Here is a 56,140-nt window from a genome sequence, read left to right as displayed (position 1 = left end):
GCGTCGTGTCGTCGACGAATCGCGTCGAGCCGAATCCCCGCAGATGGGGTACGACGACGTCGTGCCCGGTGTCGGCGAGGAGTCTCGCGACGTCGTCGTATCCGCGCGGGCTGTACGGGAAGCCGTGCAGCAGAACGACAGCGGGACCTCCGCGGTCACCGGTGCGTTCCACCGTGACGTCGAGGACTCCGGCCCGGACCGTGGAGGACTCCATGGCCTCGATGATGCCCGTTCGCCGGGGGAGCAGCGCGATCGACCGCCTGGTTCTCCCTCACAGCATCCTGCGCAGCAGCGTCACCGCGCGGTCGCTGTACGGCGGATAGATGAGCGACAGATCGGGTTTCGCCGGCTTGGCCAACACCGCCTTGCGGTGACTGAGCGCCTCGAACCCCCACCTGCCGTGGTAGGCGCCCGTCCCGCTGGCCCCGACGCCACCGAACGGGAGCTGCGGGATCAGGCAGTGCATCGCGATGTGGTTGACCACCGCCCCGCCGGACGGGATGGAATCGATCATGCGCTGCGCCAACGCCTTCGACGACGTGAACACATAGCTGGCGAGCGGCTTGGGTCGGGCGTTGACGAACATGATGGCGGCGTCGGGCGAGTCGACGGTGATCACCGGGAGGATCGGCCCGAAGATCTCGTTCTCCATCAGGGCGTCAGCCGGATCGGGGTCGAGGACGATCGTCGGCTCGATCCGCACGTTCTCGCGGTCGACACCGCCGCCGAGGACCACGCGGCCGGTCGTCGTCTCGAGGTAGGACGCCAGTCGGTCGAACTGCCGCTCGTTCACGATCGGGACGGTCGGTTCGGACTTGTCGGAGCGGAACTCGGCGATGGTCGTACGGATCTTGTCGACCAGGGTCTCCACGACGGACGGGTCCGCGAGGACGTAGTCGGGGGCGATGCAGGTCTGTCCGGAGTTGAGCAGCTTCGTCCAGGCGATGCGGCGGGCGGCGACGTCCAGGTCGGCGTCGGCGGCGACGTACACCGGGCTCTTGCCTCCCAGTTCGAGCGTCACCGGCGTGAGAGTGGGTGCCGCGGCGGCCATGATCTTGCGACCCACCTCCGTGCCGCCGGTGAACACGGCGTGATCGAACCCGAGGGCGAGCAGGTCCTGCGTGGTCTGCGCGGCCCCCTCGACGACGCGGAACGCCGTCGTGTCGAGGTACTGCGGCACGATCCGCGCGAGCAACGCCGACGAGGCCGGCGCCATCTCCGACGGCTTGAGCACGGCGCAGTTGCCGGCCGCGATCGCTGCCACCAGTGGGCCGAGCGTGAGGTAGACGGGGTAATTCCACGGCCCGATGACGAGGACGACGCCGAGCGGTTCGTACTGGACCCAGCCGCGCGCGGGCAGCTGCGCGAGCGGCATCGACTGGCGCTGCCGTTTCATCCACTTCTTGAGGTTCTTGCGCGCGAAGGTCGCCTCGCCCTTGGTGGACGCGACGTCCCCCAGCCACGCGTCGAACCCGGCACGTCCCAGGTCGGCGTCGAGGGCGGCGACGATCTCGTCCTCACGCTCGTCGAGCATCCGCTCGAGGGCCGCGAGCTGCCCGGTCCGCCATGCGAGGTCTCGGGTCGCACCCGTCGCGTGATGACGCCGGAGATCGGCGAGCAGGCTCGGGTCGACGCGACCCTCCGGGCCGGGATCGACCCGGTCTCCGTCGACCGGGGTCGTGGGTGCAGCCATGGTGGTCCTTCCCTCTCCGCGATCACCGACGACGTCGGACACACGACGTCGCCCGTCGATGCCATCCTCGCGCATCGAGACCGGGAGGTCGGGCGGAATCGAGGTCTCCGCCGTGTCGAACCGTCGTCGCCGGCGGACTGTCGGGCCGGGTCATCGCAGGGTGTAGGGCATCGACCGGACGGCGTGGACGAAGTTGCCGACGAGTGGTTCGGGCTCGCCGAGCGTGAGTCCCGGAGCGCGGGTGAGCAACTGGCCGAACAACTCCCGCAGCTGCGTCCTGGCCAGGAACGCACCCATGCAGTAGTGCGGGCCGCCGCCACCGAAGCCCAGGTGCGGGTTCGGCGAGCGGGTGAGGTCGAGGCGATGCGGGTCGTCGAAGACCGTGTCGTCGCGGTTGCCGGAGGGATAGAGGAGCAGCACCCACTCCCCCGCCCGGATCTGCTGTCCGGCGAGCTCGGTGTCGACCACGGCCGTCCGTCGGAACGTCATCACCGGGGTGGCCCACCGGACGAACTCCTCGACCGCCGTGGGCATGACACGGTCGAGGTCGTCGACGAGCAGGCGGCGCTCATCGGGGTTGTCCTGCAACGCCTTCGCGACGAGGCTGACGGTGTTGCGGGTGGTGTCGTTGCCGGCGACCGACAAGAGCACGAAGAACGCCGCGATCTCGTCGTCGGTGAGCCGGGCGCCCTCGACATCCGCCTCCACCAGCGCGGTCATCAGGTCGTCCTGTGGGTGCGAACGGCGCGCGTCGGCGAGAGCGGTCGCGAGACCCAGGAGTGCGACGAGGGATTCGGCGAGAACCGCACCCGGCTCGCGACCGGCGGCGACGTCGGGGTCGTTCCACGAGACGAGGCCGTCGGCGTGGTGGGCGCCGGCCTCCCGTTGCTCGGGCGGCAGACCCATCATCTCGTAGATGGTCCACATGGGCAGGCGCCTGCTCACCGCCGCGACGAAATCGCCCTCGGGGTGGGCGAGGAGGTCGTCGACGATCGCGATCGCCTGGTGATGGATCTGGTCGGCGATCGCCGCGATCCGCCGTGGCGTGAACGCGGTGCTCACCAACCGACGCAGCGACGTGTGGCGTTTCCCGTCCATCGCGAGGAACGACATCGACGCCTCGAGGATCTCCGCGGGAACCTCTTCGATCATCACGCCCCGACCGGAGGTGAACAGGTCGGGATGCTTGCTGACATGGGCGATGTCGGAGTGGCGGGCGACGGCCCAGACACCGGGCTGCTCGGGCACCATCAGGCCGCCCTCGACGGGCGGGTGCCAGCTGACGGGCGCGTCGGCCCGCAGCCGCGCGAACGTGGCCTGGCGATCGGCGGCGCTGCCGGACCAGAACGACAGCGCCGAGATCGAGTCGGGGTGGAACATGCGGTCCGTCGACGGTGCGCTCACCCGCGCCTCCTCGTTCTGATCGGGATCAGCCTCTGCTATGAGGTGCGTCACAGTAACATAAGTCATGTTATGGCCCCCGGAGGGGAGAGCAGAAGGTCACGGTCGGCGACTCGACGGATGTACGGACCTCTAGGCTGGGGACATGCCCGCCACGACGACGCGACTCGCGTACCTCGAGACGGGCCTGTCGGTTCTCGCCGACCTGGGGTACGGCGGTCTCAAGCTGGCCGAGGTGTGTCGGCGCCTGGGCGTCACGTCGGGCTCCTTCTACCACTTCTTCCCGAACTGGAGCACCTACACCTCGGAGCTGATCGCGCACTGGCAGAGCGAGAGCAACACCGCACTCATCCGCCATGTGCGCTCCGAGACCGATCCCCGTCGCCGCATCGACATCCTGCGCGGGATCGCGATGTCGCTGCCGTATCACGCCGAGGCGGCCATCCGGACCTGGAGCAGCCTCGACGCCGAGGTCCGCGCGGTGCAGCGAGAGGTCGACGCCTCTCGATACGAGGTGCTCGTGGAGTCGGCCGAGGCGATCATGGGCGATCGGCGGGGTGCCGAGTACTTCGCGAAGTGGGCCATGTACCTGCTCGTCGGCTACGAACAGGTCACCCTCGACGACGACCCCGAGGCGTTGTCCTGGCTGCTCACCCGCGCCGAGGAGTCCCTCGACGCGGCACGTCCCGCCGACCGCTGACCCGCGGCAGAACTCAGGACGGCGCCAGGAACGCCTGCAGCGCAGCCGAATAGGTCGCGATGTCCGAGGCGCCCATGATCTCGCGAGCACTGTGCATCGCCAGCTGCGGGGCACCGACGTCGACGGTCGACAGCCCGGTCCGCGTCGCGGTGATCGGGCCGATCGTGGAACCGCAGGGCAGGTCGGCCCGGTGGACGTAACGCTGCAACGGGACTCCCGCGTCGTCGCAGGCGAGCGCGAACTCCGCCTCGCCGGTCGCGTCGCTGGCGTAGCGCAGGTTCTGGTTCACCTTGAGCACCGGACCGCCGTTCACGGCGATGGTGTGCGAGGGCTCGTGACGGTCGGGGTAATTGGGGTGCGTGGCGTGCGCCATGTCGCCCGATGCGCAGACACTGCCCGCCATCGTCGCCAGGAACGCGTCGCGGTCTCCGCCGCGGGCGAGGACGATGCGTTCGAGCACGGTGATCAGGAAGTCCGACGCCGCACCGCGATCGGAGGCGCTTCCCACCTCCTCGTGGTCGAACAGGGCGAGGACACGGATCGCGTCGCCGCCGGTCGCGCGCTCCGCCGAGTCGAGCAGTGCGCGCAATCCCGCGTAGCAGGTGCCCTGGTTGTCGAGACGGGGCGCGCTGACGAGATCCCGCCCGGCACCCACGACGGCACTCGGCGCGAGATCGTGGGTCATGAGCTCCCAGCCGAGGACGTCGCCGACGGACACACCGGCCCGATCGGCCACGGTCGCGAGGAAGCCCGGGCCCGCCGGGTCCCCCCACAGCGCGTTGACGTGCCGCTGCGGGTCCAGCGCCACCCCCTTGCGGTCCTCGGAGAGATGGATCGCCAACTGCGGCACGCGCAGTACGGGCTCGTCGATGCGGACACGGACCTGTCGTGGGCCGGCGGCACCGCGGACCGCCAGGCGACCGGAGACACCCAGGTCCCGGTCGAGCCAGGAGTTCGTCCAGGCGCCGCCGTACGGTTCGAGCGCGATCATCGCCAGTCCGGCCGAGATGTACTCGGGGTGCTGCTTCACCCGCAGGTTCGGACTGTCGGTGTGACCGCCCACGATGCGGAAGGTCGTCGACCCCGCACCCGCTGCCGTCGCGTCCCACGCGATCACCGATCCGCCGCGGACGACGAAGAACCGTCCACCGGAACCGGTTCCGGTCGCGGACCCCCAGGGGTCGGTCTCGACGAGCTCGGTCCAGCCGGCGGCACGCAGGGCGTCGGCGACGGTGGCGCAGACATGGAACGGCGACGGGGACGCGTCGACGAATCCGCACAGTCCCGCGGCGTCGGCGGTGGTGGCGATCATGGTCAGGCGGACGCGAGGACGGCGTCGAGCGCAGAGAAGAACAGGCCGAGGCCGTCGTCGCTCGGTCCGGTCAGCGGCTCGGTCGCGTGCTCGGGATGCGGCATGAGGCCGACGACCCGCTTGTCGGCGCTGGCGATGCCGGCGATCGCGTTGAGCGACCCGTTCGGGTTGTCCCCGGCATAGCGGAACACGACACGCCCCTCCCCCTCCAACTCGGCGAGGACCTCGTCGGATGCGACGTAGCGGCCCTCCCCCGACTTCAGCGGGACGAGGATCTCGGCGCCGGGCTCGAAGCGGCTGCTCCAGGCGGTGTCGGTGGAGACGACCTCGAGCCACTGGTCACGGCACACGAAGTGCAGGCCGACGTTGCGGGTGAGGGCGCCGGGCAGCAGGCCGGCCTCGCAGAGGACCTGGAACCCGTTGCAGATCCCCAGGATCGGGGTACCGCGGGTCGCCGCCTGTACGACCGCACCCATCATCGGCGCGAACCGCGCGATCGCACCGGCACGCAGGTAGTCGCCGTAGGAGAACCCGCCCGGGACGACGACGGCGTCGACCCCCTGCAGGTCGGCGTCGGCGTGCCACAGGGCGACGGGTTCGGCACCGGCGAGTCGGACGGCCCGGGCGGCGTCGACGTCGTCGAGGGTGCCCGGGAAGGTGATGACGCCGATGCGTGCGGTCACGCCTGCACCCGGCTGACGGTGAAGTCCTCGATCACGGTGTTGGCCAACAGTTCCGAGGCGATCCGTTCGAGCGTCACGTCGTCGACGTCACCGTCGAGGTCGAGCTCGAACCGCTTGCCCTGTCGGACGTCGGCGACACCGGAGAAACCGAGACGCCCCAGCGCCCCGACGATCGCCTGGCCCTGGGGGTCGAGGATCTCGGCCTTGGGCATCACGTCGACCACCACACGCGCCATGGACACACTCCCGTTCGTCTGTCGTCGTCCCGGCCCGACCGACTACCGGACGAGCCGCGTCGCGCGTCGGGACCGCCGGGGACCAGCGGTCATGCTACCGGGCGACGTCCGTGCGCTCGCGTGCCCCGCGGGGCGGTCAGGCGGCGCTGTGGCCCGCCCGGCTGGACGTCAACTCGCGGTAGGTCGCGGGGGTCATCCCGTGGTGTCGCGCGAGGTCGATGCAGTCGAGGAACGTCTGGCGCGCCGGCGCCGTCGCGAGATGCTTTCCGGCGATGGAGAGGCGGACGTCGCCACCGCGGCGTGCGGTGCGGTTCGTGGCGGCGACCACCATGCGACACCACCACGCGTCCACCCGGAAACCGTCGCCGAAGCCCAGGACCCGGGCCCGCGTCGACGTACCGGTGACGAGGTCGTCCCAGCCGGTGAAGCCGAGGTTGACGTGGAATCCTGCGCGCGGCAGCGCTGTCAGCGCGCCGGGCGACGCGGTCCACCGCGGGGCGGCGAAGATCCGCGTCCGCAGTCCGCACGTCTCCAGCACCCGGTCGGCGGCGGCCAGTCGGAGCCCGGCCTCATGCGCGTCGATCACCGCGAACTCGCCACGGCGTCGCTTCGTGGGCGCCTGGTCGTACCCGTGCAGCACGACGGCGTCCGCTCCCGATCGCCGCTCCCGCAACCAGTCGACCGTCGTCGGGTCCTCGTGCAGGCGGTATCCGTGCTTCAGTCGCGGCGACACCAGCAGCGACACCGGTACGTCGCGGGCGGCGAGCTCGTCGACGAGCAGACGCACGTCGTCGAACGTCTCGGCGCGGATGCCCGAGACCGACACATACAGCCGACCACTCATGCCACCGAGTGTGATCGGCGCAGGTGAGCCGTCGGTGGCATCGACGTGTACGGGGGCGGAACGGCAGGGGAGATCCGTCCCGTCGCGTCTCAGTGCGGCAGCACGCCCTCGATCGCCTCGATGACCTCGGGTGCGTCGGGCTCGGTGCGGGGACGGAAGCGTCGGACGACGGTCCCGTCGGCGTCGACGAGGAACTTCTCGAAGTTCCACTGCACGTCACCGGCCTCGCCGTCGGCGTCGGCGGTCTTCGTGAGCTCCGCGTAGAGCGGGTGACGGTTCTCGCCGTTGACCTCGGTCTTCTCGAGCAACGGGAAGGTGACGCCGTACGTCGTCGAGCAGAACGTCTCGATCTCCTCGGCGGTGCCGGGCTCCTGGCCCATGAACTGGTTGCAGGGGACGCCGACGACGGTGAGTCCACGGTCGCGGTAGTCCTCGGCGATCTTCTCCAGCCCCGTGTACTGCGGGGTGAGGCCGCATCTGCTCGCCACGTTGACGACGAGGACAGGTCCGCCGAACTGGCCGAGGGTGGCCTCCTCGCCGCGCAGGGTCGTCACCGGGATCTCGCTGATCGTCGTCATGCAGCCGAGCCTAGCCACGCAGCAGGCGCGCGGGAACCGTCGAGATCGACGCACGTGTGACCCCGGTCTCGACGCCCACACCCGGGTGACCGATGGCACAGTCACTTGCGGTGGCGTCGATAGTTGCGTGTGCGTTAGCTTTTTCTGGTGCGTGGGGAGACAGCGGGTGAGGTGACGACCGAGGCGGCGTTCGACGTCCTCAGCGAGTTCCTCAGTCGACTCCTCACGACCGCCGAGGTCGACGCGATCGACGGACTCGCCTCCAGCGACATCTCCTTCGCCCATTTCCGCACCCTCATGGTGCTCGCGGGTCGGGCGCGTGCCCTTTCCCTCAACGAGTTGAGCGAAGAACTGCACCTGTCCCTCGCCGCCACGGGACGCAACGTCGACAAGTTGGTCGGCATGGGTCTGGTCGACCGTCGCGAGGACCACGCCGACCGACGGGTCAAGCGGGTGTCGCTCACCGACGAGGGACACCACCGCGTCACCGAACATCTCGACCGCAAAGAAGACGAGTTCCGGAATTTCCTGGACCGTCTGCCCGCTGCACTCCGCGACGACCTCCACCAGGTCCTGCACTCGATAGTCACCGGGGACTATCTCGCCGATCCCGATCCGGTGTTCGTACACCGCACTCAGAAAGCGAACCGATGACCACCACGCAAGCCACGTCGACGCCTGCCGCCGACTCGCCACCCGGCCTCGACGCCCGCACCCTCAAGGTCGCGGCCGTCGTCGTGCTCGGCGCCATCATGTCCATCCTCGACACCACCGTCGTGGCCGTCGCGCAGAACACCTTCCAGGACGTGTTCAGCACCTCGGCCGCCAACGCTGCGTGGTCGGCGACCGGCTACACCCTCGCACTGGCCGCGGTCATCCCGCTATCGAGCTGGGCGAGTGCACGTTTCGGCACCAAGAACGTCTACCTGACCTCGCTCGTGCTGTTCGTGCTCGGCTCGGTGCTGTGCGCGTTCGCATGGAACATCGGATCCCTGGTCGCCTTCCGCATGCTGCAGGGCGCCGGCGGCGGCATGCTGATGCCCGTCGGCATGATGATCCTCACCCGCGCGGCCGGCCCGGAGCGCGTCGGCTCGATCATGGCCGTGCTGGGCATCCCGATGCTGTTGGGCCCCATCGCCGGACCGATCCTCGGTGGCGTGCTCATCGAGTTCGTGTCGTGGCACTGGATCTTCCTGATCAACGTCCCCATCGGCATCGCGGCGATCGTGTACTCGGCATGGGTTCTCGACAACGACGAGGAGAAGACGCGTCCGTCGTTCGACTTCGTCGGTCTGCTGCTGCTGTCGCCCGGCCTCGCGGTCTTCCTGTTCGGCGTCTCGTCGTCGAACGAGGCGGGCACGTTCCTGGCGGCGAAGGTGTTGATCCCCATGGCGATCGGCGCGGTGCTCATCGTGGCGTTCGTGCTCCACGCACTGCGCGGGAAGAAGCCGCTGCTCGACCTGCGGCTGTTCAAGAACAGCACGCTGAGCGTCACCATCGTGACGTTCACGTTCTTCCTGATCGCGTTCTTCGGTGCGTCCCTGCTGTTCCCGCAGTACTTCATCGGCGTGCGTGGCGAGTCGACCCTGATGGCCGGCCTGCTGGTCGCTCCGCAGGGCATCGGCGCCATGATCACCATGCCGATCGCGGGCCGCATGACCGACAAGATCGGTCCGGGCAAGTTCGTGCTCACCGGCATCGTCCTCATCGCCATCGGCCTGGGCGCGTTCATGTTCCTCGGTGCCGACACGTCCTACTGGTTGCTCGGTGCGGCGCTGTTCGTCCAGGGGCTCGGCATGGGCATGTCGATGATGCCGATGATGTCCGCGGCGCTGGCGACCCTGAAGGCCGAGAGCGTCGCCGACGGCTCGACGCTGGTCAACGTCGTCCAGCAGACCGCCGCGTCGATCGGTACCGCGGTCATCTCGGTGATCCTGGCGACCAACCTCAAGTCGCTGGTGCCGCCGACCCCGTCGGCTGCCGCCGGGGCGTTCGGTGACACGTTCGTCGTCGCCGTCGTTCTCATCGTGATCTGCCTGGTGCCGGCGTTCTTCCTGCCCCGCAAGAAGGTCGCGGTCGCCACCCCGGACGGCGAACCCGCCGCGCCGGTGATGATGCACTGACACACTCGACCGACCAACGGCCCCCGGCACCCGCCGGGGGCCGTTCGTCGATTGGGCGGTTCCAGACGTCGGTTGGGCGGTTCCAGACGTCGATTGGGCGGTTCCAGACGTCGATTGGGCAATCGCGTCACCGCGGAACCGATTCGACGCCGGCTGCGTCCGATGAACATGGGATACGCACCCGACGCGCGACCGCTCGCACCGGACCACATCGCGCTGACCGAGGACTCGTCACACCGCGCCCGACGTGATCTGCAGCGGCTTCACCGCGGTGTCTACGCGGATCCGACCGTCACGCTGACCGCCACCGATCGCATCCGCGCCGCCTACCTCAGTGCGGGTCCGGGCTCTGTCGTCGCCGGTCTCAGCGCACAGTTCCTGCACGGCGTCCACTACCCGGATGTCGACGGCGACGTCGAGCTGATCCGCGATCTCCGTGGCCAAGGTCGGCGCCGCACCGGTGTCCGCTTCCTCCGAACGGACCGGCTCGCTGCCGACGACATCGTCGAGATCGCCGGGTTGCCGGTCACCAGCGTGGTCCGCACCGCATACGACCTCGGTCGACGACGACCCGACTGGCTCGCGCTCGGTCATCTCGACGACCTCGCCCGCAGCGCAGGCCTCGACCTGGCCGACCTGTGGGCATACACCCGTGACAACCCCCGTGCCCGGGGAATCTGTCAGCTGCGTGAACTCGTCGGTCTCATCGAACCCCTGGCCGAGTCACCAGGTGAGAGCTGGACGCGCCTCGTCATGCACCGGCACGAACTCCCACCACCCGAGAGTCAGATCGAGGTGTTCGACGAGGCGGGCAGGCTGATCGCCCGCTTCGACCTCGGCTATCGCCGGTACAAGATCGGGATCGACTACGACGGCGTCGACTACCACTCGTCCGACGCACAGAAGCTCCACGATCTGCGGCGCGACGGTGCAGTCATGCGGAGGGGGTGGATACCCCTCCGCACAACCTCCGCGGCGCTGTCCGCGGACGAGAACAGCGAGATGGCGAAGATCAGAGGCGCGCTGGAACGCCGCGGCCACCGATGACGCGTCGACAGCCGCCCACTCGACGTCCGGAACCGCCCAACCGACGTCTGGAAACGCCCACTCGACGTCCGGAACCGCCCAACCGACGTCCGGAACCGCCCAACCGACGTCTGGAAACGCCCACTCGACGTCCGGTAGCGCCCACTCGACGGGGTGAGCGTCGGGTCCTGGTCAGAGGGCTTTCGTCTGGCGGAGGACCCAGGCGTGCTCGAAGGCGACTTCCTCCCACTGCTTGTACCGTCCGCTCACGCCACCGTGGCCGGCGGTCATCTCGGTCTTGAGCAGGATCGGGGCATCCGAGGTGGTGTGGTCCTGCAGCCGTGCGACCCACTTGGCGGCCTCGGTGTACATCACCCGCGTGTCGTTGAGCGATGTGATCGCCAGGATGGCGGGATACGCCTTCTCTTCGACGTTCTCGTACGGCGAATAGCTCTTCATGTACGCGTACACCTCGGGATCCTCCAGCGGGTTGCCCCACTCGTCCCACTCGATGACGGTGAGCGGCAGCGACGGGTCGAGGATCGACGTCAACGGGTCGACGAACGGCACGACGGCGAGGATCCCGCTGAACAGCTCGGGCGCCATGTTCGCGACCGCGCCGATGAGCAGCCCGCCCGCGGAACCGCCCTCCCCCACCAACTGCGCGGGGGTCGTCGCACCGGTGTCGACGAGATGCTGTGCGGCGTCGACGAAGTCGCTGAAGGTGTTCTTCTTCGTCAGCGTCTTGCCGTTCTCGTACCAGTGCCGACCCATCTCGCCACCACCGCGGATGTGGGCCACGACGAACACGACCCCACGGTCCAGCAACGACAGGCGCGCGATGGAGAACGCCGGGTCCATGCTGGCCTCGTAGGACCCGTAGCCGTAGAGCAGCGTGGGCGCGGGACGGTCGACGCCGCGGCGCGCGATCACCGACAACGGCACCTGCGTGCCGTCGCGGGCGGTCACCCACTCACGCCGCTGCTCGTAGTCGGCGGGGTCGTAGCCGCCGAGAACGGGCTGGCGGCGCAACAGGATCCGCTCCCCGGTCCGCAGGTCGAGATCGAACACCTCGGACGGTTCGATGTAGCTGGTGTACCCGATCCGCAACCGCGGTGCCGTCCACTCGGGGTTCGAGGCGAGCCCGGCCGACGAGATCTCCTGTGCGAACTCGACCTCAGCGAACTCGACCTCGTCGTCGACACCGAGACCGGTGAGGTCGGCGACAGCGATCCGCGGGGTCGCCGCGCGGCGGTAGCTGAGCACCAGCCGGTCGGCGAAGGCGTCGACACCCTCGATGCGGCGGTCGACGTCGTGTGCGACGACCACGCGCGTCGCCGTCGGGTCGTCGACGGGCGCCGAGAGCACCTCGAAGTTCTCGGCGTCCTCGTTGTGCGTGATGAGGAAGCGGTCCGCACCGCCGATGACGGCGTGCTCGACGTCGTACTCGATGCCGTCCCGACGGGGCCACACGACGCGGAACTCGCCGGTCGGATCGGATGCGTCGAGGACATGCACCTCGGAGGTGATCTTCGAGCCCAGCGCGATGATCAGGTACCGATCGCTGCGGGTGGTCCCCATGCCGACCCAGAACCGTTCGTCGGATTCGTGGAACACACGGACGTCGTCGGTCCCCGCACCGATGTCGTGACGCCACACCGTGTCCGGCCGCCAGGCGTCGTCGACGGTGAGATAGAAGACGTGGCGCCCGTCCGCCGACCACGTCGCACCGGGCGCGGTGTTCTCGACCGTGTCGGCGAGCATCTCGCTGGTGGTGAGGTCCTTGAACCGCACCGTGTACCGCTCGTCACCGACGGTGTCGACGCCATAGGCGAGCAGGGTGCCGTCGTCGGAGACGGAGAACGACCCGAGCGAGTAGAAGTCGGTCCCCTCCGCCTCGACGTTCGAGTCGAGCAGGACGGTCTCGCCGTCGAGCGGGTCGTCGCCGACCGTGGGTGGGTCCCAGTCGTCGTCGCCGCGGATCGGGCACCGGCAGCTGATCCCGTACTGCTTGCCCTCGAGGGTGCGCGAGTAGTACCAGAACCGTCCGCGCCGCACCGGGACCGACATGTCGGTCTCCTTGGTGCGCGCCTTGATCTCCCCCACGATGTCCGATCGCAGGTCGGCGAGTTCGGCGGTGTCGGCCTCGGTGAGGGCGTTCTGCGCCTCGAGGAACGCGATCACCTCGGGATCGTCCTTCTCCCGCAGCCATTCGTAGTCGTCGACCACGACGTCGCCGTGATGCTCGCGCGTCGACGGCACCTTCTTGGCCGCCGGCACCCCGCTCACAGCGCACCTGCCGGCCACTGCGCGAACGAGCGACCCGAGATCGTCTCGTACGCCTCGATGTACCGCCCCCGGGTCCGCGCGATCACATCGTCGGGAAGCGGAGGCGGTGGCAGCATCCCCGTTCTGTCCCAACCGGATTCGGGGCCGGTCAGCCAGTTCCGCACGATCTGCTTGTCGAAGCTCGGCTGCACCACCCCGGGGGTGTGGATGCCGGCATCCCAGTACCGCGAGGAATCAGGGGTGAGCACCTCGTCGGCCAGCACGAGGGATCCGTCCGGCGCGAGCCCGAACTCGAACTTGGTGTCGGCGAGGATGATCCCGCGGCTCGCCGCGAGTTCGGCGCCGCGCATGTAGATGTCGAGCGTCGCGTCCCTCGCCGCGCGGGCGGTCTGTTCACCCACACGGGCGACGACGCCGTCGAAGTCGATGTTCTCGTCGTGCTCGCCGACGTCGGCCTTGCTGGCCGGCGTGAACAGCGGCATCGGGAGGCGCGACGCCTCCAGCAATCCCTGCGGCAACGCGATCCCGCACACCGATCCCGTCGCGCGGTAGTCGAGCAGACCGGAGCCGGTGAGGTACCCGCGGGCAACGCATTCCACCGGGAGCATGGGCAGCTTGCGCACGACCATCGACCGGCCGACCTCGGCGGCGGGGATGCGGGGGTCCTCCGGTCCGCCGACGAGGTGGTTGGCGACCCCGAGCGTCTCGAACCAGAAGAACGACATCGCCGTCAGCACCCGCCCCTTGTCCGGGATCAGGCTGTCGAGCACGTGGTCGTAGGCGGAGATGCGGTCGGTGGACACCATGAGGAGCGTCTCGGCGTCGATCTCGTAGAGCTCACGGACCTTGCCCGACGCCACATGCCGATAGGACTCCAGGGAAGGACGCATGACCCCAGGCTAGTGGTGTACCGCCGGACACTCGCGCGCCTACCCTCGTCGACCATGACGACGCCCGACCCTTCGCGTCCCGCCGTGCGGATCCGCTACTGCACCCTGTGCAACTGGCTCCTGCGGGCCAACTGGATGGCCGCCGAACTGCTCTCCACCTTCGGCACCGAGCTCGGCTCGGTGACGCTGCTCCCCGACACCGGTGGCGTCTTCCGCGTCGACGTCGACGGCGTGACCGTGTGGGACCGGTCGACCGACGGCGGCTTCCCCGACGCCGCCGAACTCAAGCGCCGGGTCCGTGACGCAGCGTTCCCCGACCGCGACCTCGGACATGGCGACATGCGCACGTCCTGATCTGCGGGGATGAGCACGGGCGCCGCCGTGCGTTGTACCGACGAACACACCGACCGCGAGGAGTCACCGTGACCGACACGACCACCGCCCTGCACGACGTCCTCGTCGATGCGTTCACCCGCGCCGACGACGCAGTCACCGCGCTCACCGACGGCGCGACGGCGGAGTCGCTGACCTACCGCGTGGACGCGGAGGCGAACACCATCGCCTGGCTGATCTGGCACTCCGCACGCGTCGTCGACGACCACATCAGCGGCCTGTCCGGCGAGGAACAGCTGTGGCCGCAGTGGCGCGACCGGTTCGACCTGCCGTTCGACGACTGGGCGACGGGCTACGGGCAGAGCAGCGACGAGGTCGCAGCCGTTCCCGGCGACGGTGATGCGTTGCACGGCTACTTCCACGCCGTGCACCTCACCGTCCTCGACTACGTCGGCGACCTGACACCCGACGAGGTCGAGCGCGTCGTCGACGAGAACTGGGATCCGCCGGTGACGGCCGGGGTCCGCCTGATCAGCGTCCTCAACGACGTCACCCTGCACATCGGCCAGGCGCAGTTCATCGCCGGCGTCGCCGGCCGGGCCGGCGCCTGACCTAGAGGATCGGCGCCGGCGTGTAGCGGGCGGCGTCGGGGTACTGGTCCGCCAGTCGACCGACCGCGGCGACGACGTCGGCCACCTGTTGTTCGGCGGCGCCGATGAACGCGTGCTTGTCGGCGAGGGCGGCCTCGAGCGCCGCGCGATCGAGTGGGAGCCGGTCGTCTGCCGCGAGACGATCGAGCAGGTCCGGCTCGCGGCCCTCCTCGCGCATCGCCAGCGCGACGGCCACCGCGTTCTCCTTGATCGCCTCGTGCGCCGTCTCCCGTCCGACGCCGGCACGCACGGCGGCGATGAGCACCTTGGTGGTCGCCAGGAACGGCAGGTAGCGGTCGAGTTCGTTCTCGATCACCGCGGGGTAGGCGCCGAATTCGGCGAGCACCGTCAGGAACGTCTCCATCAGCCCGTCGACGGCGAAGAACGCATCGGGCAGGGCGACGCGTCGCACCACCGAGCAGAAGACGTCGCCCTCGTTCCACTGCGCACCCGCCAGTTCGGCGGTCATGGAGGCGTACCCGCGGAGCACGACGGCGAGACCGTTCACCCGCTCGCAGCTGCGGGTGTTCATCTTGTGCGGCATCGCCGAGCTGCCGACCTGACCGGGCTGGAAGCCCTCGGTGACGAGCTCGTGGCCGGCCATGAGGCGGATGGTGTGCGCCATCGACGACGGCCCCGCGGCCACCTGCACCAGCGCCGAGACGACATCGTGGTCGAGTGAGCGTGGGTACACCTGCCCCACCGACGTCAGCGAACGTGAGAAGCCGAGGTGCGCAGCAACTCTCGATTCCAGCGACGCCAGCCGGTCGGTGTCGCCGTCGAACAGGTCGAGCATGTCCTGCGACGTCCCCATCGGGCCCTTGATGCCGCGCAGCGGATAGCGGCCGATGAGCTCGTGCAGCCGGGTGAGCGCGATGAGCAGCTCGTCCGCGGCCGATGCGAAACGCTTGCCGAGCGTGGTCGCCTGTGCGGCGACGTTGTGGCTGCGACCGGCCATCACGACCGAGGAGTACTGCGCCGCCCGATCGGCCAGCCGGGCCGCGACCGCGATGCCGTGCGCGTGCACGTGCTCCAACGACCGCAGGATCTGCAGCTGCTCGACGTTCTCGGTGAGGTCGCGGCTCGTCATCCCCTTGTGGATGTGCTCGTGCCCGGCGAGGGCGTTGAACTCCTCGATGCGGGCCTTCACGTCGTGGCGGGTGACCCGCTCCCGCTCGGCGATCGATGCCAGGTCGACGTCGTCGACGACGCGCTCGTAGTCCTCGATCACCCCGTCGGGGACGTCGACACCGAGGTCGCGCTGCGCGGTGAGGACGGCGATCCACAGCCGACGCTCGAGCACGATCTTGTGCTCCGGGGACCACAGGGTGACCAGCTCGGCCGAGGCGTATCGCCCGGCCAGGACATCGGTGATGCGCGGCTTCTCAGACACGCGGCTCATTGTGCCCCGCCCGGTGACGGCGGCCCCAATCGCCGGGTCAGCGGCAACTGGGCGCCAGCACCTCGACGACGTGGGTCAGTGCCTCGTAGGTCGCGGCGTGCACGTCCTCGACCGAATCGGACAGCGCGCGAACCACTGCGCCCTCCTCCACCGCCATCAGTTGCACGACGGCGGTCGCATCCGGTGACCGTCCCGACTTCTCGAGCACCTCGTGGTGCAGCTCGCCGAGCAGCTTCCCGCGGTTCACCAGCATCGGGCGGAGGCGCGGAAAGCGTTGCGCCAGAACGACGACCTCGCAGCGGGTCGTGAGCATCTCGCGGTCCTCGCCGATGAAGACGTCGGCGAGCGCCTCGGCCGTCGCCTCGCATCCACGCCGGCGTCGTGTCAGGTGCGTCGCCCGGTCCCGGACCGCGTCGAGGTCGTCGTGACAGACGTGCGAGACCGCCTCCACGACGAGATCCTCGAGCGACTCGAAGTAGTAGGTCGTCGACGCCAGCGGCAGGTTCGCGCGTTCTGCGACAGCGCGATGCCGAACGGCGTCAAACCCGCCCTCCACCAGCAGATCTCCCGCAGCGGCGATGAGACGGGCACGACGCCGCAACCCCTTGGGAGTCGCTGCTGACGTCATGGGAGGACATGCTGCCAAATCCGAGCTTGCCACCGGCGCGTTTTCGCAGGTCTCGTCCACACGCCGCCGACATCGGCTGCATCAGCCCCGGGTCAGCACCGGCCCGAGGAGCTCCAGTCCGCGGTCGATGTCGGACCGGTCGCCCGCGAAGCTGAGACGGATGGTGCGCGTGCCACGCACGGTGTCGAAGTCGACGCCTGGGGCGATCGCGACACCGGTGGTGTCCAACACGTGTCGGCACCAGCCGAGGCTGTCGTCGGTCACGTGGCCGACGTCTGCGTAGAGATAGAACGCGCCGTCCGGCGGCGCGATCTCGGTGACGCCGAGCGAGGCCAGTCCCTCGATCAACGCGTCGCGGTTGTCGGTGTAACGCGCCACGTGGGTGTCGCACTCGGCGAGCGACGCGTCGTCGAACGCTGCCACCGCCGCGATCTGGGACAGCGTCGGCGGACAGATCGTGAGGTTGGCGGTGAGACGCTCCACCGCGCGCCGGTAGCGCTGCGGCACGAGCATCCATCCCAGCCGCCACCCCGTCATGCAGAAGTACTTCGACACCGACCCCATCACCACCGCCTCCCGCGAGGTCGACCATGCGCACGACGTCGCCGGCGCGCCCGGGTGTTCGATGCCGTGGTAGATCTCGTCGGAGATGAGCAGCGTCCCGCGCTCCTCACACCATCGGGCGAGGTCGGCGAGGTCGTCGGGCGGGATGATGGTGCCCGTCGGGTTGGCGGGGCTCGCGACGATGAGCCCGGCGGGCGGCTCGCCGAGCGCGTCGAGCATGTCGACGGTGAGACGGAAGTCGGACTCGGCCCCGCAGTCGAGTTCCACCACCTCGCAACCGAGCGCGCCGAGGGCGTTGCGGTAGGCCGGGTATCCCGGCCGCAGGAGCACCACTCGATCGCCCGGGGAGAACGCCGCCAGGAAGATCAGCGTGAACGCCCCCGACGACCCGGTGGTCACGACGACGTCGTCGGGGTCGACGTCGAGTCCGTACCGCCGACGGTGATGACCCGCGATCGCACCACGGATGGCGGCCGTCCCGGAGGATTCGGTGTACCCGAGCAGGTCGGTGTCGATCGCGTCGTGCACCGCCTGCCGGACCGGCGCCGGCGCGGGCGTCGACGGTTGGCCCGCCGCCAACGAGACGACCTCGAGTCCCGCGGCCCGTCGGGCCGCACCGGCCGCGAGCACGTCCATGACGTGGAACATCGCGATGTCCGAGCGGTCGGACGGTCCGCGCGCGGACGTCTCGGGACGCGAGGTGGCCATGCGTCGCCGCGGGTACGCCATAGGACGCACTGTATGCCAGAGCCGGTACCCTCTGGACTCGTCAGAGACGGTCCCGCCCATCCACTCGCGGTGGATGTCGGACCTCGGGGCGGGAGAGGGGTATGCGCGCAGTCGACCGACGCACCGTGCTGGGTGCGGGCGCCGGGATGGGTGCTCTGCTGGCCCTCGGCGCATGTGGTGCCGACGAGTCGGGGCCCCGCCGCCGGGCTCAGACGCGCAGCCAGGACGAGGTCTCGCCCGAGTCGACGCCGCCCACGAGTCCCGCGCCCGGTGACCCCGCCCTGATCACGGGCAGTTTCCGATCGGCGAAGATGCTGGGACGCGAGACCCGGTGGATCGTCGCGCGACCGCCGGGCGTCGTCGGGACACTGCCGGTGGTCGTCGTGCTGCATGCTCTCAACACGGACGAGAAGACCGCTTTCATCAGCAGCCTGCAGATGCACCGGTACCTGGCCCAGTCGGTGGCCGCGGGCACCGAACCGTTCGCGCTGGCGGCCCCCGACAGCGGCCGGAACTACTACCACCCCCGCCGCGACGGTGCCGACGCCGCGGCGATGGTGATCGACGAGTTCCTGCCGATGCTCGCCGCCGACACCTCCCTGGGACTGTCGACCGAACGCATAGGCCTCTTCGGGTGGTCGATGGGCGGCTACGGCGCGTTGCGTCTCGGTGCGCTCATGGGGCCCGATCGGGTCGCTGCGATCGCCGCCAGTTCGCCCGCCCTGTGGGGTGACCCCCGGACGTTCCCGCCCCGCGCGTTCGACGGTCCCGAGGACTACCGCGCCAACTCGCTCTTCGGCCGACAGGACGCGTTCACGCGGATCCCGCTGCTCATCGACATCGGGGCGAGCGACCAGTTCTACCTCTACACGCGGCAGTGGATGGCCGGACTCCATCCGCCGGCGGCGTTCACCACCTCACCGGGCGGTCACAACAACCGGTTCTGGCGCAGCGTCCTGCCCGATCAGCTGGCCTTCCTGGGCCGCAACCTCGCCGCCTGAGCGGTCCCTGCCGCCCAACGAACGGTTCCTGCCGCCCAACGAACGGCGGTTCCCAGACGTCGAGTGGGCGGTACCGGACGTCGAGTGGGCGGTACCGGACGTCGAGTGGGCGTCACGGGATGCTGATACGGCCTTCCAGGGCGGAGAGGCCGATGTCGGTGCGGTGATGCGACCCGGCGAGACGGATTCCCGCGATCCGCTCGTACGCCTGAGCGCGCGCACCGTCCAGATCGTCGCCGACACCGACGACCGCCAGCACGCGACCACCCGACGAGACCACGGCCCCGTCGGCGTCGAGACGGGTCCCGGCGTGCAGCACCCCGGCGCCGTCGGCGCCGGTGATCGGGTCACCGGTGCGGGGTGTGCCCGGATAGTTCTCGGCCGCGACGACGACGGTGACCGCCGCGCCCGACCGCCAGCGGAGAGCCGGCAGCTCGGCGAGTCGTCCTGTGGCCGTGGCGTTCAGCGCCTCACCGAGCGGCGACTCGAGCAGGGCGAGCACGGCCTGCGTCTCGGGATCGCCGAAGCGACAGTTGAACTCGACGACCGCGGGGCCGTCGGCGCCGATCGCCAGTCCGGCGTACAACAGACCACTGAACGGGCACCCACGTGAATCCATCTCGCGGACAACCGGGGTGACCACCTCGTCGACGATCCGCCCCACCATGTCCGCCGGCAGCCACGGCAGCGGCGTGTAGGCGCCCATGCCACCGGTGTTGGGGCCCTGGTCGTCGTCGCCGACGCGCTTGTGGTCCTGCGCCGGCAGGAGCGGGACGACGTCGGTGCCGTCGACGAGACAGAACAGCGACACCTCGGGTCCGTCCAGGAAGGACTCGAGCAGCACGGGGTGACCTGCCTCCAGCAGATCCGCGGCGTGCGCCCGCGCGACCGCGCGATCGGCGGAGACCACCACGCCTTTGCCTGCGGCGAGGCCGTCGTCCTTCACCACCCACGTCGGGCCGAACCGATCCATCGCGGCGTCGAGATGCGCCGGGTTGTCGACGATCTCGCTGTGGGCGGTCCGCACTCCGGCCGCCGCCATCACGTCCTTGGCGAACGCCTTCGACCCCTCGATCCGTGCGGCCGCAGCACTCGGGCCGAACGTCGCGAACCCCGCGTCACGCAGTGAGTCCGCGACCCCGAGCACCAGCGGCACCTCGGGGCCGATGACGACGAGGTCGGCACCGATCTCACGCGCCAGCGCGACGACCGCGTCGGAGGATGCGACGTCCACCGCATGGTTCGTCGCTACCGAGCGGGTGCCCGCGTTGCCGGGCGCGACGTGCAGGTCGTCGACTCCCGGGTCGGCCGCCAGGCCCAGGAGGAGGGCATGTTCGCGTCCACCGGATCCGATCACCAGAACTCGCACGGGGCTGGACTCTACCGTCGGACCCAGCGGACCGACGTCATCGTGCCGGTCGTCGCCCGGCGACGCACAGACCGAGCGGTCCGCGTCGGGGGGACCGTTCACCGTCTCGAACCCGCCGCGTCAGCCGCCTCGGTGACATCCGCGACGAGCCTGTCGAATCTGCCGTTCACCGCATCGAGGACGTCCTGCCTGGTGGTCGGTGCCCAGGAAGCATCCACGCACCGTCCAGGGCAGGATGCGCAGACGGTTCACGACGACGATGCGCGCCGTCGGCGCCGCAGCTCGGACCGCCGTGTACACGGCGTCCAGACGTGACCGCGGACCGTCGAATCAGACGACAGGGTCTCTCATCCCGCCCGCAGGCGCGCGAGGGCCTCGGCGCGGTGCCTGGTCCCGATCGTCTCGTCGACCGCGACGATCCCGACGGGTGCGACCGCGGCGATGACCAGTGCGTACACCACCGACAGGCCCGCCGCGGCCGCACCGACCGCGATCGCGAGGATCGCGACCCCCGCAGCGGTCAGTGCGACGTTGAGCACGTCGAACTCGACCAGGTACGAGTAGGTCATCGTGAGCATCACGAAGTAGACGGCCAGCGGCACCGCGACCGCGGCGACCACGACGGCCGCGCCCACCTCCGAGTGGTGCTCGATGTAGAGCGCCGCCACATGCAGACCGGCGCCGACCGCGGCGATCGCCATGAACACGAGGATGTGGGAGTAGCCCCACACGAAGCACTTCGAGCGATCACGCTCGAGGGCGTCGCCCGTGGGCACCACGAAGTAGATCCACCACAGCGAGAAGGTGATCGCGACGCCGGCGAGCCCGAGAACCGCCGTCTCGAGACTCCAGCCCTGCTCGGCGAGAACCGACTGCAGTGCGACAGCGGTCCCGACGATGCCCTCACCGAGCGTGATGATGGCCAACAGCCCGTACCGCTCGGCGATGTGGTGCGGATGCCACGGCGTCGGCCTGCGCCGTTCGGCGACGAACGGCCCGCCGAGTTCGACCCCGACGAGGACGACGGTCGCGACCAGCGTCGGCACCAGCGCCATCTGCGCGATGATCAGTGCGACCCAACCGATCTGCGCCACGAGGATCGCGGCGGCGTAGGTCAGACAGGTCCGCCGGTAGGTCTCGCTCTGCGCCGCGGCACGCAGCCACTGGAACATCATGGCGACCCGCATCACGACGTACCCGAGCACGAGGACCCGGTTGTCGATGTGGGAACCGGCGTCGATCGACGCGAAGACGGGTGCGATGCCCAGCGACACGATGAGCACACCACCCATCTGCACCATCGTCACCACGCGGAACACCCAGTCGTCGGTGTCGAAAGCGGAGGCGAACCAGGTGAAGTTGATCCACGCCCAGATCGTCGCGAACGACGAGAAGAGGAAGCCGGCGATCGCCGCCAGATAGTGCCCCTCGGCGAGGTACTCGGCGACCTGCACTCCGGCGACGGAGAACGCCACGACGAACGTCAGGTCGAAGAAGAGTTCGAGATCTGTGGCGGTGCGGCCGTCCTCGTGGTGGTCGCGGCCGGTCATCCGCCGGATCCGATGGGCCACGGAGGGGGCCGTGGGGGTCGCGGTCATGGGTCCTCCCGGTCGGTCGCCCGTCGCATCGTGGGCGATGTCACCGGTGACCGTATCGGGCGCGCCCGCGCGGTGCGCCTCAGCCGACGACGCGGGCGACGAACGCCGCGATGTTCTCCTCCACGCGCGCGATCTTGAGGTCCACGTCGAGATCGTCGCGGTACTGCTTGCCCAGGGCCGGAGTGCGCGTTCCCCGCGCGTAGGCCGAACACGCCAGGTCGGAGCAGATGTAGGCGCCGACGGAGTCTCCTCGTCGGCCCGCGGCACCCGCTTTCGCCGCCGTCATCAGCGAGACCCCACCGGATGGGTGCGTGGTCTGGCAGATGGTGCACATCTGCGCCCGCCTCGTCGTCCCGGACGCGTGCCGGAGGGCGACGCCGGTGACTGATTCGCCGGTCGGGACGACGATGTACGCGCGGCCGGCGTAGGTCGCGTCGGACCACCCGAGGAAGTCGAGGGCGGGCCAGTCGACGGCGTCGAGCCCTGCAGGCACCGACATCCGCTTGGCGTCACCCTTCGAGCAGTTGACGAACGACGAGCGGATGTCGCTCTCGGTCAGCGCGAGCACGGAGAACTCCTCGGAGGTGGACGTGATCGCCGGTGCCGACGACCCGGGCGGCGACGCTAGTCGCGTGTCCGTGGATGCGGCAACGCCATTTCCGACCCACGTCGTGCGCCGTGCGCTCACCGGAGGCCGAGACCTCCTGCGCCGACCGCCACCGCGACCGACGACCGCGTCGACCGCTTCCTCGAGCGCGCGACAACCATCGCCGCGCGGGCAGAAGAGCGGCTCCGATGCGTCACGCGAAGCGGTATCGGCCCACTCGGCGACGGGGTGTGGCCCGCTGGGCGAGGCCACTGTTCCGACGGTGGGACCTATTTCGGATCGGTGAGGTCGTACAGGGTCACCGAGCCGACCGTGCGCGGGGTGTAGTTCGCCTCCACCCACGCACTGATGGCGGACGCCGTCCCGCGGGCGTTCATCCCGCCGCCGAAACCCCCACCGGCGATGAACCAGTGGATCTTCCCGGCCCGGACGTCCTGTTGGAACTGCGCGAGAGTCGGCGACGGGTCGCTGCCGTTGAACCCGCCGATCGGCATCACGGGTTGCTGCGTGGCGAGCTGGTAGCCCGACGCCACGTTCGATCCGATCGCAGCGGCCATCCAGGTGTACCGATCGGCATCCCGCGCGAGCAGTGCCGTCAGCTCCGCCGACGGGCGGGACCCGTCGAGCAGACCCCCTCCGGGCCCGCCCATGCCGCCGAATCCGCCGGCACCGGAACCGGTCGCACCGGGACGTCCGACCTGACCCTGCTGACCGGGTTGACCCTGCTGCTGTCCGAACCGGCCGGGCCCGAACTGCCCAGCTCCGAACTGCCCAGCTCCGAACTGCCCGGGCGCGAACCTGCCGGGTCCTGCGTGTCCACCGGCGCGGAAGTGTCCGAAGCCACCGTGCCCGCCCGGGCCGAAGCCGCCCGCCACCCGGGGGCCTGCGCTGATGATGGATCCACTGATCGACGACGAGACCGTGTCGACGGCGTACGCGGCGGGGCCGGCCAGACCCATGATCACCGCCAGCGCAGCGCCGATCGCGGCGAGGCGGGGCACCCGGGTCAGCAGCAGGCCGATCGCTGCGACGACGGCGGCGGCGAGGACGACCCACCGCAGCCACGGCAGGAAGTCCGACGACCGCCCGAGCAGCACGAACGCCATGACACCTGTCGCCACCGCGGACGCAGCGAGGACGAGTCGCACCCAGATGCGATGCCGCTCAGCCCAACACATCCACCCCGCGGCGCCGACGACGCCGGCGATCGCCGGTGCGAGCGCGACGGTGTAGTACGCGTGGAAGATCCCGGACATGAAGCTGAACGTCAGGTAGGTGACCGCCAGCCAGAGCAGCATCACGACGAGCAAGGCCCGTCGCACGTCGGTTCGCGCCGCCCGGCCGCAGATGACCAGCGCCGCCACCCCGAGGATCACCGCGGCGGGGATGAGCCACGCGATCTGACCGCCCTGCTCCGGTTGGAACATGCGCCAGAAACCGGTCTCTCCCCACATGCCGCCACCGCGACCGCCCGCCCCACCGGGACCACCGGTGAAACCTGCGGCCCGCGCGAACTCGGCGAAGGCGGCACGGTTGCCTCCGCCGGGCATCGTGCTCCCCGTCTCGTTGCCCGTGAGGCGGCCGAATCCGTTGTAGCCGAACGTCAGCTCCAGGATCGAGTTGTGTTGCGAACCGCCGATGTAGGGCCGCGAGTCCTTCGGCCAGAGAATGACGGCGAGCACCCACCACCCCGCGGCGACGACGAGCGCCACCCCGGCGGCGAGCAGGTGGCCGACACGCCTGACCCAGGTGTGGTGGCCGAAGGCGAGATACGTCAGAGCGAGCGGCGGGATCACCAGGAACACCTGCAGTTGCTTGGTGAGGAAGCCGAACCCGACGAACACACCCGTCAGGACCATCCACCGCAGCCGGCCGTCGTCGATGCCGCGCATCGTCGCCCACACCGCGGCGAGCATGAGCAGCACCAGCAACGCGTCGGGGTTGTCGAACCGGAACATCAGCGCGGCAACGGGTGTCAGCGCCAGCGCGAGACCGGCGAGCAGGCCTGCCTGCCAGCTTGTGTACCGCTTCACGATGACGTACAGCAGAGCCACCGACGCGACGCCCATCAGGGCCTGCGGGACCAGGATCGACCACGAGTTCAGTCCGAATACCCGCACTGCGATGCCCGGGATCCACAGGGACATGGGCGGTTTGTCGACGGTGATGGAGTTGGCGGCGTCGGACGATCCGAAGAACCACGCCTTCCACGAGACCGATCCGGCCTGGATCGCCGCCGAGTAGAAGGAGTTCGCCCACCCGTTCGCCGAGAGGCCCCACAGGTAGAGGATCGCCGTACCGGTGAGGAGGAGTCCGAGCCCCCAGCGGTCAGGGTGTGCGGGGCCACGGCACGCGGCCGGTGCTGTCGGCGACGAGGCGCCGGTGGCCGGGGTGTCGACGGTGCTGGTCATCAGCTGACGTCCCGGACGAGCGCCGCGGTGTCCGTGTCGTCGTCGCCGCGAAAAACCCACCGCAGGGCGATGAACCGGGTGACGGTCGCGACGAGGTTCGCAACGATGAGCACCGCGAGTTCCACATGCTTCGACGCGCCGGGGGCACCGGCGTGCAGGATCCACAGCGACCCGGCGGTGAGTGCCCAGCCGAACAGGAACACCACGATGCCCTGCATGTGATGTCGCGCGGCGCCGTCGCGGCCCTTCACACCGAAGGTGAACGCACGGTTGGCCGCGGTGTTGAACACGGCGGTGACGAGCAGGGCCACGAAGTTCGCGGCCTGGGCGCCCACCATCGGGTGGAGCAGCAGGTACAAGACCGCGAACGCGACGGTGGAGATGACCCCGATCACGGCGAAGCGGACCAGCTGACCCACCATCCCGCGGGGTACACCGGCGACCTGCGGGTCGTCGAACTTGTTGCGGCCGAGCGTGCGTCGCAGATCGGCCACCGGCAGATCACCTTTCCCCAGGGCGCGCGCGACGCGCCAACAGCCCTGCAGGTCCTTGAGTGCAGTGTCCACGATGTCGACCTTCGAGTCCGGGTCGTCGACCCAGTCGACGGGCACCTCCGCGATCCGCAGACCCACACGCTCGGCCAACACCAGCAGTTCGGTGTCGAAGAACCATCCGGTGTCGGCGACGTACGGCAGCAGGGCCCGCGCCACGTCGACCCGCATCGCCTTGAAGCCGCACTGGGCGTCGGAGAACTTCGCGCCCATCGCGGTACGCAGGATGAGGTTGTAACTGCGGGAGATGAACTCGCGCTTGGCCCCACGCACCACCCGCGACGATCGCGACAGCCGCGACCCGATGGCGACGTCGGAGTGTCCCGAGAGCAGCGGTGCCACCAGAGGCATCAGCGCGTTGAGGTCCGTCGACAGGTCGACGTCGCAGTAGGCGACGACGGTCGCGTCACTGCTGCTCCACGTGGCGTTCAGCGCGCGGCCGCGACCTTTGCGGTCGAGGTGGACGACGCGGACACAGTCCATCGTCTGGGCCAGTTCCACGGCGATGGCGAGCGTGCCGTCGGTGCTGGCGTTGTCGGCGATGGTGATGCGCGCCGAGTAGGGCACGCGGGTGCGCAGATGCTCGGCGAGCCGCTCGACGCACGAGGCGAGGTCGGCCTCCTCGTTGTAGACCGGCACGACGACGTCGAGCGCCGGGGTCCGCGGGGTGCCGTCGAACACGACCGTCATCTCGGGGGCACCGGACGACTCGTCGGTGTGGTCGCCGCCCTGCGTCGATCCACGGCCTCCCGGCCGGCGGTCGATGGTGTCTGCTGTCATGCCGCAGACTCTGGTTGCCGCCGCTGGCGTGGCTCTGCGGGCAGACTGTCAGGTTCCTGTGAGCGCGTCCGTGCAGGTCGGACGGCCGCCGGTCAGGCGCTGCCGGTGAAGAACAGCTGCAGGGCCGGCGCCGGGTCCAGGGCGGTCCCGATGTTCGCGACGACGACGACCGCGAGGCCGGTCGCCGCGACCGCGAAGACCCCGCTCGACGCCGCCGCGAGGGACCGCAGGCCCGTGCCGCGACCGGCGTGACGCGCTCTGCGTCCGACCACCATCGTGAGCGCGGCGAGGCCGAGGACGACGAGACCGAGACAGATCGCGAGCACTGCGTGGTACCACCCGAAGTCGTGGACGAGTGCAGCGAGCGCAGGGTCCCGCGCGCCGTCGGCGATGCCGGCGCCCGCCGCAGCCCGCACACCGGACAGGTCGTCGCCCCGAGATGAGGGGAGCAGGCTCAGCGCCGATGACACCGGAGCCAGCGCGCCCTGGACGTTCGCGACCGCGAGCACCGCCGCGGCGACGACGGCCGACGAGAGCAGGCCACCCGTCACGGCCCATCGCGCGCGGCCGAGCCGCGTGGACGCCACGTCAGCAGACAGCGACAGCCGACGACCGAGCAGCGCGAGCGCACCGGTCGCGACGAGCGCGAACACGACCTTCACCCAGTGGTACTGCGCCCAGTGGTGCGTGAGGTCCCCGAACGCGCCGGTCACCTCCGCCGAATGCCGCCCGAGGAAGTCGACGACCCCGACCCGAGCCGCGTCGCCCAGAGCTCGCCCGTCCCCGATCCCCACACCGTAGGGATCACCGACGACCAGGGAGGGGGCGACGACGAACCCGACGCCGCCGACGAGCGCCACCACCGCCCACACCCAGCCCGCTCGGTGCGGCAGTCGAAGCGCCTCGCCCCTGTGCGTCGTCGCCGTCATCTCAGTCGGCGGTGTGCGCGTCCTCGCCGGCGGCGCGCAGCGCAGCGCGGATCCTCGCGGCGGCGTCGTCGAGCGCTGCGGGGTCGGGATCCTTCTCGGCGAGGGCCAGGTCGAAGGTCTCCACCGAGTGGGCCGGGAAGACGTGGATGTGCAGGTGCGGGACCTCGAGACCGGCGATGAGCAGCCCCATCCGAGGCGCGTCGAACGCGTCGCGGGTGGCCTTGCCGATGGTCTGTGCGACGGCGGTGAGGTGTGCGAACACGGCCGGGTCGACCTGCTCCCAGTGGTCGATCTCCTCGCGCGGCACCACCAGGACATGCCCCGGGGTGACAGGGTTGATGGTGAGGAAGGCGACAGCGATGTCGTCCTTCCACACGAACCGTCCGGGGATGTCCCCGTTGATGATCATGGTGAAGACCGATGCCATGCGCCGATCGTAGGCCGTGGCCGCCGGACGCCCGCTCGACGTCCGGAACCGCCCAACCGACGTCCGGAACCGCCCAACCGACGTCCGGAACCGCCCAACCGACGTCCGGAACCGCCCAACCGACGAGGTGGGGCGGGATGTCACTCGGTGCGGGGGATCCGCACCCAGAAGGTCGCGCCGCCTCCGGGGGTGTCGTCGACGCCGACGGTCCCGCCGTGCGCGTCCACGATGGCGGCGACGATCGACAGGCCCAGCCCGCTCCCACCCGCGGCCCCGCCCCGGAATCGCGACGAGTCGCCCCGGTAGAAGCGTTCGAAGACGCGGTGTCGGTCCTCCTGACTCAGCCCGAGTCCGGTGTCGACCACCTGGACGAGAGCCGACGGCCCGTCGGTCCCGACGCGCGTGACGATCGACGCCTCGTCGGGTGTGTGACGGATGGCGTTGGTGAGCAGGTTGCTGAGGACCTGCGTCAGACGCGGGGCGTCGCCGATCACCATGGGAACGCCGGGTCCGTCGATGATCTCGACGGTGATCTCCCGCTGCGGAGCGGTGGCCCGCGCGCTGTGCACGGCGTCGGACGCCAGCGACAGCAGGTCGACCTGAGCGCGTTCCAGCGGCCGCTGCGCGTCGAGGCGGGCGAGCATCAACAACTCCTCCACGAGCAGCCCCATCCGGGCCGCCTCGTGTTCGATCCGCGACATGAGCTGATCGGTGTCGGTCATCGCCCCCTGGCGGTAGAGCTCGGAGAAGCCGCGGATCGAGGTGAGCGGTGTGCGCAACTCGTGGCTGGCGTCGGCGACGAAGCGGCGCATCAGGTCCTCGGACGCCCGCGCCTGCCCCTCCGACGCAGCGGTCGCCGCGAACGCACCCTGGATCTGGTGGAGCATCGCGTTGAGCGACATCGCGAGGCTGCCCACCTCGGTGTTGGGCGCGGACTCGGGCACGCGGTGATCCAGGTCGCCGCGGGCGATCTTCTCCGCCGTCTCCTCCACCCGGCGCAGCGGGCGCAGGCTGGTGCGGATCAGGATGTAGCCCAGCCCGCCGACCACCACCATCACCGCCAGGCCGATGCCCAGCTGCAGCCAGATGAGGCGCTGCACGGTGTCGTCGACGTCGGTGAGCTTGATGGCGACCACCGACGTCCCGAAGGCGTTGACGGTCTTCACCACCCGCCATCGGGTCGACGACCCGTCGGCGGATCCCACGGTCTGCGGGGCGGTGCCGATCCGCGACAGGTCCCCCACGGCCGGCGCCCCACCGACGTCGTTGATGGTGAACGGCGGGGCGTCGGGGCGGATGACACGTACCCAGTACGGCGACGGCGGCCGACGCTCGTCCTGCGGCGGACCGAAACGGTCGGCGCCGCGCGGCCGCGCCCACGTGTCGGCGGCGCCGACGAGCCCGTTGTCGGTGCGGTCGATGAGACGGTTCTCCATCGCCGACGTCACCGAGACACCCGAGACCAGCAGGCCGACGGCGAGCACCACCACCATCAGGGCGACGAGGGAGACCCGCAACGGAACGCCGCGGCGTCGGCGGGTGGGTCCCACCTGGGCGGGGTCGACCAGTGCGGGAGCGGTCACCGCGGCTCGCGCATCACGTACCCCACACCGCGCAGCGTGTGGATCAGGCGCTTCTCCCCGGTGTCGACCTTGCGCCGGAGATAGGAGACGTAGGACTCGACGACGTTGACCTCGCCACCGAAGTCGTAGTTCCAGACGTGGTCGAGGATGCGCGGCTTCGACAGCACCGTCCCGGCGTTGATCATGAAGTAGCGCAGCAGGGTGAACTCCGTGGGGGACAATGCAACCAACTCCCCGCCCTTCCACACCTCGTGGGTGTCGTCGTCGAGTTCGATGTCGGCGAACCGGATCCGGCTCGGCTCGGGCGCCTTCTCGCCGAACCCGCTGCGCCGCAGGATCACCCGCAGACGCGCGACCACCTCCTCCAGGCTGAACGGCTTCGTGACGTAGTCGTCACCGCCGATCGTGAGCCCGGTGATCTTGTCCTCCATGGAGTCCCGCGCGGTGAGGAACAGTGCCGGGGCGTCCACACCGTCGGCGCGGAGTCGTCGCAACAGACCGAAGCCGTCCATGCCGGGCATCATCACGTCGAGGACCAGTGCGTCCGGCCGGAAGCTGCGTGCCCTGTCGATCGCCGCGGGCCCGTTCGCCGCCGTCGCGACCTCGAAGTTCTGGAACTTCAGGGACACCGACAGCAGTTCGAGGATGTTGGGTTCGTCGTCGACGACGAGGACCCGGGCACTGGAATCAGACATGGTGCCACCTTCCGTCGACGGGCTGGGCCGAGGCTGCGAGGAACCTGCACGGTTCCTGTGAACGCCCCCAGCGTGGCACGGGTCCCGCCGGGGCGCGGTCAGAACAACGTGGGTTCACCGAAGCCCGCGACACCCTCGAGCGCGAGGATCGCCCGCTTGGTGGCCACGCCGCCGGGGGCGGAGAAGCCCCCGATCTCCGTGCCTGCCCCGAGGATCCGGTGACACGGGACGAGGATCGGCAACGGGTTGCGTCCGAGCGATCGCCCCACCGCCTGCGCGGCGCCCGGCGACCCCAGTCGCGCGGCGACCGCACCGTAGGTGAGCGTCGACCCGCGGGGGATCGCGCTGGTCACCGCGTACACCCGGCGGTCGAAGTCGGGCAGGGAGTCCATCGCGAGCTCGATGTCGTCGACGCCGACGTCGTCACCGCGCAGGAGCGCGACGATGCGGTCGACGGCGACGGCCGGGCGGTGCGGTGGAAGTGCCGCGGTGGACCCGACCCGGGCGAGACGAGCGACGGTCTCCTCTGCGTCGGCAGCGGGCAACGCGACCGCGGTGATCCGTCCGGACGCGTCCCAGGCGACGCCGCACATCCCCAGCTCGGTGTCGAAGACGTGGTGGCCGACGGCACCGGACGGGACGTCGTCGCGCATCATCGGACGTCCTTCATGAAGGGCGCCGGATAGCCCGGTGTCGGCGTCACGTCGCCGAGCCACGCGCCCATCTCGTCGGCACGACGTCGCAACCGTGTGACGGCGCGCTGCGGCAGCGTCTCCAGCAGGTGCAGCCCCACGCCGCCGTCGGCGACGCGATACCAGCCACCCACGATGCGCCCGTCCCACCACACGCTCTGCCCGCCGTTGCCGTTGCGGTCGAAGAGGTGCTCGGCATGCGGTGCGAGATACCAGTCGCGCTGCTTCCACCCCATCGTCGTCGGGTCGAGTTCGGGCAGGAGGAACCCGTCGCGCTCGACGGGGTCCACCGGGTCGAGATCGTCGGGCAGGAGGTACCCGACCGCCCACTCCCCCGCCCCGATCCCGAGGTCGACCTCGACCGCCCCGACCGTCGCGAGAGCCTCGCGCACAGCGGCTTTCGTCGAGCCCAACCACCACACGATGTCGGTCTCGGTGCCCGGGCCGAAGGTCCGCAACCATCGACGCACCAGTGCGGCGTGTCCCTCCGCGACCGTCCCGTCGGGCAGTGACTCGCCCAACCACGCGGTCATCGACGACCACCGTGGCCGCGAGACGTGCCACCCGGCGGTGTTCACGCCGCGAACGATCTCGCCCGCCGCGCTCATCATGTTCAGCACCCGCGGGCCCATCGGGATGGACCCTCCCCAGCTCTTGTCACCGCCGACCGTCACCCGACCGTCGAGGGCGGGCAGGCGGGCACGCAACTCCGTCGAGGTCGCGTCGCCGCCGTCGGACAGATGGTCCCGAACGGCCGCGACAGCGGTGTCGATCCAGGCGTCGGGGTCGTCGAAGTCGGGGCTGCGACGCAGGTCGCGCAGCATGTTCGTGCGTTCGGACGCGCTCACACGCGGTGCGACGGCGTGCACGGCGTCGGCCAGGGTCGCACGGTCGAGGACGAAGGCTGTGCGCCGCATGCACAGGTGCCGGACCAGCGAGCGGTCGGTGTAGAGAGCGTGTTCGACGTCGGCGGGTGTCACCCCGTCGACGCGGGCCCACGCCGCGAGGAACACCGTCGGCGGGCACGTGGCGTGCAGCGCGACCATGTCCGATGCGAGCCGGACCATCGCGTCCGGACCCGCGGACAGGCGGGTCCCGCGGACCAGGTGGTGTCGCCGAAGCATGCGGGCGCGGCGCTGCGCCACGTCGACGCGGGGCCGCGCAGCGGACATCAGGCGACGGTCACGACGCGGGGGGCAGCGCGGCGATCGCCTCGATCTCGACGAGCTGGTCGTCGTGGGCGAGGACGGTCACGCCGAGCAGCGTCCCGGCGGGACGGTGCTCACCGAACGCAGCCGCCACCGCATCCCAGGCGACGGTGAGGTCGGCCTGGAGCTGTTCGGCGACATAGACGGTGACCTTCGCGACGTCGGACAGGGCCGCTCCCGCGTCGCGCAGCGCGACCTCGAGGTTCGCCATGCACTGGCGTGCCTGCGCCTGGACGTCGCCGGGTGCGACGGTGGCCCCGTCGGCGTCGATGGGCGCGGCGCCCGCGGTGAACACGGTCGAGCCGGGTGCGGCTGTCGCGGTGTGCGAGTACCCGCCGTCGAACAGGGACCCGGACGCGGAGACTCGGATGTGCGACATGGCGCGAATCCTACGTCCGAGGCGTCGTGCTCCCGGGCCCGACAGGTCCCAGGAGTGTCAGCCCCTGGTGCCGCCTGCCGATGCTTCCGTAGATTCATGCGGATGACGTGGCTGCCGAGATGAGCGACGACCAGACCCGGCGCGAGGTCGGGACCAACGACGGGCCCCTCGAGAACGAACTGGAACGCAGCTTCTCCACGATCGTGACCGAGGGTGCCGAACGCTTGCACCGCACCGCGCGCACGGTCCTCATCACCGGACTGTTCGGGGGCATCGAGGTCGGGATCGGCGTGATGGCGATGCTCGCCGTCCTGCACGAGACGGGGAACCACCTCCTGGCGGGGCTGGCGTTCTCGATCGGGTTGATCGCCATCCACCTCGCGCACAGCGAACTGTTCACCGAGGACTTCCTCATGCCGATCGCCGCGGTGGTCGCACGGGACGGTCGCCTGCGCGACCTCGCCAAACTCTGGATCGGCACGCTCGTCGCGAATCTCGTCGGCGGCTGGGTGATCATGATCATCGTGGTGCACGCGTTCCCCGAGTGGTCGTCGACGCTGTCGGAGTCCGCGCACCACTTCGTCGACGCACCGATCGGCTGGCAGGCGGTCTGCCTCGCGATCCTCGGCGGCAGCACGATGACGCTGCTGACGCGGATGCAGCAGGGCACCGACAGCCCCGTCGCCCGGCTCGTCGCCTGCGTCGGCGCCGCGTTCCTGCTCGCCGGCCTGCAGCTGTTCCACTCGGTGCTGGACTCGCTGCTGATCTTCGGCGCGATCCTCTCCGGGGCGGATGTCGGCTACGGCGACTGGATCTCGTGGTTCTGGTACACCGTGCTGCTCAACATCGTCGGCGGCGTCGTGCTGGTGACGGCGCTGCGGCTGGTGCGCACGAAGGAACTGGTCGCCGAGGAGCGCCGCGACAGCCGCCACTCCGACGCATGACCGCGGTGTCGACCGCCGATCGGGATGAGGTCCGATGGCGTTCGTGACGACCTTCGGCGTCGCGTTGCTGGCGGCCGTCCTGTTGTCGAACCTGTCCGCGCGCAGCCCGCTGTCGACGTCGGGGATCTTCCTGCTCGCCGGCATCGTCGCGGGGCCGCTCGTCCTCGACGCCGAACGCCTCGGCAACGACACCGTCCGCGAGGTCGCCTCCATCACGCTGTTCGCGGTGCTGTTCGCCGACGGTCAGCGCGCGCCGGTCTCCCGGCTGCGGCGGGAGTGGTCCGAACCGACCCGGGCACTGCTGATCGGCATGCCGTTGACGTTCGGTGTGGTCACCGTCCTGGCCCACTTGCTGACCGGCCTGGACTGGACGACGTCGATGTTGATCGGCGCCATCCTCGCGCCCACCGACCCCGTGTTCGCCGCGGCACTGGTGGGTCGCGACGACGTGCCCGCGCGGCTGCGCAGCCTGCTCAACATCGAGAGCGGGCTCAACGACGGGCTCGCGCTGCCCGTCGTGCTCGTCCTGATCGGGACCCTCGGCGGTCGGGTCGACGAGAGCACCTCGCTCGGCGCGGTGCTGCTCGAGGTGCTCCTCGGACTCGTTCTGGGTGTCGCGGCGCCCCTCGCGGGCGCCCTGTTGGTACGTCTGCCGGTCCTCGGGGTCACCGCCCGCGCCCAGGCGGCCGGCCCGCTGGCCATCGCGATCCTGCTGTTCGTCCTCACCGACGCCGTCGGGGCGAACCCGTACATCGCCGCGTTCACCGCCGGGATCACGCTGGCCAGCGTGAGTCCGAGGGCGTCGCAGTCGTTCGCCCCGGTCGGCGAACTCACCAGCGAGTTGGCGAAGAACGCCGCACTGCTGGCGTTCGGTGCACTCCTCACCCCGTCGCTGCTCGGGAGTCTCGGGGTCGGTGGGTGGGTGTTCGCGGTCCTCGTCCTGGTCGTCGGACGACCGATACCGGTGCTGATCGCACTGATCGGCAGTCACGGCCTCGCCCGCAACGAGCGGCTGTCGGCGGCGTGGTTCGGACCCAAGGGCTTCGCCAGCGTCGTCTACGGACTGCTGGTGCTGACGTCGGGCATCGACTCCGCGATGATGGTGTTCGCACTGGTCGCCGGGACCGTGATGGTGTCGATCGCGGTCCACAGCGCCACCGACACCCCGGTCGCGGCGGCGCTCCACGAGGAGCCGGTCAGCGCCCCGTGATCGCCGCCCGGGCCACGTCGACCTCACCGATGACCCGACGCGCCGTGACCTGGTCGGCGACGGAGTCCCGGGCGGCCGCCTCGATGACCGCGAGGTGCCGCAGCACCGCATCGGTGACGACGGGGTCGATCGCGGCGACGCCTATACGACGGGCCAGCATGGTGGCCGCGGTCATCGCCACCGGCGCCGCGAGGGCGTAGACGCGGACCGCGTCGAAGATGTCGTCGACGAGCTCCACCATCGGCACACGGGTGACGATCAGACGGAGGGTGTCGGTGTCGTCGACACGTCCCAGCCACGGCGTCGGCCGTCCGACCATCGGGACCATGCCGGTGGCGAGCTCACTGAACGCGTTGTGCGCGGTGTAGGGGTCGTTCGTTCCCGGTGAGAGGGCGCGCACGGCCATCTCGACCAACTGCTGGACCGCGAACTGGATGTCGTGCAGAGGCGTCCGGGTGTCGCCCAGGCCGACCGCGCGGCACACACCCCCCGACACGTCCGACGCCTTGTCACCCGGCGTGACCTTCGCGAGGGGCTCGCCGACCACGAGGTGATCGCCGGGCCGGATGACGATCTCGATCACGCAGTCGTGGCGCCTGGCCGTCTCCTTCAACCCGCGCTCGTCGATGTCGATGACGAAGCCGGCGGCGTCGGCGGTGACCGTCGAGTCGTCGCGACCGGGCGCGGGGGTGGGTCGCGCGTCGGGGGGCTGCTCGGACGGGTACAGGGCGTCGACGACCTCCACCAGTTCCGACCGCACCCGGGCCGACAGGGTGGACACCTGGATGGACCCGGCGATGTGGTTGATGAAGTACACGAGCACCGCGACGTCGAGGACCGCGAGGACGACCGCCACGTTCACGGCGATGTCGGGGACGAACTGACCCTCGTCGATGGTCTGCGCACGGATCGATCGCAGGACCATGAGCGAGTAGAGGAACGTCGCGCCGAAGATGCCGAGGACGAACTGGTTGCCGCGGTCGTTCATGAAGTTGCGGACGAGGCGCGGGCCGTAGGTGGAGCTCGCGGTCGCCAGCACCGAGACGGTGATCGAGAACGAGGTGGCCGCGACACCGAGCATGGACCCGCCGATGGCGCCGAGGATGTCTCGGCTGCCGCTGGCACCGACGCGGTAGAGAAGCGTGCCCCAGACGCCGAGGTCCGCGTCGTCGAGAGCCCGGTCGAGCGATATCAGCGCCTGGGCCAGCACGAGTGAGGCCACGCCGAGCAACGCGGGCAGGAACCAGAACACGTCGGCGAGCCGCGCGGCTCGTGCCCGCAACCGGCTCACGCGCGGGACTCGCCGACGGATTCCATGGCATGACCCTAGCCACCCGGGGGCGGCCGGTCGCGCAGTGAGTCACCTCACTCCCGCGAACCCACGAGGGCCGGAACCCGCACCGGCGACACGACGTTGACGACGGTGGGTTCCCGTCCCGGGCCGACGGAACTACCGTGAGCCCGACGACGGCGGCCATCCGAGGACGACCCGGGAGAACCGGGTGATGGGAGCCCCCCGTCGGGATCGAACCGACGACCGCTCGCTTACAAGGCGAGTGCTCTACCACTGAGCTAGGGAGGCGAGTAGGCGTGCGTGAGTATATCGGCAGGCTGATGCGGCCCCTGGCCGGATCCCGCCGGGCGACCATCGACACCATCGAGCCGCTCACCTCGGCGCTCTCACCCCGGCAGCCGGTCGACCTCACCGACGACGCCGCGGTCACCGAGGTGCTCGACCTGTCCATCAAGGTGGGTTCGGTCCTGCTCGACTCCGGGACCGGTGCGATCGACACCCAGACCCAGATCCGTTTCGTGGCAGGCATGTTCGGCGTCGAGCGCTGTGAGGTCGACGTCACCTACAACACCATCGTGGTCAGCGCCCGGCGCGGCTCGGCGTTGCCGCCGGTGACGGCGATGCGCACGGTGCACTACCGCTCGCTCGACTTCACCCGCCTCGCGCAGGTCGACCGGTTGATCCGCAAGATCCGTGGTCTCGCCGTCACACCGTCGGAGGCGCACGCCGTCATCGACGACATCGTCTCCGCGCCGCACCCGTACAAGCGCTGGACCGCGACGTTCGCGTGGTCGCTGCTGGCGGCCGCGCTGGCCGTGGCGTTCGGTGGTGGTCCCTGGGTCGCGGTCGTCGCGTTCTTCACCACCGCCGTCATCGACCGGGTCAACCGCGTCCTCAACACGTACGGGACCCCCATCTTCTTCCAGCAGTTGGTGGGCGGGTTCATCGCCGTCATCCCGGCCGCGATCGTCTTCCGATACTCGGCGTCGCTCGGCGTGGCCGTGGCACCGACCCTGGTCATCGCGGCAGGGGTGACGGTGCTGCTGTCGGGGCTGTCGCTGGTGGGTTCGGTGCAGGACGCGATCACCGGCGCACCCATCACCGGCGTCGCCCGGTTCTTCGAACTGCTCATCATGACCGGCGGGATCATCGCCGGCGTCTCCATGGCGATCCGTCTGCTCGAGGCCACCGGCATCGTCCTGCCCACCATCACCAGCACCACCTCGCTCGGGTTCTCCGACGCCCCCGCGCAGATCGCCGGCGGTGGTGTCGGTGCGATGGCGTTCGCGTTGGCCAGCTACGCCGAGCAACGCGCCCTCCCGGTCGCCTTCTTCGGCGGCGTCCTGGGCACCGCGGTCACCGTGATCGGCGCGATCGTCGGGGTGGGGAGCGTGATCGCCTCCGGTGTCGCCGCCGTCGCGGTCGGTTTCCTCGGTGGTCTGCTCGCCCGTCGCGCACTGACCCCGCCGCTCGTCGTCGCGGTCGCAGGCATCACCCCGCTGCTGCCCGGTCTCTCGATCTACCGCGGGCTCTACGGCGTCCTCAACGACCAGACGCTCGACGGCTTCACCGCGCTGGCCGCCGCACTCGGCACCGGCGCCGCACTGGCCGCAGGCGTCACGTTCGGTGAGTTCATGGCCCGCACCCTGCGGCGACCACGGATCACCTCCCGCCCCACCCGTGCGCTGCTCACCGCGCGGTCGGCTCTGCGGCCGAAGCGGTTCACCCGCCTCGACCCGGAGACCCAGCAGCCCGACGAGGCCGCCCGTGTGCTCGACACCGACCACCTCATCGAGATGCACACCGGGGCGTTGAGCGGTGTGCGGGAACGTCTCGAGGCCGAGGTCGAGGATCCCTCGGCGCACCCCGGGCCGCCGCGGGCGGACAGCGCGACCGAACCGATGCCGCTGTCGCAGCGCCACCGGCGGTCCCCGGGCGTGCCGCGTGACCGCGTAAAGTGACAGTCATGCCTGCCAAGACCAGCGACAAGACCGATCTGGCCGACGAGGACCTCGGGGCCGTCGCGGACGAGACCGCGAACGCCGCGCGTCGCGTCGTCGCCACCTACGCGACCGACGCCGAGGAGTGCCGCATGCTCCTGTCGATGCTCGGCATCGCACTCGACGACAACTGATACGTGGCCGCGACAGGCGAGAACCCGTCCGACCGCAGCGCTGACGTCCCGGCGTCCATCGCCGAGACCGCCGACTTCGTCGTCGTCGCGAACCGGCTCCCCGTCGACAAGGAGACACTCCCCGACGGGACCGTCCGGTGGAAGCGGAGTCCCGGCGGTCTGGTGACCGCCCTCGAACCGATCCTGCGGTCGCGGACCGGCGCGTGGGTCGGGTGGTCGGGAGTCCCCGACTCCGCCGACAACCCCGTCGTCGACGGTCTGCAGCTGGTGTCGGTGCCGCTGTCGGCGCAGGAGATCAACGAGTACTACGAGGGTTTCTCCAACGCGACCCTGTGGCCGCTGTACCACGACGTCCTGGTCAAGCCCGAGTACCACCGGGAGTGGTGGAACGCCTACGTCGAGGTGAACCGGCGGTTCGCGGAGGCCGCGTCGGCCGTGGCGTCGCAGGGCGCCATGGTGTGGATCCAGGACTATCAGCTCCAGCTCGTGCCGAAGATGCTGCGGATGCTGCGCCCGGACCTGCGGATCGGTTTCTTCCTGCACATCCCGTTCCCCCCGGTCGAGCTCTTCATGCAGCTGCCGTGGCGCACCGAGATCGTCGAGGGTCTGCTCGGTGCGGACCTGATCGGCTTCCACCTGCCCGGTGGCGCACAGAACTTCCTCTACCTCGCCCGCCGACTCGCCGGCCAGGCGACGTCGAAGGGGACCGTCGGTGTCCGCGCCAAGTTCGGCGTCGTGCAGGTCGGGTTCCGCCATGTGCGGGTCGGGGCGTTCCCCATCTCGATCGACTCCGGTGCCCTCGACGCGAACTCGAAGTCGAAGAAGATCCGCGACCGCGCCGCCGAGCTGCGGGCCGAACTGGGCAACCCGCGCACGATCATGTTGGGCGTCGACCGTCTCGACTACACCAAGGGGATCGACGTGCGCCTGCAGGCGCTGTCGGAGCTGTTGGCCGAGGGACGGGTCGACCCGCGCACCACGGTGATGATCCAGTTGGCCACACCCAGCCGCGAACGGGTCGACAGCTACATCCAGATGCGGGCGGGGATCGAGCAGCTCGTCGGCAACATCAACGGCATGTACGGGGAGGTCGCGCACCAGGTGGTGCAGTACCTGCACCGCCCGGTCGACCGCGACGAGCTGATCGCGTTCTTCGTCGCCGCCGACGTCATGCTGGTGACGCCGCTGCGCGACGGCATGAACCTCGTCGCCAAGGAGTACGTCGCCTGCCGCAGCGATCTCGGCGGTGCGCTGGTGCTGAGCGAGTTCACCGGTGCCGCCGCCGAACTGCGGTCGGCGTATCAGGCGAACCCCTACGACCTCGACGGCGTCAAGGACGCCATCGTCAGCGCGGTCTCGCAGACACCCGACGAGGGACGTCGCCGGATGCGCGCGCTCCGTCGCCAGGTGCTCGCGCACGACGTGAGCCGGTGGGCACAGAGCTTCCTCGACACCCTGGCGGTGGACAACGAGGTCGCCTCGTCGGAGAACCGCGGTGTCGACCTCGTCGACGACTGAACCGGGGAGCGTTCGATTGGGACCGTTCCGCGTGCGGCACCTAGACTTCCTCCGGTGAGTGCCGCAGACCTAGCACCCGAGTTGCGTCGAGCGCTCAAGGACATCGCGCGGACTCCGCGACTGCTCGTCGCGTCCGACTACGACGGGTGCATGGCGCCCATCGTGTCCCGCCCGGAGGACGCCCGGCCCAACCCCGACTCGGTGCGGGCGATGCGTGCCATCGCCGACCTCGACTCCACCACCGCCGCCGTCATATCCGGCCGCGCGCTGCGGGATCTCGCGACCCTGTCCCGACTGCCCGCCGAGGTGCACCTCGTCGGCAGTCACGGCAGCGAGTTCGACATCGGCTTCGTCCACGAGATCGGTCCGCAGGCGCAGGAGCTGCTCAGCACGGTCGTCGAGGAGTTGCGGGCCATCGCGGTCGACTACGACGGGGTGACCGTCGAGACGAAGCCCGCGAGCACCGCGATGCACGTCCGCAACGCCGACGAGGTCGACTCCGAGGCCGCACTGCACCGCGTGCGCACGGGTCCCGCCACCTGGGACGGCGTGCAGGTCACCGAGGGCAAGTCGGTGATCGAGCTCGCGGTGATCCGCACCGACAAGGGGCAGGCACTCGACATCCTGCGTCACCAGGCGGGCGCGGGTGCGGCCATCTTCTTCGGCGACGACGTCACCGACGAGAAGGCGTTCCGTCGCCTGCACGGCCCCGACTTCGGGGTGAAGGTCGGCGACGGCGACACCCTCGCCACCTATCGCGTGCCCGACACCGACCACGTCGCGACCGCCCTGGCCTTCCTGTATGAGGAACGCCGCGCGTGGCTGCGCGGCGAGAACGCCGCACCGATCGAGCGACTCACCATGCTGGCGTCCCCGCGCACCGTCGCGCTGGTGACCCCGGACGCGAAGATCTGCTGGATGTGCCACCCCGAGCCCGATGCGGCCGCCCTGTTCGCGAGCCTGCTCGGCACCGTCGACGCCGGGGAGTTCGGCATCCGCCCCCATGTCGACGGCGACCGACGTACACCGCTGCCCCAGAGCCAGCGCTACGTCGACGGCACGATGACCGTCGCGACCCGCTGGGCCGGCCTCGAGGTGATCGACTACCTCCCGCATGACGTCGCGCCCGGACGCACCGACCTGATCCGCGTCGTCACCGGCTCGGCGCCGGCGCTCGTGGAGTTCGCGCCCCGACCCGAGTTCGGGCAGACCAGCGTGCAGATCGAACCCGTCGACGAGGGCCTGCGGGTGTACGGCTCCAACGACCCGATCGTGCTGCGCGCCCCCGGTGTGGTGTGGCGGATCGACACCGATCGCTTCTACCAGCGGGCGACCGCCGTCGTCGACGCCTCCGCGGGTCCCGTCGTGTTCGAATTGCGCTGCGGCACCGACTACATCGGCGAAGAAGAGCGCAGTGAGGCCCGACGGCGTGCCCTCGCCGAGGAGTACTGGAGTTCGTGGTCAGCCGACCTCACGCTGCCCGTGCGCAAGCCGGACCTGATGAAGCGGTCGGCGCTGACCCTCAAAGGCCTCGTGCACGCGGACTCCGGGTCGATCATGGCGGCGGCGACGACGTCGCTGCCCGAGGAGATCGGCGGTGTCCGCAACTGGGACTACCGCTACTGCTGGTTGCGCGACGCCGCGCTCACGGCGTCGGCGCTGGTGTCGGTCGGATCGCTGCACGAGGCCGAGGGTTATCTGACGTGGCTGTACCGCGTGCTCGGCACCATCAGCGGTCCGGAGTGGCTGCACCCGCTCTACACGCTGCACGGCGGCGGCCTGCCACCCGAGGCGATCATCGACTCGCTGCCCGGTTACGCCGGGTCACGCCCGGTGCGCGTCGGCAACGCGGCGAACCAGCAGGTCCAGCTCGACGTGTTCGGGCCGATCGTCGACCTCATCGGCCATCTCGCCGAGGCCCGCGCCGACGGCGGGTCCGCCGAGCCGCTCGGTGACGCCGACTGGGACCTCGTCGCGAACATGGTGTGGGCGGTGGAGCGTCGCTGGTTCGAGCCCGACCACGGCATCTGGGAGATCCGCGGAAACCCGCGCCACCACGTGTACTCGAAGGTCATGTGTTGGATGACCGTCGACCGGGCGATCGCGATCGGTGAGCGGTTCGGGCGCGAGATCGAACCGGGGTGGCCCGTGCTGCGCGACGTCATCGCCGCGCAGGTGCTCGATCAGGGGTGGAACCCGCAGGTGCAGTCGTTCACCGCCGCCTACGACGGCACCGACCTCGACGCCGCGACGCTGTTCATCGGCCTCGCCGGACTGATCCCGGCCGACGATCCCCGCTTCCGCCAGACGGTCGAGGCCACCGAGGCCGAACTCCGCAGCGGCGCAACCGTGTACCGCTACCACCACGACGACGGGCTGCCCGGCGGCGAGGGTGGTTTCCACCTGTGCGCGGCGTGGCTCGTCGAGGCGTATCTCCTCATCGGTCGTCGCTCCGACGCCGAGGCGCTGTTCGATCAGCTCGTGAAGGCCGCCGGCCCGACGGGCCTGTTGTCGGAGGAGTACGACCCCGTCGCCGAACGCTCACTGGGCAACCATCCGCAGGCCTACAGCCACATCGGACTCCTCCGCTGCGCCGCACTCCTCGGGGCCTGACGCTCCACATACAGGCCAGACGCACGCTCCTCGGGGGCTGACGCTCCACCTACAGGCCAGACGCTCCACTTGTTCGAGGACGCTCCGCCTGCATGCGGAGCGTCCTCGAACAAGTGGAGCGCGAAACCTGTAAGCGGAGCGCGAACCCTGCAAGCGGAGCGTCAGCCGATGGCGATCTGCTGCGTGCCGTCGTCGACGGGCAGGTCACCGGAGACGGTGGCCATCACCTGGTAGGTGTCGAGCGAGATGGTGCCCGAGTGGTTGTCGAGGAACGCGGTGTCGGCGGCATCCCGGCCGGTCGCGATCCGCAGCAGACTCTGCCGCGGCGCGAGACCGGTCGCGTCGACCACCAGCCACCGGTCGTCGACGAGCGCCTCGGCCACCGCGTGGAAGTCCATCGGATCGCACCCGGGCGCGTACACCGCGACCAGTCTCGCCGGGATGTTGAGCGCACGCAGCAACGCCACGACGAGGTGGGCGTAGTCGCGACACACGCCCGCGCCGGCGAGCAGCGTGTCCGCCGCGCCGTCGATCGGGTCGCTGGCGCCGGGGATGTAGTTCAGGCGTCGTGCGACGAACTGCGTGACCTGCGTCAGCAACTCCGCCGGGTCGGTCTCGAGGTCGAACTCACCGGTGACGTAGCCGAAGAACTTGTCCGCCTCGGCATATCGGCTGGGACGCAGGTAGGTCGAACGGTCACCGACCGCCGCGCGTACAGGCTCGGCGGGTGAGTGCACCGTCGCCGAGTAGTGGACCAGCACCCGACCGGACTCGACGGTCAACTGGTGGATACGGGTCCCGCACTCCGCGATGACCTCGCCCGGCGTCACCGGGTTGCCGTCGACGGTGATGCTCAGCGACTCGTCCATCTGCAACCCGGGCAGACGGGCGACGGCGATCTGGAACTCGAGTTCCGTCGGCGCGTCGACGCTGACGTCGAGCATCGCCGACACCTCACGCGGCGGGGTGGTCGGGTCGGACATCGGGCCTCCTGGAGCGAGCGAATCGGTTCCGGTGACTCTGCGACTCCTTCGCGGCGTCCACCCTGGGCACAACCGTAGTGGGGTGCGGACGTGCCCGTAAACTCGACAGGCGTGAGCACCGACAGCACGTCCCCCGACCGTCGCGTCGCCGTCGTCACCGGAGCCAGCTCCGGCATCGGCGCCGCCACCGCGAGAACTCTTGCCGCACAGGGCTTCCACGTCGTGATCGGGGCCCGCCGCACCGATCGTCTCGAGGAGCTGGCCGGCGAGATCGGCGCCACGGCTCGTCCGCTCGACGTCACCGACGACGCGTCGGTCGCCGCGTTCTGCGACGGCCTCGACCGCGTCGACGTCCTCGTGAACAACGCGGGCGGGGCGAAGGGGCTGGCCACCGTCGCCGAGGCCGATCTCGACGACTGGCGGTGGATGTGGGAGACCAACGTCCTCGGCACACTGCGCCTGACCCGCGCACTCCTCCCGGCTCTGGAGGCATCGGGCGACGGCCTCATCGTGACCATCACGTCGATCGCCGCGCTCGAGGCCTACGACAACGGTGCCGGCTACACCTCGGCGAAGCACGCGCAGGGAGTGCTGCACCGCACCCTGCGATTCGAGTTGCTGGGCAAGCCCATCCGCCTCACCGAGATCGCCCCCGGCATGGTCGAGACGGAGTTCTCCCTCGTCCGCTTCGACGGCGACCGGGACAAGGCCGACGCCGTCTACGACGGGTTGACCCCGCTCACCGCCGACGACGTCGCCGAGGTGATCGGGTTCGTCGCGTCACGCCCGCCGCATGTGAACCTCGACCAGATCGTGCTCAAGCCGCGCGATCAGGCCAGCGCCCGACGCAACATCCGCACGGGATAGCCCGACGGCCGAAGGGCGATCAGCCCGTCGGACCCTGCGTCGCGGGCTGCGGAGTGGTCGTCGAGATCCCCGACAGCTGCGGCGCGCCCGACGGCGTGGCCGGCGCCGACGACTCGGTGACCTCGCCCTGCAAGGCGGACATCGACTTCCAGTCGTCCCAGCTGACGGTCCAGTCGTAGATGTCGCCGTCGGCGGCCGACAACTGGATACGGGTGTTGGTGACCTCGACGGGATCGCCGTAGATCGCCGTGTTGAAGTACCGCTGCGCGTTCTCCAGCGACAGGTTGATGCAGCCGTTGGTGACGTTCGAGGACCCCTGCACACCGGTGGTCTCCGGGTTGGCGTGGATGAACTCACCGTTGTTCGAGATGCGCACGGCGAACCGCTCGTGGATGTTGAAGTACCCCGCGGCGGGGTTCGACATGTAGAAGTCCTCGTGCTTCTCGCTCACCACGTGGATACCCGAGCGGGTCACGTTCCGGTCGAGGTCACCGCTGCCGTAGCTGCACGGCAGCGTCATCAGGACGGACCCGTCGCGGACGACGTCGATCTTGAACGACGTGGCGTCGGCCTTGACGATCTGCGAACGCCCGATCGTGAAGTTCGACGTGACGTCGGCCGCTCCGTACGCGCCGTCGCCGTGGTCCAGACCGTAGAGCTTGCCGACCATCGCGACCTTGGTCCCGGGCGCGAAGTAGTCCTTCGACCGCCAGTGCGCGCGCGAGCCGTTGTCCTCGGGCAGCCACGCCCAGCTGCCCTCGGTGGCGGGGGTGGTCGTCACCGTGAGCGCCTTCTCGACGGCCTTCTTGTCGGTGACGGTGGAGTCGAACTTGAGGATCAGCGGCGCCGCGATCCCCACGTCCTGGCCGTCGGCGATGTTGATGACGACGTTGATCTGCTGCTCCGGGTTCAGCGTCGTGAACGAGCCCTGCACCGGGATGGTCTTGCGGTCGTCACCGATGGCCGTCCCTGACCAGGTGTAGGTGTTGCCGTACCCGAGGGGCTCGTCGATCGTGTAGGTCGTCCGGTCCTCGGACAACGAACCGGTGACGACGGTGCCGCGAGTGTTCGTGAGCTTGACGTCCGGGTTCAGCTGACCCTTGTCGACCTTGACCGAGAAGGTCGCCGTCGGGCTCGGGGCGTCCTTGTCGTCGAGGGCGGGGGTGAAGACGAGCTGCGCGGTCGGTTCGGCGCTCTTCGACGCGGCGGCGCCGGTCGTCGAGCCCTTGTCCCCGGTGGAGCAGGCGGCGGCGGCCACACCCGCGGCGCCGACGGCGAGTGCGGCGAGTGCGCCGCGCCTGGTCATCTGGGCACGGGATGTTGCGGTCATGTCCGCCGACGATACCGGTCGTCGACAGTGCCCCCGAGCGCCGTCGCAGGTCGCGCACGCACGAGAGACACGGTTCACACCGGTCAGAGGGCGCAGCCCACCAACACCGGTTCCGGGTGCAGACGCACCCCGAAGGCCTCCTGCACCCCGTCGCGGACCCGCCGTGCCAGCACCAGCACGTCCTCGGCGGAGGCCGACCCGCGGTTGGTCAGCGCCAGCGTGTGTTTGGTGGACAGACGGGCCGGCGCGGCGTCGTCAGGGAAGCCGCGGCCGAAGCCGGCCCGTTCGATGAGCCACCCGGCGGACAGTTTCACCCCGTCCGCGGCCGGGTAGCGCGGCATGTCGGTCGACCCGGTCCGGGACCGCACGGCCTCCTCGACGGCGGCGAGGTCGGACTCGGCGATCACGGGGTTGGTGAAGAACGATCCCGAACTCCACGTGTCGGGGTCGTCGGCGTCGAGGACCATCCCCTTGCCGCGGCGCAGCGACAGCACCGCCTCCCGCACCGCGCCGACCGCCGTCCGCTCGCCCATCTCGACCCCGAGCACACCGGCGAGTTCGCGGTAGCGGACGGGGGCGCTGACGCCGTCGTCGGTGAGCCGGAACGCGACGGTGAGCACCACGCGATCGGCGCGGTGCTTGAGCGCGCTCGTCCGGTACCCGAGGCCGAGCGCGGACGGCTCCACCCAGGAACGGTCCCCTGTCCGACGGTCGAACAGTTCGACCCCGTCGAGGACGTCGGCGATCTCGACGCCGTAGGCACCGACGTTCTGCACGGGTGTCGCTCCGACGGAACCCGGTATGCCGGAGAGACATTCCAGTCCGCCCAGGCCGCGGGCCACCGACGCGGCGACCGTGGCGTCCCAGTCGGCACCGGCACCGACCGTCATCCGCACCACACCGTCCGACAGCGGATCGACACGCATCTCGTCGTGCGCCACCCGCACCACGGTGCCCTCGAAACCGCCGTCGCCGACCAGCAGGTTCGAACCGCCGCCGATCAGCAGCACCGGTTCCGCGGCGGCGTCGAGGGACGTGATCGCGGCGACGAGGTCGTCGGCCGTGGCGGATGAGACCAGAGCGCGCGCAGGCCCGCCGACGCGCATCGTCGTGAGCTCCGACAGCCGCACACCGGTGACGGTTCCCCCGGTGTCGGGGTGCGCGGCGGGGTCGCTGGTCACAGGCCAACGGTAACGTCTGCAGATCATGGCGACGAAGCTGCAGCACCCGGTCACCTATCCCCTCGGGCTCGACCGCATCCGGGCCGCCGTCGGCGACCGCGCGTATTGGGAGGCCCTCGCGGCGAGCGTGGAGAAGTCCCCGGGCGAGGTCCGCTCGGTCGACGTGAGCGGCGATCGGGTGACCGTCGAACTCACACAGCGCATCCCGGCGGACAAGCTGCCGTCGGTGGTGACGTCGCTGGTCAGCGGTGACCTGGCGATCGAACGCACGATGAGCTGGACCTTCACGTCGCCGACCTCGGCTGACGGCGCGTTCCACGCCACGGTGCCCGGCACGCCGGCGACCACGGAGGGGGAGTTCCGTCTCCGCGAGGGCGACGGCTCGACCGTCGCCGAGTTCGACGGGTCGGTCACTGTCCGAATCCCGTTGGTCGGCGGCAAGATCGAGAAGCTGATCAGCCAGAACATGCTGACGCTGTTCGACGCCGAGCGCGACTTCACCGTTGCGTGGGACGCCGAGAGGTCCTGACCACCCCCCGGGTAGCGTGAGCGCCATGGCGCGTCGTCTCAGCTACTCGGCCCGGTACGAACACCCGGCCGAGAAGGTCTACCAGACACTGTCGTCCCGGCAGTTCTGGGACGACCAGATGGTGGAGTTCCGCAAGCTCACCCCGCAGTCCGACGTCGACAGGCTCGTCGTCGACGAGAACGGCATCGACCTGGTGCTGGTGCAGACGCTCCCCCGGTCCGACCTGCCGTCGATCGCCAGTGCCGTGATCAAGAAGGACATGGTGATCACGCGGACCGAGAAGCTCGGCCCGTTCCACCCGGAGAAGACCGAGGGCACCTACACCGCGGGCATCCCCGCCGGACCGGGCAGCCTCACCGGCGTGCAGGAGCTGTTCCCGACGGAGACCGGTTGCACCCTGCGACGCACCACCGAGGTGAAGGTGTACGTCCCGTTCGTCAACGGCAAGCTCGAACAGCTCATCCTGGTCAACCTCGTCGACCTGTTCCGCGGGGAGGCCGAGTTCACGGCCGACTGGATCGCCGCCAACGCCTGAGCGGCGTCGTGCACACCGGTGATCGACGGTCCCCCGACGGCCGGATCACCCGCGGGACCACCAACGTCGGGCGTCTGCGCCGCGTCGACCGGTGGATCGCCGCACGCCCCGAGATCGTCGACGTCCTGACCGCTGCGCGCGACCCGCTGGTCGTCGACCTCGGCTACGGCGACCGCCCGGACACCGCCGTGGACCTGCACCGGCGCCTGCAGACGGTCGCGCCGTCGATCCGGACGGTCGGTCTCGAGATCGACCCCGACCGCGTCGTCGACGACCGCGACGGGGTGCGGTTCGCCCGCGGCGGCTTCGAACTCGCCGGTCTCCGACCGCACCTGGTGCGCGCCTTCAACGTCCTCCGTCAGTACGACGAGGACCAGGTCCGTCCCGCCTGGGCGCGGATGCAGGCGGCGCTCGCCCCGGGCGGGCTGATCGTCGAGGGCACCTGCGACGAGATCGGGCGACGGTGCACCTGGCTGCTGCTCGACGCCACCGGGCCGCGGACGCTCACCCTCGCCTGGGATCCGCAGCACACCGACCGGCCGTCGGATGTCGCCGAGCGCCTGCCGAAGGCGCTCATCCACCACAACGTGCCGGGTACCGGGATCGGCGAGCTGTTGGCGGCGGCCGATCGCTGCTGGGACGCGGCGGCGGCGTGGGCGCCGTACGGTCCACGGTTCCGGTGGGCGCGCGCCCGTGAGGCGCTGGCCGCGGGCGGGGTGCCCTGTGAACGACCCCGCCGACGCGAGCACGACAACACCCTCACCGTCCCGTGGTCGGTGGTCGACCCGTCGGTGCCTGACTAGGCTCGGACCATGCGAGTGGCGATGGCGCAGGTCGCGGCGGGCACCGACCCGTCGGCGAATCTCGAGACCGTCCGCGCACGGACCCGACAGGCCGCCGACGCCGGCGCCGACCTCGTCGTGTTCCCCGAGGCGATGATGTGCCGGTTCGGTGTGCCGCTCGGACCGGTCGCCGAACCGCTCGACGGCGCCTGGGCCGACGGTGTGCGTGCCGCGGCCGCCGACGCCGGGGTCGCAGTGATCGCGGGGATGTTCACCCCGGGCGACGAGCACGCGGGGCGACGTCGCGTCGTGAACACCCTGCTGGTGGCCGACCCCGACGGCACCTCGACCCACTACGACAAGATCCATCTCTACGACGCCTTCGGGTTCCGCGAGTCCGACACCGTCGCCCCCGGCGAGAAGCCGCGGACCGTGGTGATCGCCGGGGTCACCGTCGGCCTCGCCACCTGCTACGACATCCGGTTCCCCGGGTTGTTCACCGCAGTGGCCCGCGACGGCGCGCAGATGGTCGTCGTGCCGACGTCGTGGGGCTCCGGGCCGGGCAAGGTCGACCAGTGGCAGGTCCTCACCCGGGCCCGCGCACTCGACAGTTCGACGGTCGTCGTCGGTGTCGGGCAGCCGCTGCCCACCGACCCCGCCGTCGCCGACAGCCCCGCCCCCACCGGCATCGGGCACTCGATCATCGCCGACCCCTACGGTCGGGTGGTCGTCGAGTACGACGGGTCCGACCATCTCGGCGTCCACGACGTCGACCTGGAGCCCGTGGCGCGGGCCCGTCGCGACATCGCCGTCCTCGACAACACCCGCCTCTGACCGACCGGTGGGTTCCTCATCGAACCCACACAGAAGTCTCACCCCCCAGCCCCCTGCCGACGTGCACAATCGACCCCGATGACCCATCCGCATGATCCATCGCATCCCGACGACGCGTCGGACACTCCGTCCACCGAGCGGATCCCGCAGCCGCAGCAGCCGCAGGCGTGGTCGCAGACACGTCCGTTCGACACCTCGTCGTACCCCTACCCCGACGAGCAGCCCCACGACGCGACGCACGCCGACCCCGCCGACCCCGGGGACGGCTCGCGCCCCCGACGTCCTCGCAGACGGGTCGGCATGATCGTCGGCATCAGCGCGCTGGTCGTGGTGTTGGTGCTGGTCATCGCCGGCGTCGGCAGCGAGTTGTACCTGCGCAACGCCACCAAGGACTGTCTGCAGAAGTCGTTCTCCGACCTGACGGGGTCGTCGGCATCGGTGTCGCTGAGCAAGGAGCCGATGCTGTGGCAGTTCGCCACGAGCAAGGTCCCCTACGTCCAGATCGACACGGGCGGCGACAACGGTCAGGCCATCGAGCTGCACGGACGCGCCGACGACATCACCGGCCGCTCGGACGGGTCCACTCTCGGATCGCTGAACGCGACCGGCAACGTCCCGTTCACCCGGATCGTCGCGCTGAGCAAGCAGGGTGCGCAGAACTCGCAGGACCAGTCCGGTGGCGACTCGACCTCCGGTGACTCCTCGGGACTGTCGGGTCTGTTCGGCGGGTTCACGCTCACGAACGTCACCGGCGATCAGTCCACCGGCACCATGACCATCGACGCGACCGTCACCGTGGCCATCTTCCCGATCCCGGTGAGCACCGAGATCAAGCCGGTCGTCTCCGACGGCAAACTCGAGTTCCAGGTGGTCAAGGCCAGCGCCCTGGTCTTCGGTGTGCCGTCCGGCTTCGCCCAGACCATCGTCGACGGTGTCTCCAAGTCGCTGTTCCCGCCGTTGTTCGACGAGCTGGACTTCCAGAAGCTGTCGGTGACGTCGCAGGGCATCGACTTCGCCGTCCGCGGCTCCGACGTCGCCCTCGACGCCGACTCGCTGGGCGCCACCGGGAACAACGCGTCGTCGCAGGGCACTTGCTCTGTTCTGTGAGCGCGAAGAAGACGTCGGCGGCGACGACCGCCTCGTCCGACCCCGATCCCCTCTGGCTCTTCGCCGACCAACTCGGGCCGCACATCCACTCGGCCGACGCCCACGCCGACCGGCAGGTGCTGCTGATCGAGTCGACCGCGGCGCTCGCGCGTCGTGGCGGCCACCGGCAGAAGGCGCACCTCGTCCTGTCGGGGATGCGACACCTGGCGGCCGAACTCGGTGACCGGGCCGAGTTCTGGCAGGCGGAGGGCTACCGCGATGCGCTGACCGAGTTCGGTCGGCCGGTCGTCGTGCACGAGCCGAGCTCGCGGGCGGCGTCGCGGTTCGTGCACGCCCTGCACGACGAGGGACTGGTCTCGGAGATCCTGCCGAACCCGACCTTCGCGTTGTCCCGCGAGGACTTCGCCACCTGGGCGGGCGAGGGCGAGAACTTCCGGATGGAGAACTTCTACCGCGACCAGCGACGTCGCTTCGACATCCTCATGGACGGCACGGCACCGGCGGGCGGCAGATGGAACTTCGACGCCCAGAACCGCGACAGTCCGCCCCGGCGGGACACGCTCGGTGTCGACCCGCCGTGGTGGCCCGAGGAGGACGAGATCGACGAGGAGGTCCGCGCCGACCTCGACGCCCTCGTCGACGACCGCCCCGACGTCACGTTCTCCGGCGTCGACGGCCCACGGCAGTTCGCGGTCACCGGCGACGAGGCGCAGGAGGCGTTGCGCACCTTCGTCGATCACCGTCTGGCGACGTTCGGGCGGTGGGAGGACGCCATGATGGGTGCGGACTGGACGATGTCGCACTCGCTGCTGTCGGTGCCGCTGAACCTGTCGCTGCTCGACCCGCTGGACGTCGTCCACGCGGCGGAGGCCGCCGCCCGCGACGGTTCGGTGGACATGGCCGCGGCCGAGGGGTTCATCCGGCAGATCATCGGGTGGCGCGAGTTCGTCTGGCACCTCTACTGGCATTTCGGACCGGACTACACCGCGAGCAACGAGTTGGGGGCGCACGCACGCCTGCCGGACTGGTTCCGCGACCTCGACGCCGACGCCGTCACCGCGAACTGCCTGTCGGATGTGCTGGCCGGCGTCCGCGACCGCGGGTGGGTGCACCACATCCCGCGACTGATGATCCTGGGCAGCCACGCGCTGCAGCGCGGATACGACCCCGCCGAGCTCACCGAGTGGTTCCGTGCGCACTTCGTCGACGGGTTCGACTGGGTGATGCCGGTGAACGTCATCGGGATGAGCCAACACGCCGACGGGGGCCGGATGGCGACCAAGCCGTACACCTCCGGCGGCGCCTACATCAGCACGATGTCGGACTACTGCGGGGACTGCGCGTACAACCCGAAGGTCCGTGTCGGTGACGACGCGTGCCCGTTCACAGCGGGCTACTGGGCCTTCACCCACCGTCACGAGACGATGCTCGCGGCCAACAACCGGACGGCACGGGCCGTCGCGACCATGCACCGTCTCACCGATCTCGACGCACTCCTGGAACAAGAGCGCCACCGCGAGCGTTTCTGATCCCCCGCTCAGGATCCCGCGTTACCCTCGTGTCTCACGCTCGACCGATTCGACCGGCACCGATCTGCTGAACACGAGGTGGCACACGATGAGGAACGACTTGCACAACCGCACCGCACTGGCGGTTCTGGGATACGCCGGCGTCGTCTATGCCGCGGTCGCGGTGTTCGTCGTGACCCTGTTCGGCGCCTCGGCGTTCGACGACCACGCAGGCGGCTGGACCTTCCCGATGGATCACTGGATCCTCGCCACCGGCGCGACCACGGTCGTCGTCGGGATCGTGCTGTCGGGTGTGCACACGATGCTGTACGAGACACCACTCGTCCGCTCGCACGCCTGACGACCCTTACCGCCCCCGCCCAGCGGCCGACACCCACCGCCGACCGGGCCGGAACTCCCGTCAGTCGTCGGAGAACCCGGCGAGGACCTCCCGGCTGCGTGACAGCCCCAGGCGCGTGGCGCCGGCGTCGACCAGTGCCGCCGCGGCCTCCGCGGTCCGGATCCCACCCGACGCCTTCACGCCGACCGACGCCGGCACGGCGTCCCGCATCAGCCGGACCGCCTCCACGCTCGCCCCTCCCGCCGGGTGGAACCCGGTGGAGGTCTTCACCAACGACGCCCCGGCCTGCGCCGCGCGTCGGCACGTCTCCGTGACGGCCTGCGGCCCGACCGCCGCGAGGAGCGCCGCGGACTCGATGATCACCTTGAGCACGACCTCGGCGCCCACCGCCTCCCGGACGGTGAGCACGTCGGCGAACACCTCGTCGTAGAGACCCGCCACCGCGGCGCCGACGTCGATCACCATGTCGATCTCGCGTGCGCCGGAGTCGACCGCGAGGCGCGCCTCCGATGCCTTCACCAGCGAATGATGCTTTCCCGACGGGAATCCCGCGACGACACACGGGACGACGTCACCGGTGTCGATGGGCAGCATCGACGGGGACAGGCACACGGCGTACACACCGAGGTCCTTCGCCTCGGTGACGCAGGCCTCGGCGTCCGCGCGGGTCGCCTCGGGGGCGAGCAGGGTGTGGTCGATCATCGCGGCGACCTGCCGACGGGAGAGAGTCACCCGACGAGGATGCCACGCGTGGTGGGGGCTCAGACGCGGGTGGCGCGGTCCTTGGTGCGGTCGAGGACGTCGGTGAGGAGCCGGTTGTACGGCCCCGACTCCTCGATGTTGGCCATGTGACCGGTGTGCGGCAGCACGAGGTAGTCGAGCAGGATGTCCTGTTTCTCCAACTGTGCGGAGATCGCGTCGGAGTGCTTGCGCGGTGTGAGCCGGTCGTCGGTGCCGACGACGACCGCGGTCGGCACCGTCAGGTTCAGCACGCCCTGCCACACGTCGAGGTCGAGCAGGGCCGCGCCCCACCGTGCGCGCGAGCGGGCCGGGCAGTCGCTGATCATGTGGTCACAGAACTCCACGTGGGACAGCCGTGCCTGGGTGTTCATCGCGATGTACTGCGCGACCCGCGGCGATGCGGTGGTGTGCGGCAACGGGATCGGAGCCGTGGCGATCAGCCGGCTGACGCCGCGTTCGAACGGCTTGGTGTAGCGCGGCAGTCCCTCGGGGATGACGGCGAGGTTCTGGATGATCTCCACCGCGGCGGTCGAGGTGAGCACGACCGCCCGTGCACGCGCGTTCGCCGACTCCGGGTAGGCCTTCGCCCACGCCATCACCGACATCCCGCCCATGCTGTGTCCGGCGACGAGCGCACGACGGTCGTCACCGGTCACCGCCGCGACCACCGACTCCAGATCCGCCCCCAGCAGCGACGTCGACAGACGCGTCGACCCGAGCGGCGTCCGACCGTGGCCGCGCTGGTCGTAGACGACGACGCGATGGTGTTCGGCGAACGCGTTGATCTGCGCGTACCAGTGACGTGTCGAGCAGGTCCAGCCGTGCGCGAAGACGAGTACCTCGCCGTCGGGCGGGCCGTAGGCCTCGACGTGGATCGGGTTGCCGTCTGCGATCGACCGCACCGGCAGGATCTCCGGCGCCGAGGCCGGTGTGGCCAGCAGCGGGTCGGGGCCGTCGTCGACGGGCGGCGGCGAGGTCAGGGCGGTGCGCACGAGCGCGCCCACGATGGTCCCGACCGCCGCGCCGCTCGCGAGGGCGGCGACGCCCCCGGTGATTGCCGCGCCCTCGACCGCGCGTCGTGTGGAGCGCCTCATCGTCGGCCCCGCCTTCCTGTGGCCCCCGTGCCGGAGGATGCGTGCGTGGTCAGGGTGTCGTGTCGGCCTCGAGGATCTCCGAGGCCTCCCCGATCGCCTGCGAGATCTTGCTGTCGAGCGAGCGCCGGAACGCCGACTCGACGATCTCGTGCGCCATGGGACGGACCGCACCGATGAGGTGCGCGACCTTCGCGACCTCGGTCTCCTCCATGTCGAGCAGTCGACCGTCGTCGCCGAAGTACTTGTCGGTGATGATCGCGACGAAGTTGTCGGCGATGTCGTCGATGTCGTTCTGGACCCGTTCCCACTTGCGCAGCAACGGTTCCAACTCGATGCCGGCCTTCACCAGCACCTCCGCCCCCTCCAGCAGTTCGGGGCTCTTCACCGCGTACTGGGCGCCCTCCTTCGCGAGCAACCCCAGCTTCTGGCTCATCGCGATGGTGCGTTCGTCGGCCCCCAGCGTGCGGCGCAACTCGGTGAGGGTGATCGTGGCGGCACGCTTGAAGGTGCGCCACCGACCGGCCTTCGGCTCGCCGTGCAGGACGTGTTCGACCTTCATCCCGTAGTGCGCGGCCAGGAGCAGTTCGCTGATCGTCGCGAACGTGTACCCGCGCTCGAGCAGCCGGGAGATCAGGTTGAGGCGGACGAGGTGCTCCGTCGAGTACCACCCGGTACGACCCTTGATCTTGGGCGGTGGCAGCAGCCCGCGGTCCTGATACACGCGGATGTTGCGGACGCTGACGCCCGACACCTCCGCGAGTTCGTTGATCCGGTACTCGGCCACCGGACGAGTCTATCGGTGCAGGTGCCCCGCGCCGCCGACCGTCGAAGCGGGTCGTCACATGATCGAGCCGCGGCGGAGCAACCACGCGCCGGGCCCGCCGATGAGTCCGCACTCGTCGAGGAACTCGATGGTCTTCGCGCACCCGTTGCGCCTGCGGTCGTTGTGGAAGGCGTTGGCCCGAGCGGCGCGGACGGCCGCTCGCCGGTCGAGCCCCGCAGCCTCGTAGACGGCGGGGTTCACCAGGCAGAACACCACCATGTAGACGGTGACGGCGAGGTTCACGCGTGTCACGGCTCGCCGGAACCGGCCCATGTCGGCCGCGATCCGCTTCGTCTCCTCCCGGGCGAAGCGGATGTGCCGGGCCTCCTCGAGGACGTGGATCTTGCTGACGGTCCGCGTGATCGGCTGGACACGGTCGTCCTTCATGAAGTCGCGCTGCATCATGTCGAGGATCTCCTCGGCGGCGAGGGTGCCGCCGAAGGCGAGCGATCCCGTCGCCAGCGCCTTGAACGGCCGGGCCAGCGTGCGGATCCATCGTGGCGGGCCGTAGTGCGGGACACCGAAGTGCTCGGCGGCCTTGGCGAACATCGTCGAGTGCCGGCACTCGTCGGCGATCTCGGTGAGTGCGAACTGGAAGTGCGGCGACGCGGGATCCTGGTCGTAGGCCTCCCGGATCAGCATCTGCATGAGGATGATCTCGAACCAGATGCCGGTCGCGCTGATGCTGGCGGCCTCGTGTTCGGTCAGCGTGATGCGCTGTTCGGGGGTCATCGACTCCCACATCTCGGTGCCGTAGAGGCTGCACCACTCCGGGGTCATCCCGTAGAACCGGGTGTGGTCGACCGGGGCGTCCCAATCGACCTCGACGAGCGGGTCGTAGGACTTCCGGGCGGACGAGGCGAGAAGCCGACGAGCGATGTCCTGACGATCGTTCACTCTCTGGCGGGGGCTCAGCGGCTCCACGGCGACGGTCATCTCGACCTCCTCCACTCCGGCGGCGCACCCGGTGTGACGTGCACCATCACCCTCAACGGTGCACCATGACACTGAACGTTGTCAAGGTAATCCGACAACGAACATTGTCTCAATCGTCGACGGGAGGCATGCCCGTCGACAGCCGCGTCAGACCTTCTTGAACCAGCGCTTGTTCTGGATGCTGTCGACCCGGGGACGGACGTCGACGAGGTAGATCAGCACGGCGACGATGCCGATGATGCCGAGCAGGCTCAGCAGCCCGAAGAACCAGATGAAGAGCGAGCCGACCACCAGGATCGACACCCAGATCACCTTGGACTGACGGTCCACTGCGGGGAACGCGTCGGGTCGCTGCACGGCCGCATGCACCAGCGCCAGCAGCGCCGCGGCGCCGCCGACGATCGTGAGGACCAGGACGATCAGGTTCTGCCCGTAGGCGAGGAACTGCACGAGGTTCACACCCGACAGCGTAAACGGACACCGCGCCCATACCGGGAACGAACCG

The 56,140-nt window shown here is 70.0% G+C and carries 55 protein-coding genes and 1 tRNA gene (1 of these 56 only partly in view); 21 read left to right on the top strand and 35 right to left on the bottom strand.

Annotated elements, in window-relative coordinates:
* From ACXVUM_RS11355 to ACXVUM_RS11345, 3 genes are all read right to left on the bottom strand, one after another.
* On the bottom strand, positions 1-214 hold the 5' portion of the coding sequence (locus tag ACXVUM_RS11355) for an alpha/beta fold hydrolase (protein ID WP_458521889.1). 674 nt of this gene lie to the left of the window's left edge; 214 of the gene's 888 nt are visible here — the first part of the coding sequence; it begins with the start codon at positions 212-214; its stop codon lies off the left edge, out of view.
* A gap of 57 nt (positions 215-271) precedes the next feature.
* The gene (locus ACXVUM_RS11350) at positions 272-1,693 is read right to left on the bottom strand and encodes an aldehyde dehydrogenase family protein (protein ID WP_458521888.1); all 1,422 of its coding nucleotides are present in this window, start codon (positions 1,691-1,693) and stop codon (positions 272-274) included.
* A gap of 150 nt (positions 1,694-1,843) precedes the next feature.
* The gene (locus tag ACXVUM_RS11345; RefSeq protein WP_458522854.1) at positions 1,844-3,073 is read right to left on the bottom strand and encodes a cytochrome P450; all 1,230 of its coding nucleotides are present in this window, start codon (positions 3,071-3,073) and stop codon (positions 1,844-1,846) included.
* 166 nt (positions 3,074-3,239) lie between these two features.
* Between ACXVUM_RS11345 and ACXVUM_RS11340 the strand changes: the two genes are divergently transcribed.
* Positions 3,240-3,794 carry a TetR/AcrR family transcriptional regulator gene (locus ACXVUM_RS11340; RefSeq protein WP_458521887.1) on the top strand — a complete coding sequence of 185 codons (555 nt, stop codon included), beginning with the start codon at positions 3,240-3,242 and terminating at the stop codon, positions 3,792-3,794.
* A 13-nt stretch (positions 3,795-3,807) separates the two neighbouring features.
* Here the strand turns inward: ACXVUM_RS11340 and ACXVUM_RS11335 are convergent, their stop codons facing one another.
* The 5 genes from ACXVUM_RS11335 to ACXVUM_RS11315 all read right to left on the bottom strand — a co-directional run bounded on the left by ACXVUM_RS11335 (position 3,808) and on the right by ACXVUM_RS11315 (position 7,447).
* Positions 3,808-5,106, bottom strand: a complete 1,299-nt coding sequence (locus ACXVUM_RS11335; RefSeq protein ID WP_458521886.1) for a M18 family aminopeptidase — start codon at positions 5,104-5,106, stop codon at positions 3,808-3,810.
* A gap of 2 nt (positions 5,107-5,108) precedes the next feature.
* Positions 5,109-5,789 (bottom strand): phosphoribosylformylglycinamidine synthase subunit PurQ, encoded by a 681-nt coding sequence (gene purQ, locus ACXVUM_RS11330; protein WP_458521885.1) that lies wholly within the window; start codon positions 5,787-5,789, stop codon positions 5,109-5,111.
* Positions 5,786-6,025 (bottom strand): phosphoribosylformylglycinamidine synthase subunit PurS, encoded by a 240-nt coding sequence (purS, locus tag ACXVUM_RS11325; protein WP_458521884.1) that lies wholly within the window; start codon positions 6,023-6,025, stop codon positions 5,786-5,788. Before purS ends, purQ begins: the two co-directional genes overlap by 4 nt.
* Before the next feature lie 136 nt (positions 6,026-6,161).
* Complete coding sequence (locus tag ACXVUM_RS11320; protein WP_458521883.1) at positions 6,162-6,869, bottom strand: DUF2334 domain-containing protein; 708 nt, start codon at positions 6,867-6,869, stop codon at positions 6,162-6,164.
* Between the two features lie 89 nt (positions 6,870-6,958).
* Positions 6,959-7,447 (bottom strand): glutathione peroxidase, encoded by a 489-nt coding sequence (locus ACXVUM_RS11315; protein ID WP_458521882.1) that lies wholly within the window; start codon positions 7,445-7,447, stop codon positions 6,959-6,961.
* 147 nt (positions 7,448-7,594) lie between these two features.
* Here ACXVUM_RS11315 and ACXVUM_RS11310 point away from each other — a divergent pair, with 147 nt between their 5' ends.
* From ACXVUM_RS11310 to ACXVUM_RS11300, 3 genes are all read left to right on the top strand, one after another.
* Positions 7,595-8,101 carry a MarR family winged helix-turn-helix transcriptional regulator gene (locus ACXVUM_RS11310; RefSeq protein WP_458521881.1) on the top strand — a complete coding sequence of 169 codons (507 nt, stop codon included), beginning with the start codon at positions 7,595-7,597 and terminating at the stop codon, positions 8,099-8,101.
* Positions 8,098-9,570, top strand: coding sequence for a DHA2 family efflux MFS transporter permease subunit (locus ACXVUM_RS11305; RefSeq protein WP_458521880.1), 1,473 nt, complete (start codon positions 8,098-8,100; stop codon positions 9,568-9,570). Before ACXVUM_RS11310 ends, ACXVUM_RS11305 begins: the two co-directional genes overlap by 4 nt.
* Positions 9,571-9,732: 162 nt before the next feature.
* On the top strand, positions 9,733-10,617 hold the full coding sequence (locus ACXVUM_RS11300; protein ID WP_458521879.1) for a hypothetical protein: 885 nt from the start codon (positions 9,733-9,735) through the stop codon (positions 10,615-10,617).
* Between the two features lie 171 nt (positions 10,618-10,788).
* Here the strand turns inward: ACXVUM_RS11300 and ACXVUM_RS11295 are convergent, their stop codons facing one another.
* Together ACXVUM_RS11295 and ACXVUM_RS11290 are read right to left on the bottom strand one after the other, a co-directional pair.
* Complete coding sequence (locus tag ACXVUM_RS11295; RefSeq protein ID WP_458521878.1) at positions 10,789-12,885, bottom strand: S9 family peptidase; 2,097 nt, start codon at positions 12,883-12,885, stop codon at positions 10,789-10,791.
* Positions 12,882-13,775: a phosphoribosylaminoimidazolesuccinocarboxamide synthase gene (locus ACXVUM_RS11290; RefSeq protein WP_458521877.1), complete on the bottom strand. Its 894-nt coding sequence runs from the start codon at positions 13,773-13,775 to the stop codon at positions 12,882-12,884. Before ACXVUM_RS11290 ends, ACXVUM_RS11295 begins: the two co-directional genes overlap by 4 nt.
* Positions 13,776-13,829: 54 nt before the next feature.
* On the opposite strand from ACXVUM_RS11290, the gene ACXVUM_RS11285 reads away from it, so the two are divergent.
* Complete coding sequence (locus tag ACXVUM_RS11285; RefSeq protein ID WP_458521876.1) at positions 13,830-14,129, top strand: SelT/SelW/SelH family protein; 300 nt, start codon at positions 13,830-13,832, stop codon at positions 14,127-14,129.
* A 68-nt stretch (positions 14,130-14,197) separates the two neighbouring features.
* Complete coding sequence (locus tag ACXVUM_RS11280) at positions 14,198-14,719, top strand: mycothiol transferase (protein ID WP_458521875.1); 522 nt, start codon at positions 14,198-14,200, stop codon at positions 14,717-14,719.
* Position 14,720: 1 nt separating this feature from the next.
* Here ACXVUM_RS11280 and purB read toward each other — a convergent pair whose 3' ends face one another.
* The 3 genes from purB to ACXVUM_RS11265 all read right to left on the bottom strand — a co-directional run bounded on the left by purB (position 14,721) and on the right by ACXVUM_RS11265 (position 18,081).
* Positions 14,721-16,151: an adenylosuccinate lyase gene (gene purB, locus ACXVUM_RS11275; protein WP_458521874.1), complete on the bottom strand. Its 1,431-nt coding sequence runs from the start codon at positions 16,149-16,151 to the stop codon at positions 14,721-14,723.
* Between the two features lie 46 nt (positions 16,152-16,197).
* On the bottom strand, positions 16,198-16,788 hold the full coding sequence (locus ACXVUM_RS11270) for a TetR/AcrR family transcriptional regulator (RefSeq protein WP_458521873.1): 591 nt from the start codon (positions 16,786-16,788) through the stop codon (positions 16,198-16,200).
* A gap of 81 nt (positions 16,789-16,869) precedes the next feature.
* Entirely contained in the window at positions 16,870-18,081 is a 1,212-nt protein-coding gene (locus ACXVUM_RS11265; protein WP_458521872.1) for an aminotransferase class I/II-fold pyridoxal phosphate-dependent enzyme, read from the bottom strand.
* A gap of 101 nt (positions 18,082-18,182) precedes the next feature.
* Here ACXVUM_RS11265 and ACXVUM_RS11260 point away from each other — a divergent pair, with 101 nt between their 5' ends.
* Positions 18,183-19,082 carry an alpha/beta hydrolase gene (locus ACXVUM_RS11260; RefSeq protein ID WP_458521871.1) on the top strand — a complete coding sequence of 300 codons (900 nt, stop codon included), beginning with the start codon at positions 18,183-18,185 and terminating at the stop codon, positions 19,080-19,082.
* A gap of 112 nt (positions 19,083-19,194) precedes the next feature.
* On the opposite strand, the gene purD is transcribed toward ACXVUM_RS11260, so the two are convergent.
* The 12 genes from purD to ACXVUM_RS11200 all read right to left on the bottom strand — a co-directional run bounded on the left by purD (position 19,195) and on the right by ACXVUM_RS11200 (position 32,311).
* Positions 19,195-20,451, bottom strand: coding sequence for a phosphoribosylamine--glycine ligase (gene purD, locus ACXVUM_RS11255; protein ID WP_458521870.1), 1,257 nt, complete (start codon positions 20,449-20,451; stop codon positions 19,195-19,197).
* A gap of 347 nt (positions 20,452-20,798) precedes the next feature.
* The gene (locus ACXVUM_RS11250) at positions 20,799-22,049 is read right to left on the bottom strand and encodes a low temperature requirement protein A (protein ID WP_458521869.1); all 1,251 of its coding nucleotides are present in this window, start codon (positions 22,047-22,049) and stop codon (positions 20,799-20,801) included.
* A 79-nt stretch (positions 22,050-22,128) separates the two neighbouring features.
* Positions 22,129-22,617 (bottom strand): FBP domain-containing protein, encoded by a 489-nt coding sequence (locus tag ACXVUM_RS11245; protein ID WP_458521868.1) that lies wholly within the window; start codon positions 22,615-22,617, stop codon positions 22,129-22,131.
* A gap of 308 nt (positions 22,618-22,925) precedes the next feature.
* Complete coding sequence (locus ACXVUM_RS11240) at positions 22,926-25,067, bottom strand: glycosyltransferase family 39 protein (RefSeq protein ID WP_458521867.1); 2,142 nt, start codon at positions 25,065-25,067, stop codon at positions 22,926-22,928.
* Positions 25,067-26,398: a glycosyltransferase gene (locus tag ACXVUM_RS11235; RefSeq protein ID WP_458521866.1), complete on the bottom strand. Its 1,332-nt coding sequence runs from the start codon at positions 26,396-26,398 to the stop codon at positions 25,067-25,069. Before ACXVUM_RS11235 ends, ACXVUM_RS11240 begins: the two co-directional genes overlap by 1 nt.
* A 92-nt stretch (positions 26,399-26,490) precedes the next feature.
* A complete protein-coding gene (locus ACXVUM_RS11230) occupies positions 26,491-27,327 on the bottom strand; it encodes a hypothetical protein (protein WP_458521865.1) in 837 nt (278 codons plus the stop codon).
* Between the two features lies 1 nt (position 27,328).
* Complete coding sequence (locus ACXVUM_RS11225) at positions 27,329-27,754, bottom strand: HIT family protein (protein ID WP_458521864.1); 426 nt, start codon at positions 27,752-27,754, stop codon at positions 27,329-27,331.
* Positions 27,755-27,894: 140 nt separating this feature from the next.
* A complete protein-coding gene (locus tag ACXVUM_RS11220) occupies positions 27,895-29,247 on the bottom strand; it encodes a sensor histidine kinase (RefSeq protein ID WP_458522853.1) in 1,353 nt (450 codons plus the stop codon).
* Positions 29,248-29,333: 86 nt separating this feature from the next.
* Positions 29,334-30,032, bottom strand: coding sequence for a response regulator transcription factor (locus ACXVUM_RS11215; RefSeq protein ID WP_458521863.1), 699 nt, complete (start codon positions 30,030-30,032; stop codon positions 29,334-29,336).
* Between the two features lie 98 nt (positions 30,033-30,130).
* Entirely contained in the window at positions 30,131-30,688 is a 558-nt protein-coding gene (locus ACXVUM_RS11210; RefSeq protein WP_458521862.1) for a methylated-DNA--[protein]-cysteine S-methyltransferase, read from the bottom strand.
* Positions 30,685-31,896: a winged helix DNA-binding domain-containing protein gene (locus tag ACXVUM_RS11205; RefSeq protein ID WP_458521861.1), complete on the bottom strand. Its 1,212-nt coding sequence runs from the start codon at positions 31,894-31,896 to the stop codon at positions 30,685-30,687. Before ACXVUM_RS11205 ends, ACXVUM_RS11210 begins: the two co-directional genes overlap by 4 nt.
* 10 nt (positions 31,897-31,906) lie before the next feature.
* Positions 31,907-32,311, bottom strand: coding sequence for a RidA family protein (locus ACXVUM_RS11200; protein WP_458521860.1), 405 nt, complete (start codon positions 32,309-32,311; stop codon positions 31,907-31,909).
* Positions 32,312-32,430: 119 nt separating this feature from the next.
* Here ACXVUM_RS11200 and ACXVUM_RS11195 point away from each other — a divergent pair, with 119 nt between their 5' ends.
* Both ACXVUM_RS11195 and ACXVUM_RS11190 read left to right on the top strand, forming a co-directional pair.
* Positions 32,431-33,255 carry a formate/nitrite transporter family protein gene (locus ACXVUM_RS11195; RefSeq protein WP_458521859.1) on the top strand — a complete coding sequence of 275 codons (825 nt, stop codon included), beginning with the start codon at positions 32,431-32,433 and terminating at the stop codon, positions 33,253-33,255.
* A gap of 34 nt (positions 33,256-33,289) precedes the next feature.
* On the top strand, positions 33,290-34,465 hold the full coding sequence (locus ACXVUM_RS11190; protein ID WP_458521858.1) for a cation:proton antiporter: 1,176 nt from the start codon (positions 33,290-33,292) through the stop codon (positions 34,463-34,465).
* On the opposite strand, the gene ACXVUM_RS11185 is transcribed toward ACXVUM_RS11190, so the two are convergent.
* Both ACXVUM_RS11185 and ACXVUM_RS11180 read right to left on the bottom strand, forming a co-directional pair.
* Complete coding sequence (locus ACXVUM_RS11185) at positions 34,452-35,756, bottom strand: DUF2254 domain-containing protein (protein ID WP_458521857.1); 1,305 nt, start codon at positions 35,754-35,756, stop codon at positions 34,452-34,454. The genes ACXVUM_RS11190 and ACXVUM_RS11185 overlap by 14 nt on opposite strands.
* Before the next feature lie 219 nt (positions 35,757-35,975).
* Positions 35,976-36,047: transfer RNA gene (locus ACXVUM_RS11180), tRNA-Thr, on the bottom strand.
* An 8-nt stretch (positions 36,048-36,055) separates the two neighbouring features.
* Between ACXVUM_RS11180 and ACXVUM_RS11175 the strand changes: the two genes are divergently transcribed.
* From ACXVUM_RS11175 to otsB, 4 genes are read left to right on the top strand one after another with little or no spacing between them, the layout of a single operon-like run.
* Positions 36,056-37,720 (top strand): threonine/serine ThrE exporter family protein, encoded by a 1,665-nt coding sequence (locus tag ACXVUM_RS11175; RefSeq protein ID WP_458521856.1) that lies wholly within the window; start codon positions 36,056-36,058, stop codon positions 37,718-37,720.
* A 5-nt stretch (positions 37,721-37,725) separates the two neighbouring features.
* The gene (locus ACXVUM_RS11170; RefSeq protein WP_458521855.1) at positions 37,726-37,893 is read left to right on the top strand and encodes a hypothetical protein; all 168 of its coding nucleotides are present in this window, start codon (positions 37,726-37,728) and stop codon (positions 37,891-37,893) included.
* Between the two features lie 57 nt (positions 37,894-37,950).
* Complete coding sequence (locus tag ACXVUM_RS11165) at positions 37,951-39,411, top strand: alpha,alpha-trehalose-phosphate synthase (UDP-forming) (protein WP_458522852.1); 1,461 nt, start codon at positions 37,951-37,953, stop codon at positions 39,409-39,411.
* A gap of 54 nt (positions 39,412-39,465) precedes the next feature.
* The gene (gene otsB / locus ACXVUM_RS11160; RefSeq protein ID WP_458521854.1) at positions 39,466-42,024 is read left to right on the top strand and encodes a trehalose-phosphatase; all 2,559 of its coding nucleotides are present in this window, start codon (positions 39,466-39,468) and stop codon (positions 42,022-42,024) included.
* Between the two features lie 161 nt (positions 42,025-42,185).
* Here otsB and ACXVUM_RS11155 read toward each other — a convergent pair whose 3' ends face one another.
* Positions 42,186-43,007 carry a transglutaminase-like domain-containing protein gene (locus ACXVUM_RS11155; RefSeq protein WP_458521853.1) on the bottom strand — a complete coding sequence of 274 codons (822 nt, stop codon included), beginning with the start codon at positions 43,005-43,007 and terminating at the stop codon, positions 42,186-42,188.
* Between the two features lie 111 nt (positions 43,008-43,118).
* On the opposite strand from ACXVUM_RS11155, the gene ACXVUM_RS11150 reads away from it, so the two are divergent.
* Complete coding sequence (locus ACXVUM_RS11150) at positions 43,119-43,874, top strand: SDR family NAD(P)-dependent oxidoreductase (protein WP_458521852.1); 756 nt, start codon at positions 43,119-43,121, stop codon at positions 43,872-43,874.
* A 19-nt stretch (positions 43,875-43,893) separates the two neighbouring features.
* On the opposite strand, the gene ACXVUM_RS11145 is transcribed toward ACXVUM_RS11150, so the two are convergent.
* Entirely contained in the window at positions 43,894-45,204 is a 1,311-nt protein-coding gene (locus ACXVUM_RS11145; RefSeq protein WP_458521851.1) for a L,D-transpeptidase, read from the bottom strand.
* Positions 45,205-45,287: 83 nt separating this feature from the next.
* On the bottom strand, positions 45,288-46,412 hold the full coding sequence (locus ACXVUM_RS11140; protein WP_458521850.1) for a UDP-N-acetylmuramate dehydrogenase: 1,125 nt from the start codon (positions 46,410-46,412) through the stop codon (positions 45,288-45,290).
* On the opposite strand from ACXVUM_RS11140, the gene ACXVUM_RS11135 reads away from it, so the two are divergent.
* From ACXVUM_RS11135 to ACXVUM_RS11105, 7 genes are all read left to right on the top strand, one after another.
* The gene (locus tag ACXVUM_RS11135; RefSeq protein ID WP_458521849.1) at positions 46,411-46,914 is read left to right on the top strand and encodes a DUF2505 domain-containing protein; all 504 of its coding nucleotides are present in this window, start codon (positions 46,411-46,413) and stop codon (positions 46,912-46,914) included. The two genes, ACXVUM_RS11140 and ACXVUM_RS11135, sit on opposite strands and share 2 nt — an antisense overlap.
* A 25-nt stretch (positions 46,915-46,939) precedes the next feature.
* Positions 46,940-47,449: a DUF2505 domain-containing protein gene (locus ACXVUM_RS11130; protein ID WP_458521848.1), complete on the top strand. Its 510-nt coding sequence runs from the start codon at positions 46,940-46,942 to the stop codon at positions 47,447-47,449.
* A gap of 8 nt (positions 47,450-47,457) precedes the next feature.
* Complete coding sequence (locus tag ACXVUM_RS11125; protein ID WP_458521847.1) at positions 47,458-48,252, top strand: class I SAM-dependent methyltransferase; 795 nt, start codon at positions 47,458-47,460, stop codon at positions 48,250-48,252.
* Between the two features lie 9 nt (positions 48,253-48,261).
* On the top strand, positions 48,262-49,065 hold the full coding sequence (locus ACXVUM_RS11120) for a carbon-nitrogen hydrolase family protein (RefSeq protein WP_458521846.1): 804 nt from the start codon (positions 48,262-48,264) through the stop codon (positions 49,063-49,065).
* A gap of 78 nt (positions 49,066-49,143) precedes the next feature.
* Positions 49,144-50,172, top strand: a complete 1,029-nt coding sequence (locus ACXVUM_RS11115) for an LmeA family phospholipid-binding protein (RefSeq protein WP_458521845.1) — start codon at positions 49,144-49,146, stop codon at positions 50,170-50,172.
* A complete protein-coding gene (locus tag ACXVUM_RS11110; RefSeq protein WP_458521844.1) occupies positions 50,169-51,701 on the top strand; it encodes a cryptochrome/photolyase family protein in 1,533 nt (510 codons plus the stop codon). The genes ACXVUM_RS11115 and ACXVUM_RS11110 overlap by 4 nt, the downstream gene beginning before the upstream one ends.
* A gap of 88 nt (positions 51,702-51,789) precedes the next feature.
* Entirely contained in the window at positions 51,790-52,041 is a 252-nt protein-coding gene (locus tag ACXVUM_RS11105) for a hypothetical protein (RefSeq protein WP_458521843.1), read from the top strand.
* A gap of 60 nt (positions 52,042-52,101) precedes the next feature.
* Here the strand turns inward: ACXVUM_RS11105 and deoC are convergent, their stop codons facing one another.
* The 5 genes from deoC to ACXVUM_RS11080 all read right to left on the bottom strand — a co-directional run bounded on the left by deoC (position 52,102) and on the right by ACXVUM_RS11080 (position 56,094).
* Positions 52,102-52,743 (bottom strand): deoxyribose-phosphate aldolase, encoded by a 642-nt coding sequence (gene deoC, locus ACXVUM_RS11100; RefSeq protein WP_458522851.1) that lies wholly within the window; start codon positions 52,741-52,743, stop codon positions 52,102-52,104.
* Positions 52,744-52,802: 59 nt separating this feature from the next.
* Positions 52,803-53,876 (bottom strand): alpha/beta fold hydrolase, encoded by a 1,074-nt coding sequence (locus tag ACXVUM_RS11095; RefSeq protein ID WP_458521842.1) that lies wholly within the window; start codon positions 53,874-53,876, stop codon positions 52,803-52,805.
* Positions 53,877-53,925: 49 nt separating this feature from the next.
* Positions 53,926-54,660 carry a MerR family transcriptional regulator gene (locus tag ACXVUM_RS11090; protein WP_458521841.1) on the bottom strand — a complete coding sequence of 245 codons (735 nt, stop codon included), beginning with the start codon at positions 54,658-54,660 and terminating at the stop codon, positions 53,926-53,928.
* Positions 54,661-54,714: 54 nt separating this feature from the next.
* Positions 54,715-55,635 (bottom strand): AurF N-oxygenase family protein, encoded by a 921-nt coding sequence (locus tag ACXVUM_RS11085; protein WP_458521840.1) that lies wholly within the window; start codon positions 55,633-55,635, stop codon positions 54,715-54,717.
* Between the two features lie 147 nt (positions 55,636-55,782).
* On the bottom strand, positions 55,783-56,094 hold the full coding sequence (locus ACXVUM_RS11080) for a DUF2516 family protein (RefSeq protein ID WP_458521839.1): 312 nt from the start codon (positions 56,092-56,094) through the stop codon (positions 55,783-55,785).
* Positions 56,095-56,140 lie beyond the last annotated feature (46 nt).

This window comes from Williamsia sp. SKLECPSW1, from assembly GCF_054332755.1.
Note: the sequence above shows the minus strand (reverse complement) of the source record. Positions and strands in the feature narration are given on the sequence as shown.

Excerpts from the sequence above, each read along its gene's own strand:
- ACXVUM_RS11350 (WP_458521888.1), bottom strand. The coding sequence starts at position 1,693 with ATGGCTGCACCCACGACCCCGGTCGACGGAGACCGGGTCGATCCCGGC.
- ACXVUM_RS11345 (WP_458522854.1), bottom strand. The coding sequence starts at position 3,073 with ATGTTCCACCCCGACTCGATCTCGGCGCTGTCGTTCTGGTCCGGCAGC.
- ACXVUM_RS11340 (WP_458521887.1), top strand. The coding sequence starts at position 3,240 with ATGCCCGCCACGACGACGCGACTCGCGTACCTCGAGACGGGCCTGTCG.
- ACXVUM_RS11335 (WP_458521886.1), bottom strand. The coding sequence starts at position 5,106 with ATGATCGCCACCACCGCCGACGCCGCGGGACTGTGCGGATTCGTCGAC.
- purS (WP_458521884.1), bottom strand. The coding sequence starts at position 6,025 with ATGGCGCGTGTGGTGGTCGACGTGATGCCCAAGGCCGAGATCCTCGAC.
- ACXVUM_RS11320 (WP_458521883.1), bottom strand. The coding sequence starts at position 6,869 with ATGAGTGGTCGGCTGTATGTGTCGGTCTCGGGCATCCGCGCCGAGACG.
- ACXVUM_RS11315 (WP_458521882.1), bottom strand. The coding sequence starts at position 7,447 with ATGACGACGATCAGCGAGATCCCGGTGACGACCCTGCGCGGCGAGGAG.
- ACXVUM_RS11305 (WP_458521880.1), top strand. The coding sequence starts at position 8,098 with ATGACCACCACGCAAGCCACGTCGACGCCTGCCGCCGACTCGCCACCC.
- ACXVUM_RS11300 (WP_458521879.1), top strand. The coding sequence starts at position 9,733 with ATGAACATGGGATACGCACCCGACGCGCGACCGCTCGCACCGGACCAC.
- ACXVUM_RS11290 (WP_458521877.1), bottom strand. The coding sequence starts at position 13,775 with ATGCGTCCTTCCCTGGAGTCCTATCGGCATGTGGCGTCGGGCAAGGTC.
- ACXVUM_RS11285 (WP_458521876.1), top strand. The coding sequence starts at position 13,830 with ATGACGACGCCCGACCCTTCGCGTCCCGCCGTGCGGATCCGCTACTGC.
- ACXVUM_RS11270 (WP_458521873.1), bottom strand. The coding sequence starts at position 16,788 with ATGACGTCAGCAGCGACTCCCAAGGGGTTGCGGCGTCGTGCCCGTCTC.
- ACXVUM_RS11265 (WP_458521872.1), bottom strand. The coding sequence starts at position 18,081 with ATGGCGTACCCGCGGCGACGCATGGCCACCTCGCGTCCCGAGACGTCC.
- ACXVUM_RS11260 (WP_458521871.1), top strand. The coding sequence starts at position 18,183 with ATGCGCGCAGTCGACCGACGCACCGTGCTGGGTGCGGGCGCCGGGATG.
- ACXVUM_RS11250 (WP_458521869.1), bottom strand. The coding sequence starts at position 22,049 with ATGACCGCGACCCCCACGGCCCCCTCCGTGGCCCATCGGATCCGGCGG.
- ACXVUM_RS11240 (WP_458521867.1), bottom strand. The coding sequence starts at position 25,067 with ATGACCAGCACCGTCGACACCCCGGCCACCGGCGCCTCGTCGCCGACA.
- ACXVUM_RS11235 (WP_458521866.1), bottom strand. The coding sequence starts at position 26,398 with ATGACAGCAGACACCATCGACCGCCGGCCGGGAGGCCGTGGATCGACG.
- ACXVUM_RS11230 (WP_458521865.1), bottom strand. The coding sequence starts at position 27,327 with ATGACGGCGACGACGCACAGGGGCGAGGCGCTTCGACTGCCGCACCGA.
- ACXVUM_RS11225 (WP_458521864.1), bottom strand. The coding sequence starts at position 27,754 with ATGGCATCGGTCTTCACCATGATCATCAACGGGGACATCCCCGGACGG.
- ACXVUM_RS11220 (WP_458522853.1), bottom strand. The coding sequence starts at position 29,247 with ATGGTGGTGGTGCTCGCCGTCGGCCTGCTGGTCTCGGGTGTCTCGGTG.
- ACXVUM_RS11215 (WP_458521863.1), bottom strand. The coding sequence starts at position 30,032 with ATGTCTGATTCCAGTGCCCGGGTCCTCGTCGTCGACGACGAACCCAAC.
- ACXVUM_RS11210 (WP_458521862.1), bottom strand. The coding sequence starts at position 30,688 with ATGATGCGCGACGACGTCCCGTCCGGTGCCGTCGGCCACCACGTCTTC.
- ACXVUM_RS11205 (WP_458521861.1), bottom strand. The coding sequence starts at position 31,896 with ATGTCCGCTGCGCGGCCCCGCGTCGACGTGGCGCAGCGCCGCGCCCGC.
- ACXVUM_RS11200 (WP_458521860.1), bottom strand. The coding sequence starts at position 32,311 with ATGTCGCACATCCGAGTCTCCGCGTCCGGGTCCCTGTTCGACGGCGGG.
- ACXVUM_RS11195 (WP_458521859.1), top strand. The coding sequence starts at position 32,431 with ATGAGCGACGACCAGACCCGGCGCGAGGTCGGGACCAACGACGGGCCC.
- ACXVUM_RS11190 (WP_458521858.1), top strand. The coding sequence starts at position 33,290 with ATGGCGTTCGTGACGACCTTCGGCGTCGCGTTGCTGGCGGCCGTCCTG.
- ACXVUM_RS11170 (WP_458521855.1), top strand. The coding sequence starts at position 37,726 with ATGCCTGCCAAGACCAGCGACAAGACCGATCTGGCCGACGAGGACCTC.
- ACXVUM_RS11155 (WP_458521853.1), bottom strand. The coding sequence starts at position 43,007 with ATGTCCGACCCGACCACCCCGCCGCGTGAGGTGTCGGCGATGCTCGAC.
- ACXVUM_RS11145 (WP_458521851.1), bottom strand. The coding sequence starts at position 45,204 with ATGACCGCAACATCCCGTGCCCAGATGACCAGGCGCGGCGCACTCGCC.
- ACXVUM_RS11135 (WP_458521849.1), top strand. The coding sequence starts at position 46,411 with ATGGCGACGAAGCTGCAGCACCCGGTCACCTATCCCCTCGGGCTCGAC.
- ACXVUM_RS11140 (WP_458521850.1), bottom strand. The coding sequence starts at position 46,412 with ATGATCTGCAGACGTTACCGTTGGCCTGTGACCAGCGACCCCGCCGCG.
- ACXVUM_RS11130 (WP_458521848.1), top strand. The coding sequence starts at position 46,940 with ATGGCGCGTCGTCTCAGCTACTCGGCCCGGTACGAACACCCGGCCGAG.
- ACXVUM_RS11120 (WP_458521846.1), top strand. The coding sequence starts at position 48,262 with ATGCGAGTGGCGATGGCGCAGGTCGCGGCGGGCACCGACCCGTCGGCG.
- ACXVUM_RS11115 (WP_458521845.1), top strand. The coding sequence starts at position 49,144 with ATGACCCATCCGCATGATCCATCGCATCCCGACGACGCGTCGGACACT.
- ACXVUM_RS11105 (WP_458521843.1), top strand. The coding sequence starts at position 51,790 with ATGAGGAACGACTTGCACAACCGCACCGCACTGGCGGTTCTGGGATAC.
- deoC (WP_458522851.1), bottom strand. The coding sequence starts at position 52,743 with ATGATCGACCACACCCTGCTCGCCCCCGAGGCGACCCGCGCGGACGCC.
- ACXVUM_RS11095 (WP_458521842.1), bottom strand. The coding sequence starts at position 53,876 with ATGAGGCGCTCCACACGACGCGCGGTCGAGGGCGCGGCAATCACCGGG.
- ACXVUM_RS11085 (WP_458521840.1), bottom strand. The coding sequence starts at position 55,635 with ATGACCGTCGCCGTGGAGCCGCTGAGCCCCCGCCAGAGAGTGAACGAT.